The 55,127-nt window shown below is 72.6% G+C and carries 52 protein-coding genes, 1 tRNA gene and 1 riboswitch (1 of these 54 running past the window's edge); of the genes, 21 read left to right on the forward strand and 32 right to left on the reverse strand.

All coding sequences use genetic code 11. From position 1 onward, the window contains the following. Positions 1-274, forward strand: partial view of a UDP-glucose dehydrogenase family protein gene (locus tag ACIQGV_RS26670; RefSeq protein ID WP_402498364.1) — the 3' portion only. The gene continues 1,070 nt to the left of window position 1, outside the view; only the last 274 of its 1,344 coding nucleotides appear in the window; the start codon falls outside the window, past its left edge; its stop codon occupies positions 272-274. 150 nt (positions 275-424) lie between these two features. On the opposite strand, the gene ACIQGV_RS26675 is transcribed toward ACIQGV_RS26670, so the two are convergent. Then, positions 425-931, reverse strand: a complete 507-nt coding sequence (locus ACIQGV_RS26675; RefSeq protein ID WP_402498367.1) for a CGNR zinc finger domain-containing protein — start codon at positions 929-931, stop codon at positions 425-427. A gap of 117 nt (positions 932-1,048) precedes the next feature. Here ACIQGV_RS26675 and ACIQGV_RS26680 point away from each other — a divergent pair, with 117 nt between their 5' ends. Further along, a complete protein-coding gene (locus tag ACIQGV_RS26680) occupies positions 1,049-1,408 on the forward strand; it encodes a VOC family protein (protein WP_402498369.1) in 360 nt (119 codons plus the stop codon). A gap of 34 nt (positions 1,409-1,442) precedes the next feature. Here the strand turns inward: ACIQGV_RS26680 and ACIQGV_RS26685 are convergent, their stop codons facing one another. Continuing rightward, on the reverse strand, positions 1,443-2,276 hold the full coding sequence (locus tag ACIQGV_RS26685; protein WP_402498371.1) for an AraC family transcriptional regulator: 834 nt from the start codon (positions 2,274-2,276) through the stop codon (positions 1,443-1,445). Positions 2,277-2,325: 49 nt separating this feature from the next. Here ACIQGV_RS26685 and ACIQGV_RS26690 point away from each other — a divergent pair, with 49 nt between their 5' ends. After that, positions 2,326-2,766: a DUF2000 family protein gene (locus ACIQGV_RS26690; protein ID WP_402498374.1), complete on the forward strand. Its 441-nt coding sequence runs from the start codon at positions 2,326-2,328 to the stop codon at positions 2,764-2,766. Positions 2,767-2,777: 11 nt separating this feature from the next. On the opposite strand, the gene ACIQGV_RS26695 is transcribed toward ACIQGV_RS26690, so the two are convergent. After that, entirely contained in the window at positions 2,778-3,905 is a 1,128-nt protein-coding gene (locus tag ACIQGV_RS26695; RefSeq protein ID WP_402498376.1) for a dipeptidase, read from the reverse strand. Between the two features lie 219 nt (positions 3,906-4,124). Between ACIQGV_RS26695 and ACIQGV_RS26700 the strand changes: the two genes are divergently transcribed. After that, positions 4,125-4,655, forward strand: coding sequence for a hypothetical protein (locus ACIQGV_RS26700; protein WP_402498378.1), 531 nt, complete (start codon positions 4,125-4,127; stop codon positions 4,653-4,655). Here the strand turns inward: ACIQGV_RS26700 and ACIQGV_RS26705 are convergent. The 3 genes from ACIQGV_RS26705 to ACIQGV_RS26715 are packed head-to-tail and all read right to left on the reverse strand — an operon-like array spanning position 4,598 to position 7,442. Beyond that, positions 4,598-5,776, reverse strand: a complete 1,179-nt coding sequence (locus ACIQGV_RS26705) for a dipeptidase (protein ID WP_402498706.1) — start codon at positions 5,774-5,776, stop codon at positions 4,598-4,600. The genes ACIQGV_RS26700 and ACIQGV_RS26705 overlap by 58 nt on opposite strands. Positions 5,777-5,781: 5 nt before the next feature. Further along, positions 5,782-6,306, reverse strand: a complete 525-nt coding sequence (purE, locus tag ACIQGV_RS26710; RefSeq protein WP_402498380.1) for a 5-(carboxyamino)imidazole ribonucleotide mutase — start codon at positions 6,304-6,306, stop codon at positions 5,782-5,784. Further along, positions 6,303-7,442: a 5-(carboxyamino)imidazole ribonucleotide synthase gene (locus tag ACIQGV_RS26715; protein WP_402498383.1), complete on the reverse strand. Its 1,140-nt coding sequence runs from the start codon at positions 7,440-7,442 to the stop codon at positions 6,303-6,305. The genes purE and ACIQGV_RS26715 overlap by 4 nt, the downstream gene beginning before the upstream one ends. A 187-nt stretch (positions 7,443-7,629) precedes the next feature. Between ACIQGV_RS26715 and ACIQGV_RS26720 the strand changes: the two genes are divergently transcribed. After that, entirely contained in the window at positions 7,630-8,223 is a 594-nt protein-coding gene (locus ACIQGV_RS26720; protein WP_402498385.1) for a GtrA family protein, read from the forward strand. A 42-nt stretch (positions 8,224-8,265) separates the two neighbouring features. Here the strand turns inward: ACIQGV_RS26720 and ACIQGV_RS26725 are convergent, their stop codons facing one another. Both ACIQGV_RS26725 and ACIQGV_RS26730 read right to left on the reverse strand, forming a co-directional pair. Beyond that, complete coding sequence (locus tag ACIQGV_RS26725; protein ID WP_402498387.1) at positions 8,266-9,534, reverse strand: ATP-binding protein; 1,269 nt, start codon at positions 9,532-9,534, stop codon at positions 8,266-8,268. Between the two features lie 139 nt (positions 9,535-9,673). Beyond that, the gene (locus ACIQGV_RS26730; RefSeq protein WP_402498390.1) at positions 9,674-10,351 is read right to left on the reverse strand and encodes a response regulator transcription factor; all 678 of its coding nucleotides are present in this window, start codon (positions 10,349-10,351) and stop codon (positions 9,674-9,676) included. Between the two features lie 523 nt (positions 10,352-10,874). Here ACIQGV_RS26730 and ACIQGV_RS26735 point away from each other — a divergent pair. Continuing rightward, positions 10,875-12,371 (forward strand): oligopeptide:H+ symporter, encoded by a 1,497-nt coding sequence (locus ACIQGV_RS26735; protein WP_402498393.1) that lies wholly within the window; start codon positions 10,875-10,877, stop codon positions 12,369-12,371. A 313-nt stretch (positions 12,372-12,684) separates the two neighbouring features. Here ACIQGV_RS26735 and ACIQGV_RS26740 read toward each other — a convergent pair whose 3' ends face one another. From ACIQGV_RS26740 to ACIQGV_RS26755, 4 genes are all read right to left on the reverse strand, one after another. After that, positions 12,685-13,797, reverse strand: coding sequence for a hypothetical protein (locus ACIQGV_RS26740; RefSeq protein WP_402498396.1), 1,113 nt, complete (start codon positions 13,795-13,797; stop codon positions 12,685-12,687). Between the two features lie 33 nt (positions 13,798-13,830). Then, positions 13,831-14,517: an LPXTG cell wall anchor domain-containing protein gene (locus ACIQGV_RS26745; RefSeq protein WP_402498398.1), complete on the reverse strand. Its 687-nt coding sequence runs from the start codon at positions 14,515-14,517 to the stop codon at positions 13,831-13,833. 310 nt (positions 14,518-14,827) lie between these two features. Next, positions 14,828-15,322, reverse strand: coding sequence for an ATP-binding protein (locus tag ACIQGV_RS26750; RefSeq protein WP_402498400.1), 495 nt, complete (start codon positions 15,320-15,322; stop codon positions 14,828-14,830). A 136-nt stretch (positions 15,323-15,458) separates the two neighbouring features. Further along, a complete protein-coding gene (locus ACIQGV_RS26755) occupies positions 15,459-15,836 on the reverse strand; it encodes an STAS domain-containing protein (RefSeq protein WP_402498402.1) in 378 nt (125 codons plus the stop codon). Between the two features lie 241 nt (positions 15,837-16,077). Between ACIQGV_RS26755 and ACIQGV_RS26760 the strand changes: the two genes are divergently transcribed. Next, the gene (locus tag ACIQGV_RS26760) at positions 16,078-16,998 is read left to right on the forward strand and encodes an RNA polymerase sigma factor SigF (protein WP_402498405.1); all 921 of its coding nucleotides are present in this window, start codon (positions 16,078-16,080) and stop codon (positions 16,996-16,998) included. A gap of 254 nt (positions 16,999-17,252) precedes the next feature. Beyond that, entirely contained in the window at positions 17,253-19,043 is a 1,791-nt protein-coding gene (locus ACIQGV_RS26765; protein WP_402498407.1) for a ricin-type beta-trefoil lectin domain protein, read from the forward strand. Positions 19,044-19,076: 33 nt separating this feature from the next. On the opposite strand, the gene hutI is transcribed toward ACIQGV_RS26765, so the two are convergent. Genes hutI through hutU form a run of 4 tightly spaced genes read right to left on the reverse strand, consistent with a single transcriptional unit; the run spans position 19,077 to position 24,497 of the window. After that, positions 19,077-20,252 (reverse strand): imidazolonepropionase, encoded by a 1,176-nt coding sequence (gene hutI, locus ACIQGV_RS26770; RefSeq protein ID WP_402498410.1) that lies wholly within the window; start codon positions 20,250-20,252, stop codon positions 19,077-19,079. A gap of 17 nt (positions 20,253-20,269) precedes the next feature. Continuing rightward, positions 20,270-21,607: a formimidoylglutamate deiminase gene (locus ACIQGV_RS26775; protein ID WP_402498412.1), complete on the reverse strand. Its 1,338-nt coding sequence runs from the start codon at positions 21,605-21,607 to the stop codon at positions 20,270-20,272. Then, complete coding sequence (locus tag ACIQGV_RS26780; protein WP_402498414.1) at positions 21,604-22,836, reverse strand: allantoate amidohydrolase; 1,233 nt, start codon at positions 22,834-22,836, stop codon at positions 21,604-21,606. The genes ACIQGV_RS26775 and ACIQGV_RS26780 overlap by 4 nt, the downstream gene beginning before the upstream one ends. After that, positions 22,833-24,497 carry a urocanate hydratase gene (gene hutU / locus ACIQGV_RS26785; protein WP_402498416.1) on the reverse strand — a complete coding sequence of 555 codons (1,665 nt, stop codon included), beginning with the start codon at positions 24,495-24,497 and terminating at the stop codon, positions 22,833-22,835. The genes ACIQGV_RS26780 and hutU overlap by 4 nt, the downstream gene beginning before the upstream one ends. Before the next feature lie 190 nt (positions 24,498-24,687). Between hutU and ACIQGV_RS26790 the strand changes: the two genes are divergently transcribed. The 5 genes from ACIQGV_RS26790 (at position 24,688) to ACIQGV_RS26810 (ending at position 28,394) form a co-directional block, all read left to right on the forward strand. Further along, positions 24,688-26,076, forward strand: coding sequence for a diaminopimelate decarboxylase (locus ACIQGV_RS26790; protein WP_402498418.1), 1,389 nt, complete (start codon positions 24,688-24,690; stop codon positions 26,074-26,076). Between the two features lie 169 nt (positions 26,077-26,245). Then, positions 26,246-26,635, forward strand: coding sequence for a hypothetical protein (locus ACIQGV_RS26795; protein ID WP_402498421.1), 390 nt, complete (start codon positions 26,246-26,248; stop codon positions 26,633-26,635). Beyond that, positions 26,632-27,450 carry a transcriptional regulator gene (locus ACIQGV_RS26800; RefSeq protein WP_402498423.1) on the forward strand — a complete coding sequence of 273 codons (819 nt, stop codon included), beginning with the start codon at positions 26,632-26,634 and terminating at the stop codon, positions 27,448-27,450. Before ACIQGV_RS26795 ends, ACIQGV_RS26800 begins: the two co-directional genes overlap by 4 nt. A gap of 34 nt (positions 27,451-27,484) precedes the next feature. Further along, the gene (locus tag ACIQGV_RS26805) at positions 27,485-28,006 is read left to right on the forward strand and encodes a roadblock/LC7 domain-containing protein (protein WP_402498425.1); all 522 of its coding nucleotides are present in this window, start codon (positions 27,485-27,487) and stop codon (positions 28,004-28,006) included. A gap of 13 nt (positions 28,007-28,019) precedes the next feature. Beyond that, on the forward strand, positions 28,020-28,394 hold the full coding sequence (locus ACIQGV_RS26810; RefSeq protein ID WP_402498428.1) for a hypothetical protein: 375 nt from the start codon (positions 28,020-28,022) through the stop codon (positions 28,392-28,394). A gap of 7 nt (positions 28,395-28,401) precedes the next feature. Here ACIQGV_RS26810 and ACIQGV_RS26815 read toward each other — a convergent pair whose 3' ends face one another. Further along, entirely contained in the window at positions 28,402-28,992 is a 591-nt protein-coding gene (locus ACIQGV_RS26815; RefSeq protein ID WP_402498431.1) for a hypothetical protein, read from the reverse strand. Positions 28,993-29,115: 123 nt separating this feature from the next. Further along, positions 29,116-29,958 (reverse strand): MurR/RpiR family transcriptional regulator, encoded by an 843-nt coding sequence (locus tag ACIQGV_RS26820; protein ID WP_402498434.1) that lies wholly within the window; start codon positions 29,956-29,958, stop codon positions 29,116-29,118. A 180-nt stretch (positions 29,959-30,138) separates the two neighbouring features. Here ACIQGV_RS26820 and ACIQGV_RS26825 point away from each other — a divergent pair, with 180 nt between their 5' ends. Beyond that, complete coding sequence (locus ACIQGV_RS26825; RefSeq protein ID WP_402498708.1) at positions 30,139-30,561, forward strand: hypothetical protein; 423 nt, start codon at positions 30,139-30,141, stop codon at positions 30,559-30,561. Positions 30,562-30,898: 337 nt separating this feature from the next. Here ACIQGV_RS26825 and ACIQGV_RS26830 read toward each other — a convergent pair whose 3' ends face one another. Beyond that, positions 30,899-32,287 (reverse strand): cystathionine beta-synthase, encoded by a 1,389-nt coding sequence (locus tag ACIQGV_RS26830; RefSeq protein ID WP_402498436.1) that lies wholly within the window; start codon positions 32,285-32,287, stop codon positions 30,899-30,901. Positions 32,288-32,436: 149 nt separating this feature from the next. On the opposite strand from ACIQGV_RS26830, the gene ACIQGV_RS26835 reads away from it, so the two are divergent. The 4 genes from ACIQGV_RS26835 (at position 32,437) to ACIQGV_RS26850 (ending at position 37,164) form a co-directional block, all read left to right on the forward strand. Continuing rightward, positions 32,437-33,465 (forward strand): SGNH/GDSL hydrolase family protein, encoded by a 1,029-nt coding sequence (locus ACIQGV_RS26835; RefSeq protein ID WP_402498439.1) that lies wholly within the window; start codon positions 32,437-32,439, stop codon positions 33,463-33,465. A gap of 231 nt (positions 33,466-33,696) precedes the next feature. After that, positions 33,697-34,851, forward strand: a complete 1,155-nt coding sequence (locus ACIQGV_RS26840) for an acyltransferase family protein (protein WP_402498442.1) — start codon at positions 33,697-33,699, stop codon at positions 34,849-34,851. A gap of 39 nt (positions 34,852-34,890) precedes the next feature. After that, entirely contained in the window at positions 34,891-36,111 is a 1,221-nt protein-coding gene (locus tag ACIQGV_RS26845) for an acetyl-CoA C-acetyltransferase (protein ID WP_402498444.1), read from the forward strand. A 273-nt stretch (positions 36,112-36,384) separates the two neighbouring features. Then, entirely contained in the window at positions 36,385-37,164 is a 780-nt protein-coding gene (locus ACIQGV_RS26850; protein ID WP_402498446.1) for a hypothetical protein, read from the forward strand. Between the two features lie 80 nt (positions 37,165-37,244). Here ACIQGV_RS26850 and ACIQGV_RS26855 read toward each other — a convergent pair whose 3' ends face one another. Then, positions 37,245-37,556 (reverse strand): hypothetical protein, encoded by a 312-nt coding sequence (locus tag ACIQGV_RS26855; protein ID WP_402498448.1) that lies wholly within the window; start codon positions 37,554-37,556, stop codon positions 37,245-37,247. A gap of 138 nt (positions 37,557-37,694) precedes the next feature. Between ACIQGV_RS26855 and ACIQGV_RS26860 the strand changes: the two genes are divergently transcribed. Further along, positions 37,695-37,925 carry a DUF4287 domain-containing protein gene (locus tag ACIQGV_RS26860; RefSeq protein ID WP_402498450.1) on the forward strand — a complete coding sequence of 77 codons (231 nt, stop codon included), beginning with the start codon at positions 37,695-37,697 and terminating at the stop codon, positions 37,923-37,925. Positions 37,926-38,022: 97 nt separating this feature from the next. Here the strand turns inward: ACIQGV_RS26860 and ACIQGV_RS26865 are convergent, their stop codons facing one another. After that, positions 38,023-38,889 carry a Bax inhibitor-1/YccA family protein gene (locus ACIQGV_RS26865; RefSeq protein WP_402498452.1) on the reverse strand — a complete coding sequence of 289 codons (867 nt, stop codon included), beginning with the start codon at positions 38,887-38,889 and terminating at the stop codon, positions 38,023-38,025. A gap of 274 nt (positions 38,890-39,163) precedes the next feature. After that, a tRNA-Leu gene (locus tag ACIQGV_RS26870) sits at positions 39,164-39,246 on the reverse strand. A 399-nt stretch (positions 39,247-39,645) separates the two neighbouring features. On the opposite strand from ACIQGV_RS26870, the gene ACIQGV_RS26875 reads away from it, so the two are divergent. Then, positions 39,646-40,416: an ABC transporter ATP-binding protein gene (locus ACIQGV_RS26875; protein ID WP_402498455.1), complete on the forward strand. Its 771-nt coding sequence runs from the start codon at positions 39,646-39,648 to the stop codon at positions 40,414-40,416. Next, entirely contained in the window at positions 40,416-42,944 is a 2,529-nt protein-coding gene (locus tag ACIQGV_RS26880; protein WP_402498456.1) for an ABC transporter permease, read from the forward strand. The genes ACIQGV_RS26875 and ACIQGV_RS26880 overlap by 1 nt, the downstream gene beginning before the upstream one ends. Before the next feature lie 61 nt (positions 42,945-43,005). On the opposite strand, the gene ACIQGV_RS26885 is transcribed toward ACIQGV_RS26880, so the two are convergent. The 10 genes from ACIQGV_RS26885 to ACIQGV_RS26930 all read right to left on the reverse strand — a co-directional run bounded on the left by ACIQGV_RS26885 (position 43,006) and on the right by ACIQGV_RS26930 (position 55,111). Then, positions 43,006-44,301 carry a class I SAM-dependent methyltransferase gene (locus ACIQGV_RS26885; RefSeq protein ID WP_402498459.1) on the reverse strand — a complete coding sequence of 432 codons (1,296 nt, stop codon included), beginning with the start codon at positions 44,299-44,301 and terminating at the stop codon, positions 43,006-43,008. 156 nt (positions 44,302-44,457) lie between these two features. Then, positions 44,458-45,834, reverse strand: coding sequence for an FG-GAP and VCBS repeat-containing protein (locus ACIQGV_RS26890; RefSeq protein WP_402498461.1), 1,377 nt, complete (start codon positions 45,832-45,834; stop codon positions 44,458-44,460). A gap of 174 nt (positions 45,835-46,008) precedes the next feature. Next, positions 46,009-47,397 (reverse strand): NAD(P)/FAD-dependent oxidoreductase, encoded by a 1,389-nt coding sequence (locus ACIQGV_RS26895; protein WP_402498464.1) that lies wholly within the window; start codon positions 47,395-47,397, stop codon positions 46,009-46,011. A 444-nt stretch (positions 47,398-47,841) separates the two neighbouring features. Further along, entirely contained in the window at positions 47,842-48,783 is a 942-nt protein-coding gene (locus tag ACIQGV_RS26900) for an exopolyphosphatase (protein WP_402498467.1), read from the reverse strand. Further along, complete coding sequence (locus tag ACIQGV_RS26905) at positions 48,780-49,382, reverse strand: DUF501 domain-containing protein (RefSeq protein ID WP_402498470.1); 603 nt, start codon at positions 49,380-49,382, stop codon at positions 48,780-48,782. Before ACIQGV_RS26905 ends, ACIQGV_RS26900 begins: the two co-directional genes overlap by 4 nt. A 41-nt stretch (positions 49,383-49,423) precedes the next feature. Then, positions 49,424-49,900 (reverse strand): septum formation initiator family protein, encoded by a 477-nt coding sequence (locus tag ACIQGV_RS26910; RefSeq protein ID WP_402498472.1) that lies wholly within the window; start codon positions 49,898-49,900, stop codon positions 49,424-49,426. Between the two features lie 118 nt (positions 49,901-50,018). Next, positions 50,019-51,305, reverse strand: a complete 1,287-nt coding sequence (gene eno, locus ACIQGV_RS26915; protein WP_402498474.1) for a phosphopyruvate hydratase — start codon at positions 51,303-51,305, stop codon at positions 50,019-50,021. A gap of 230 nt (positions 51,306-51,535) precedes the next feature. After that, complete coding sequence (locus ACIQGV_RS26920; protein ID WP_402498477.1) at positions 51,536-52,237, reverse strand: transglycosylase family protein; 702 nt, start codon at positions 52,235-52,237, stop codon at positions 51,536-51,538. 3 nt (positions 52,238-52,240) lie between these two features. Next, positions 52,241-52,419, reverse strand: a riboswitch (cyclic di-AMP (ydaO/yuaA leader). A gap of 183 nt (positions 52,420-52,602) precedes the next feature. After that, positions 52,603-53,604, reverse strand: coding sequence for a transglycosylase family protein (locus tag ACIQGV_RS26925; protein WP_402498480.1), 1,002 nt, complete (start codon positions 53,602-53,604; stop codon positions 52,603-52,605). Between the two features lie 184 nt (positions 53,605-53,788). After that, entirely contained in the window at positions 53,789-55,111 is a 1,323-nt protein-coding gene (locus ACIQGV_RS26930; protein WP_402498482.1) for a cytochrome P450, read from the reverse strand. Positions 55,112-55,127: the final 16 nt, after the last annotated feature.

Here is a 55,127-nt window from a genome sequence, read left to right on the forward strand (position 1 = left end):
CGGCCAGGTCACGGTGTACGACCCGAAGGGCATGGCCAACGCCCGCCGGCTGTTCCCGACGCTGGGGTACGCCGACTCCGCGCTGGAGGCGGTGCGCGGCGCGGACGTGGTGCTGCATCTGACGGAGTGGCGCGAGTTCCGCGAGCTGGACCCGGCGGCGCTGGGCGAGGCGGTCGAGGCGCGGGTCATCCTGGACGGGCGCAACGCGCTGGACCCGGACGTGTGGCGGCGGGCCGGCTGGACGTACCGGGCGATGGGACGCCCGGCGGCCTGACTCCCGCACGGGGCCCCGTGCGGCCCCCAGAACCCGTGGAACTGGCGACGCCGGTTCGGCCGAGGCTCAGTCGGCCGAACCGGCGTCTTCCCGCATTCTGCACCACGGGGCGCGCTCAGGAGCGGTGAACGTAGCGCGCCTCACGCGCCCTCATGTCCCCTTCGCCCGATAACGGCGCATCTTCGCCCGGGCCCCGCACACCTGCATCGAGCACCAGCGGCCGCGCCCGGCCGGGCTGCGGTCGTAGTACGCCCAGTGGCAGGTGACCGCCTCGCACGCCTTGAGACGGGCCCAGGTCCCGGCCACCAGCGCCTCGGCCACGGCGGCGGCGACCCGCGAGAGCAGGGGGCCGTCGTCGGCGGGGGCCAGCCGGGCGGACCCGTCGGCCGCGTCGACGGCGACCAGCAGCGGGGCGGCGCTCAGCAGCGCGCCGAGCGGGGCCGCCTCGCGGTGCGGGGGATGCCCGGCGTGGGCGAGGAGAGTGGCGCGGAGGGACTCGCGCAGTGCGCGGGCGTCCGGCACCTCCTCCTCGGTGAGCCCGAGGCGTGCCCGGCCTTCCGCGGTGTCGAGCGCGTCGGCGCCCGACTCGATGTCCAGCGTGTTGACCAGGGACTCGATCAGGGCGAGACCTCCGGGCGCGGGTGATCTCTCGCTCATGGCTGCACGCTACCTCCCCGCTTCTCCCTTGCGACGTTACCGCCGATGCGGGAGCATGGGGTAACGGTTACCGGTTGCCAACATCTAGAGGTAACCCCGTGTTCCCGAGGAGGAGTCATGACTGTCGCCGAGCTGGGTGCCGTCGTCCTGGACTGCCCCGACCCCGTCGCGCTCGCCGGTTTCTACGCCGGTGTCCTGGGCGGCTCGCCCGAGGGCGACGAGACGTGGGTGGACCTGAAGGTGCCGGGCGGGCAGTCGCTCGCGTTCCAGGCCGCGTCCGGGTTCGTCCCGCCGCGCTGGCCGGCCGCCGACCGCTCGCAGCAGTTCCATCTGGACCTGACCGTCGAGGACCTGGACACCGCCGAGAAGGAGGTGCTCGCGCTCGGCGCCCGCCCGCTGGACACGGAGGACCGCTCGCGCTCCTGGCGGGTCTACGCCGACCCGGCGGGGCACCCCTTCTGCCTGTGCGCGTCCTGACCGGTCACGTTCCGTCCGCAGGCGTCCCGGCCGGTCACGCGCGCCGGATCCGGCGGCTGCGGGCGTAGCGGCCGGGGGTCGTGCCGGTGACGCGCCTGAAGTGGCGCGTCAGATGCGACTGGTCGTAGAAACCGGCCGCGGGCGCCACCTCGGCGGGCGGCAGCCCGGCGAGCAGCAGCCGCCGGGCACGGTCGACCCGGCGGGCCGTCACGTACTGGTGCGGGGCGATCCCGAAGGCCGCCGTGAAGGCCCGCACCAGATGCGCCGGGTGGGCGTGCACCAGCCGCGCCGCCTCCTCCAGGCCGACACCGCCGGGCAGCCGGGCGTCGAGGAGCTCACGCAGCCGCCGGGCCACTTCGGCGGTCCTGCCGGGATCCTCCGCGGGCGCGTCGCCGGCGGTCCGGGGGCGCAGACGGGTCCGCAGCCGTTCCCCGATCAGGGTCAGGCGGCTCTCCGCCTCCAGCGCGTCGCCGCCGTCGGCGAGGGCCGTGTGCAGCTGGGCGACCCTGCGGCGCAGCAGCGGATCGACCAGGTCGGGGCCGTCGACCGCCGGGCCGACGAGGCTCTCGTCGAGCCGGGGGAGGTCCAGGTAGAGGACGCGTTTGCGGAAGCCGTGCGCCGTGGCGGGCGAGCCGTTGTGGGGGACCTGCGGCGGGAGCAGGGTCACCGTGTCGCGGGCGGTGCCGTGCTCGCGGCGGTCGAGTTCGTAGCGGACGGCACCCTCGTCGACGATCAGCAGGGTCCACACGTCGTGGACGTGCATCGGGTAGGCGTGCTCGGTGAAACGGGCGTGGAAGACCTCGACCACGCCGGGGACGCGCGGCCGCCACGCGGAGACCTCCTCGCGGGCTGCTGCTCCCACCGTCATGCAAAGAACGTACAAGAACGCGGGGACCGGCAGGCGGCAGTCTCACCGTATGACGCATGCGACGAACGACAGCTCCCCGGTCCGCTTCGACACCAGGATCGCGGTGCTGCTGCGCGAGGACCTGGAGCCCTGGCAGCGGCTGAACGTGACCGCGTTCCTGGTCAGCGGGCTGGGCACGGAGCTGCCCGAGGTGATCGGCGAGCCCTACGCGGATGCCGACGGCACCGCGTACCTGCCGATGTTCCGCCAGCCGGTCCTGGTCTTCGAGGGCTCGAAGGAGACTCTGTCCGCGGCGCACGGCCGGGCCCTGGCGCGGGAGCTGCCCGTGGCCGTGTTCACCTCCGAGCTGTTCGGCACGGGCAACGACCGCGACAACCGGGCGGCGGTGCGGGCCGTGCCGCGCGAGCGGCTGGATCCGGTCGGGCTCGCGGTGTACGGGCCGCGCAACGCGGTCGACAAGGTGCTCAAGGGTGCCCGCATGCACCCTTGAGCACCGGCCGGTCAGCCGTCCGGCTCCGCGGCACGGGCGGGGGACGGCTCGCGGCGCTGCTGGGCCGCGCGGGCGGTGAAGTCGGCGGTGCGCAGGACGCGCTGGACGTTGCCCCAGGTCAGCAGGGCGAGATCGGTGTCGGGCCAGCCGCGGCGCACCAGCTCGGCGATCAGACGCGGGTAGCCGGAGGGGTCGGCGAGGTCCTGGGGGTGGGCGGCACCGGTGTCGTAGGTGCCGGACAGGCCGACACCGCCGGGTCCCGCGACGGCGCGGACGTGGTCGAGGTGGTCGGCGACGTCACGGACGGTCGGCCCGGTCTGCTCGGCGGTCAGCGGCACCATGCACAGGCCCCCGGCCGCGCCCAGCGCGGCGAGCAGGTCGTCGGGCAGGTTGGCCGGGTGGGGGCGCAGGGCGCGGGCGGCGGAGCGGGTGCACAGCACGGGGGTCCTGGACAGGGCGATCGTCCGGGCGGCGGTGGCCTCGGAGGCGCCGGAGAGGTCGGCGAGCACGCCGAGCCGGCTCATCTCCCGCACGACCTCCTCCCCGAACCGGGTCAGCCCCGCCTCGCTGGCCCAGGAGGTGCCGGTGAGGGTGAGCACGCGCAGGCCGAGGCGGTGCAGGACGCGCAGGAGGGCGAGGGAGTCGTCGAGGGCGGCGGCCGTGGCGGGGCCGATCAGGACGGCGACGCGGCCGCAGTTGCGGGCGTCGATGACCTGCCCCGCGGTGCGGGCCGGGCGCAGCCCCTCGGGATGGGCGCCGATCACCGAGCGCACCAGGTCGAGCTGCTCCAGCGTGGCGCCCACGGCCCGGTCGGCCGCCAGCCCCTCGGGCAGGTGCAGCGACCAGAACAGCGCTCCGACGTGTCCCTCCCGCAGCCGCGGCACATCCGTGTCGACGGCGCTCTCGCCGAGCTGGAGGTCGTACCAGGGCAGGTGCCGCAGCGCCCAGGGCAGCCCGCTGTGGCCGTCGGCGACGGGGTGGGCGCGCAGGAGGGCGTGCGCCCGCTCCAGGGGGTCCGCCGCCGGGTCCCCGGCGGCCTCGGTGCCGGCCCGCAGGAGCGGCGGTGCCCCGAAGGGCTCCGTGACGGGCAGCTCGACGATCCCGGCGCTGGTGTCCAGTTCGTCCTGGAGGTCGGCCATGACGGTCTCCGTACGTCGTGAGCGGCGGCGTGATCGGCAGTACGGTCACCGTCGCACGGCGGGCGGGGGCCTTCCTGGTGGGCGCGGCGTTCGGGGGTACACGGCGTCCGGGGGTACACGGTGTACCCGGGTACACGGTGTCCGGGGGACACGCGGCACCCCGGCGTCCTCACGGCGCACCTTGAACCTGACATCCGTGTCAGGTTCTACCGTCCGGGCATGACGCAGAAGACGCCCGCCGCGGCCCTGTCCGCTCCGGCCCGGGCCGGTTCCCTCGCCCTCCCCAACCACCTGGTCATGGCCCCGCTCACCCGCAACCGCGCGGAGCCGGACGGCACACCCACCGGGCTGATGGCCGAGTACTACGTCCAGCGGGCCTCGGCCGGGCTGATCGTCGCCGAGGCGGCGACACCGAACGCGGTCGGGCAGACGTACCCGGACATCGCCGCGATCCACACGCCGCGGCACGTGGCCGTCTGGCGGCGGGTGACGGACGCCGTGCGCGCGGGCGCGGAGCGGATGCTGGAGGCGGGCGCGGACCTCGTCGCCCTCGGCCGGCCGTTCCTCGCCAACCCCGACCTGGTCGAGCGGCTGCGGCGGGGCGCGCCGCTCAACGCCGTGCGGGAGCGGTACTTCATGTACACGGGCGGGGCGGCCGGTTACACCGACCACCCCGCCCTGGACGGTGCCGGTCAGCCGTCGAGCGAGCCGATCGTCGCGTTGGACGGGCCGCGGGTCTCGGACAGATGACGGGCCACGTCCTCCGCCGCGCCCAGCACCCGTACGGCGTTCTGCCAGGTCAGCTTGGCCAGGTCGGACCTGGACCAGCCGCGGTCCAGCAGCTCCGCGAGGAGGTTGGGGTAGCCGGAGACGTCGTCGAGGCCCTCGGGGGTGAAGGCCGTGCCGTCGTAGTCGCCGCCGATGCCGAGGTGGTCGACGCCCGCCACCTCGCGCATGTGGTCCAGATGGTCGGCGACGGTCGCGGCGGTGGCGACCGGGCGCGGACGGGCCTCCTCGAAGGCGCGGTGCACCTTCATCGCCTCGGCGGTGGTGTCGAGGTGGTGGAAGCCGTGGGCGCGCATGTTGTCGTCGGCCGCGGCCGTCCAGTCGACGGCGGCCTGGAGGACGAACTTCGGCACGAACGTCACCATCGCCATGCCGCCGTTGGCGGGCAGCCGCTCCAGGACGTCGTCGGGGATGTTGCGCGGGTGGTCGCACACCGCCCGGGAGGAGGAGTGCGAGAAGATCACCGGCGCCGAGGTGGTGTCCAGCGCGTCCCGCATGGTCGTGGCCGCCACATGGGACAGGTCGACGAGCATGCCGAGGCGGTTCATCTCCCGCACGACCTCGCGGCCGAACGCCGACAGTCCGCCGACGTTCGGTTCGTCCGTCGCGGAGTCCGCCCAGTCGACGTTGTCGTTGTGGGTCAGCGTCATGTAGCGCACACCGAGCGCGTACAGACCGCGCAGGGTGCCCAGCGAGTTGGCGATGGAGTGCCCGCCCTCGGCGCCCATCAGGGAGGCGATACGGCCCTCCCGCCGGGCCGCTTCCAGGTCGGCGGCCGTCAGCGCGGCCCGCAGCTCGCGCGGATGACGCTCGATCAGCTGCCGTACGCAGTCGATCTGCTCCAGCGTCGCCGGGACCGGGTCGGGCAGGTCCGAGCGCACGTACACCGACCAGTACTGCGCCCCGACCCCGCCCTCGCGCAGCCGGGGCAGGTCGGTGTGCAGATGCCCGTCCTGCCGTACGGCGATGTCGCGGGCGGCGAGGTCGTAGGAGACCTGTTCGCGCAGCGCCCAGGGCAGGTCGTTGTGGCCGTCGACGACCGGGAACTCGGCGAGGAGCCGCCGGGCCGCCTCCAGGGAGGTCATCGCGGTCACTTCCCGAAGCCGAAGCCGCCGACGGACCCCTCGGCCTTGGCGCGCAGGCGCTTGCCCTTCTCGGTGGCCTGGTCGTTCAGGTCCTGCTGGAAGTCGCGCATCTTCGCCAGGAGGTCCTCGTCGTGCGCGGCGAGGATCCTGGCGGCCAGCAGACCGGCGTTGCGGGCACCGCCGACGGAGACCGTCGCCACCGGCACGCCCGCCGGCATCTGCACGATCGACAGCAGGCTGTCCATGCCGTCGAGGTACTTCAGCGGCACGGGGACGCCGATGACGGGCAGCGGGGTCACCGAGGCGAGCATGCCGGGCAGATGGGCGGCGCCGCCCGCACCGGCGACGATCACCTTCAGACCGCGGTCGGCGGCCTGCTCGCCGTAGGCGACCATCTCGCGCGGCATACGGTGCGCGGAGACGACGTCGACCTCGTAGGCGATCTCGAACTCGTCGAGGGCCTTGGCGGCGGCCTCCATGACCGGCCAGTCGGAGTCCGAACCCATGACGATGCCAACAACGGGGCTCATTCGGTGATCGTGCCTCTCAGGTAGTCGGCCGCGTGGCGGGCGCGCTCCAGCACGTCGGCCAGGTCGTCGCCGTAGGTGTTGACGTGGCCGACCTTGCGGCCGGGCTTCACGTCCTTGCCGTACATGTGGATCTTGAGCTGGGGGTCGCGGGCCATGCAGTGCAGATACGCGGAGTACATGTCGGGGTAGTCACCGCCGAGCACGTTGGCCATGACCGTCCACCGCGCGCGCGGACGCGGGTCGCCCAGCGGAAGGTCGAGGACCGCGCGGACGTGGTTGGCGAACTGGCTGGTGATCGCGCCGTCCTGGGTCCAGTGACCGGAGTTGTGCGGGCGCATGGCCAGTTCGTTGACGAGGATGCGGCCGTCGCGGGTCTGGAACAGCTCGACCGCGAGATGGCCGACGACGCCCAGCTCCTTGGCGATCCGCAGGGCCGTCTCCTCGGCCCGGAGCGCGAGCGTCTCGTCCAGGTCGGGCGCCGGGGCGATCACCGTGTCGCAGACGCCGCCCACCTGGCGGGACTCCACGACCGGGTAGGCGACCGCCTGGCCGTGCGGGGAGCGCACCACGTTCGCGGCGAGCTCCCGCACGAAGTCGACCTTCTCCTCGGCGAGCACGGGCACGCCGGCGCGGAAGGGGTCCTCGGCCTCCTCGGCCGAGTCCACCACCCACACGCCCTTGCCGTCGTAGCCGCCGCGGACGGTCTTGAGGACGACGGGGAAGCCGTCGCCCTCCGCCGCGAAGGCGGCCACGTCGGCCGGGTCGGAGACGATCCGGTGCCGCGGGCACGGCACCCCGATCGAGACGAGCTTCGCGCGCATGACGCCCTTGTCCTGGGCGTGCACCAGCGCGTCGGGGCCGGGGCGCACGGGGATGCCGTCCGCCTCCAGGGCCCGAAGGTGCTCGGTGGGAACGTGTTCGTGATCGAAGGTGATCACATCGCACCCGCGCGCGAACTCGCGCAGCGTGTCCAGATCGCGATAGTCGCCGATGACGACATCGCTCACGACCTGCGCCGCGGAATCCTGAGGGGTGTCACTGAGGAGCTTGAACCTGATGCCGAGCGGGATGCCTGACTCGTGTGTCATACGAGCGAGCTGACCCCCGCCGACCATGCCGACTACCGGGAACGTCACGCTCCCAGGGTATCGGCCACGCCGACATGGCCGGTTTCCGCTCCCGCCGGGACACCCCCGATGCCCCTTTGCGCCCGTATCCAGGCGTTCTGCGTCCCGCATGATCGGCCGTCTGCGAGCGATCACGACGAGGGGGTGGTTAGCATGACGGAGTTGACGATTTTCCGACGGACGGGGCCTTCATCGCATGGGACACGGTTCCTCGGGGCTTCCTCCGGCGCCCCCCAGCGCGATGCGGCAGCGTGTCGACCGCCTGGTCCGGGAGGCCGTCAAGTTCGGGGCCGTGGGCGGGGCCGGGCTGCTCGTCAACCTCGGCGTGTTCAACCTGGTGCGCAGCGTCACCGACCTCCAGGTGGTGCGCGCCAGCGTCATCGCCACGGTCGCCGCGATCATCTTCAACTACATCGGCTTCCGCTACTTCACCTACCGGGACCGCGACAAGAGCGGCCGCACCCGTGAGCTGGGCCTGTTCGTCGCCTTCAGCGCGGTCGGCCTGGTCATCGAGAACGGCGTCCTGTACGCGGCGACGTACGGCTTCGGCTGGGACAGCCCGCTGCAGAGCAACGTCTTCAAGTTCCTCGGCATCGGCGTCGCGACCCTGTTCCGCTTCTGGTCCTACCGCACCTGGGTGTTCAAGGCGCTCCCGCAGGAGGCGGCCCCCGCCCCGCAGGGACCGGCGCCCGCCGGGCCGCTTCCCGGCACCGGGCAGCCCCACCCGGGCCGGTCCGGGCAGCGCTCCCACGGCCGCTCCTCGCGGCAGCGGGTCAGGCAGCGGGTCTGAGGCGGGCACCCCGCCGGGCCCGCGCGGCGCCGCCGAGGTGTCTCAGCGGACCGTGGGCGCGTTGCTCTCCGGCTTCGCCGGAGCCGTGCGGGACAGGAACAGACCGAAGACCGGCGGCTGGGCCTGGAGCATCTCCAGACGGCCGCCGTCGGCCTCGGCGAGGTCGCGGGCGACCGCGAGACCGATGCCGGTGGAGTTGCGGCCGCTGATGGCGCGCTCGAAGATGCGGGCGCCGAGGTCGGCGGGGACGCCCGGGCCCTCGTCCGTGACCTCGATGACGGCCTGGTTGCCGGTGACGCGGGTGCGCAGCGCGACGGTGCCGCCGCCGTGCATGAGGGAGTTCTCGATCAGCGCCGCCAGCACCTGGGCGACCGCGCCCGGGGTGCCGACCGCCTCCAGGTGCCGTTTGCCGGAGCTGACGACGGCCCGCCCGGCACTGCGGTAGGCGGGGCGCCACTCGGCGAGCTGCTGCTGGATGACCTCGTCGAGGTCGAAGGTGACGGCGGACCCCGTGCGCGGGTCGCGGGAGTTGGTCAGCAGGCGTTCGACGACGTCCGTGAGGCGCTCCACCTGGGTCAGCGCGATGGTCGCCTCCTCCTTCACCGTCTCCAGGTCGTCGGTGAGGGTGATCTCCTCCAGCCGCATCGACAGCGCCGTCAGCGGGGTCCGCAGCTGGTGGGAGGCGTCCGCGGCCAGCCGCCGCTCGGCGGTCAGCATCCGGCCGATGCGCTCGGCGGAGGCGTCCAGCACATCGGCGACCCGGTCCAGCTCCGGGACGCCGTAGCGCTTGTGGCGCGGGCGCGGGTCGCCGGAGCCCAGGCGTTCCGCGGTCTCGGCGAGGTCGGTGAGCGGGGAGGCGAGCCGGCCGGCCTGGCGCAGCGCGAGGACCACGGCGGCGATCACCGCGAGCGCGGCCACCGCCCCGATGATCAGCAGCGTACGGCCGACCTCGCGGGTGATCGCCGAGCGCGGCTCCTGCACGGTGACCGTCTCGCGCTCCTCGCCCGTGGCGGTGTGCTCGACGACGTCGCCCTCGGGCCTGTCCCCGATCTCGATGGGTTCCTGCCCGGGGAGGCGGACCACTGCGTACCGGTCGTCCCCGACCTGGTCGCGCAGGATCTCCGCGGTGATCTGCTCGTCGCCCAGGATGCGGCCGTCGACGATGCCGGCCAGCCGGACGGCCTCGGAGTTCACCCGCTCCTGCGCGCTCGCGCTGATCGTCCGTGTCTCGACGATCACCAGCGACACACCGAAGACGGCGATCACGACGAGCACCACGGCGAGCGTGGACTGGATCAGTCGGCGGCGCATGTCCTCTTACCCGTATCACCCGTGTCGGCCGTGTCGCCGGCGCGGCCCGTGCCGCCGCCACCCGCTGTACCGGCCGCGCTGTCCGTGCCGGCCGCGCTGTCCGTGCCGGCCGCGCTGTCCGTGCCGGAGTCCGTGGGGCTCAGCTCTTCTCGAAGCGGAAGCCCACGCCCCGCACGGTGGCGATGTAGCGGGGGTTCGCCGCGTCGTCGCCGAGCTTCTTGCGCAGCCAGGAGATGTGCATGTCGAGGGTCTTGGTCGACGACCACCAGGTGGTGTCCCAGACCTCCCGCATCAGCTGGTCACGGGTGACGACCCGGCCCGCGTCGCGCACGAGCACCCTCAGCAGGTCGAACTCCTTCGCGGTGAGCTGGAGTTCCTCGTCGCCCATCCAGGCCCGGTGCGACTCGACGTCGATCCGTACGCCGTGGGTGGCGGGCGGCTGCTGGGGTTCGGCGGAGCCGCGCCGCAGCAGGGCCCGTACCCGGGCGAGCAGTTCGGCGAGCCGGAAGGGCTTGGTGACGTAGTCGTCCGCGCCCGCGTCCAGACCGACGACCGTGTCCACCTCGTCGGCACGCGCGGTCAGGATCAGTATCGGCACCGCGTGACCCTCGGCACGCAGCCGGCGGGCGACCTCCAGGCCGTCCATGCCGGGCAGGCCCAGGTCCAGCACGACCAGATCGACACCGCCCTGGATGCCCGCGTCGAGCGCTGTGGGGCCGTCCTCGCGGACCTCGACCTCGTAGCCCTCCCGGCGCAGCGCGCGGGCGAGGGGTTCCGAGATGGACGCGTCGTCCTCGGCGAGCAGTACACGGGTCATGACCTGATGGTAGTCCGCCCGCCGACGGCGCCGAGGTGAGACCGGCATCCCCGATTCTTACCCTCCGATTTGTCGGACATGACGGACTCCCAGCTTTGGCACACCTGGCGCGAACCTATGATTGAGGGTTAACACCCCGGCTGCCGCATTCGATTCAGTCTGTCCGGTTCCAAGATCACCTGTGATCCATGTCTCAAGTCCTTCCATATCCGGCACTGCGCTGCCGTATGGTGATTCAACGCCTGTAGCACCCGGGGGACCTTTGGCGGCCATACACGCCGAAGGTCTCTTTTGTGTGCGGGCCGGCACACGCCGGCCTCGAAAGGAATGACCTGTGGCCGGGCCTCGTAGCGCGACGACGCGCGCAGAGGCGTGGATCCCGGTGGTCGCCGTCCACCGCTTCGCGATCCGGAGCGGACTCCCCCCGGGCGTGGGGGCGGACGGGCCGATCACGCCGGTGCCGGCCGCCCCACCGGGCGCGCGACGCTCCTGACCGCGCGTCCCGACCAGCAAGGAACGACCCATGGCGTCCAGCCTGACGAAGGACTCGGTCCGACCGGGCACCCCCGGTTCCGAGAAGACCTTCCTCGGCCACCCCCGCGGCCTGGCCACTCTCTTCATGACCGAGATGTGGGAGCGTTTCTCCTACTACGGCATGAGGGCTCTGCTCCCGCTGTACCTGGTCGCCCCCGGCGGCCTGCACCTCGACGCGGCCACGGCCACGGCGATCTACTCCGTGTACGTCTCGCTGGTCTACCTGCTGGCGATGCCGGGCGGCTGGTTCGGCGACCGGGTCTGGGGCCCGCGCAAGACCGTCGCCGTCGCCGGCTCGGTCATCATGCTCGGCCACCTCACCCTGGCCCTGCCGGCCTCCGGCACCTTCTACGCCGGTCTCGGCCTGGTCGCCATCGGCTCGGGTCTGCTGAAGGCCAACATCTCCACGATGGTCGGCCACCTCTACGACGGCCCGGACGACCCCCGCCGCGACGGCGGCTTCACCGTCTTCTACATGGGCATCAACCTCGGCGCGTTCGCCGCGCCGCTGGTCATCGGCACCATCGGCGAGAACGTCAACTGGCACCTGGGCTTCGCCCTCGCCGCGCTCGGCATGGGTCTGGGCCTCGTCCAGTACCTGATCGGCAGCCGCAACCTGGCCGCCCGCTCCAGCGTCGTGCCGAAGCCGCTGTCCGCCCAGGAGAAGGCGTCCACGCTGCGCAAGGCCGCAATCTGGGCCGGCATCGCCGTCGTCTTCTACGCCGTCGTCGGCTTCTCCGGCTCCTACACCCTGAACTGGATCCTGGTCCCGCTGACCCTGCTCGGCGTGATCATCCCGGTGATGGTGCTGGTCAACATCAAGCGCGACAAGGACCTCGACCGCACCGAGCAGAAGTCGATGTCGGCCTACATCTGGTTCTTCGTCGCCGCCGCCGTCTTCTGGATGATCTACGACCAGGGCGGCTCGACCCTGTCGATCTTCGCCGACTCCTCCGCCGAGAACACCGTCTTCGGCTGGGAGTTCCCGGTCTCCTGGTACCAGTCGGTCAACCCGGTCCTGATCATGGCCCTGGCCCCGGTCTTCGCCTGGATCTGGCTCGCGCTGAACCGGCGCGGCAAGGAGCCGAGCACGATCGTGAAGTTCGCCTCGGGTCTGGTCCTGGTCGGCGCGTCCTTCTTCCTCTTCCTCGCCCCGCTGTCGATCGCCGAGGGCGGTCACAAGGCGGCCGCGATGTGGCTGGTGGCGATCTACTTCGTCCAGACCGTGGGTGAGCTGCTGCTCTCGCCGGTCGGCCTGTCGGTGACGACGAAGATGGCCCCCGCGAAGTACGCCTCGCAGATGATGGGTGTCTGGTTCCTGGCCGTCACCGCGGGTGACGCCACGACGGGTCTGCTCTCCATCGCCGGTGTCGACCTCAACAAGACGGGCATCGTCGCCCTGGAGGCCACCCTGGCCGTGGCCGCCGGTGTCGCGGTGTGGATGTACCGCAACAAGGTCAAGGAGCTCATGGGCAGCGTCCGCTAGCTCATACCCGCTCCAGCGGGAGGGCCGCCGTGTCCGAGGGGGACACGGCGGCCCTTTCGCGTCCCTCGGGGGCGCGTCGCTCAGGGGCGCCGCCGCCCGGGCACGAAGGTGCAGGCCGCCGCGCCCGGCAGAAGCGTCGTGCCCGCCACCGGGCCGGGGGCCTTCGGGGGCGCCGCTCGGCCGGGCCGGGCTGGCGGGCAGGCCGACGCGGCCGGGGCGGTGGTCTCCGCCTTCGTGGTGCCGTGGACCGGCGGCGGCACGCACCCGGTGGCGTACGAGACCTCCGCGGCCGGCGCGGTTCTCCTGCACTCCTTCAGATGCCTGTCTCGCTGTCGGCCGGAGTGTCGTCGTGCGGTGCGGAGAGCGCGCCGGGACCGGCGTCGGGGGTGAACCAGGGCAGCGTCGGGGATGCCGGGTCCGGTGCCCCCGACGACGGACACGGCGCCCGCGGACGCGCCGCGTGCGACCGCGGAGCGGACAGGTGCGGAACAGGCAGGCGGGGCAGGCGGGGACCGCCCCTGCGCCGTGCCGCCCCGGGCGGTCGTACGCGGTCCACCAGGACCGTCCCCGCACGGAACAGCGCGGCCGGCACGACGAGGCAGGCCAGCACCCGGAACAGGGTCACGCCCCAGGGGCGGCTCACCGCCCACGGCTGTTCGGCCATCACCCTGCCGCCGTGCTTCAGCGAGACGGTGTGGTCGCCGTGCGCCCCGGCGGCGAGACTCACCGGCAGCACGACCCTCGCCCGCTGCCCGGGCCGGATCGTCCCGCGCCACCGCCGTTCCTCCCACCGCGGGGCGAACACTCCGTGGGAGGTGCCGACCTGGAAGACGGGGTCCTTCACGGCCGAGGTGCCCACATTGCCGACCGTGAGCACCAGGGTGCGCTCGGGCGGGGCGCCGAACCAGGTCAGCAGGCCGCCGGAGCCGTCGAGGCGGGGGGCCGTGAGGACCGCCAGCCGGCCGCCGCCGGGCTGCGCGGGCAGCGGTTCGACCGCGTGCCCGGCGACCTGGAGAGCCGCGTCCGCCCGGGCCTTCGGCCCGGTCGCCGTCGCCACATGGACGACGCACGGACAGGGCACCGGCGGCTCGGCCACCGGCAGGGCTCGCTCGAAGCGGCCCCGGGCGTCCGTGGTGACGGCCCGGCCGTCGGCGTCGGCGCAGGAGCCGGTGCCGCCGGGCACGCCGCGGGACGGCGCGGACTGCCCGCAGACGAGCATCGTCAGCAGGGTGTGCGGCCTCCAGCCGCTGCCGGACACCATGACCGAACCGCCCGTGCCCGCCTGCGACGCGGACAGCCGGACCTCGGGCTTCCCGGCCGCGTCCGCCACGCCGCCCGGCATCAGCAGGGCGGCCACCAGCGCCGGCACCACGGCCGGCAGCGACAGGGCGATCAGCGGGGGCGGGAGGCGTACGGCGGACGGCATCGGCGGCTCCAGCGGTCGTGCCTCGTCGGAGGGTCAGCGGCGTGCGCGTGCCGCCTGGTTCCGCCGGGTCAGCCACAGGGCACCGGCCGCGCCGGTGAGCAGGACCGTGCCGCCGAGGGTGCCGAGGGCGATCACGGAGTCCGCGGGGCCGGTCTGCGGCAGTCCGCCGCCGGAGCCGTCCGGGGCGCCGGTGCCGCCGCCTGTGGTGCCACCGGTGCCACCGCCCGGCGCGGTCACGGCGAGGGTGAGGGAGGGGCCGGGGTCGTCGGCGGGGGTGCAGGTCGTGGTCGTGCCGAGCGCCTTGATGGTGAGGACGCCCGCGGTGAAGGTGACCTTGCCCGGCCTGCGCGGGGTGTAGGTGCCGCTCAGGTCGTCGATCTTGATCGGGGTGTCGGCGGGGATCGCGGCCTGGTTGGCGGGGCCGGTGACGGTGAGGGTGCCGCTGTCGGCGCCGCCCAGCACGACGGTCGCGCTGGGGTTCATCGCTCCCTTGCCCAGCTCCACGGGGCTGGAGGAGACGCCCTTCTGCCAGGACATGGTGATCCGGTAGCCGTTGCCGCTCCTGACACTCCTGATGTCGATGGGCGACACCGCGCTCTTGTCCCCGATCGGCGTCCTGCACTGGTAGTTGACGTCGACGGCCTCGGCCCGCGCCGCGGGGGCGCCCATCAGCACAGCGGATCCGGCCAGGACGGCGACGACTCGTTTCCGGTACGGCATGGGCGTACCCCATTTCTGACGGCACATCAGATCGGCCGTCAAGGTACGCCCGCACCCATGAAGAGGGAAGAGAAAGAGCCCCGCCACCCCCTCGGGACCCCGGAGAGCCCCCAGGGGCGCGGGGAACTGCGCGACCAGCCACCCACGACCGGCACACGACAGACGACACCAGCCCCCTCCAGGGGCGCGGGGAACTGCGCGACCGACCACCCGCGACCGGCACACGACGGACAGCGCGACGGCACGACAACGCGACAAAGATCGGCCGCAGCCACTCACCCCCCGGCCGCGAAACCCGCGGAGCGCACCGCTACGCGGGAGCCCCCAGCTCGGCCCAGACCGTCTTGCCGGACACCCCGGGCGACCGCACGACGCCCCAGTCCAGGCAGAGCCGCTGGACGATGAACATGCCGTGGCCGCCGGGGCGCCCCGCCCGGTGCGGGGTCCGCGGCGCCGGCTGCCCGGCCCCCCGGTCGGACACCTCGATCCGGATCACCTTGTTGTCGCAGGTGATCTCCATCTCCTCCGGCCCCTCGGCGTGCAGACACGCGTTGGTGACCAGCTCGGACACGACGAGCAGCACGTCCTCAGCGGCGGCCCGCCGGTCCGCGGACCCGGCCGGCAGCCAGCCCCACGCGTACAGCGCCTGGCGGGCGAAGTCGCGGGCCAGCGGAACGACACCGCTCTGCCCCTCGAAGTCCAGCCGGCGGACCTGCCGGCCTCCCGGGGCGGCGGACGCCTCGGGCCCCCCGGAAGCGCCGCTGGGCTCTTCGGAGCCCGGCGAGTATGGCCGGGTGGTGCTCATCAGCGCTTCACCTCACCGATTCACCAGATCACGATTCAAGAGTCACTTCACCAAGACCGCATCGCCGTGATGGCCGCCGACATGTTCAGGAGGTCTCCTGCCCGAGCGGCACGGCACGACACCCGCTCTTTCCGGCTCAGCCGGATTCGTCGGCCAGGGCCGCTTCAAGCGTGTCATGCACAGTGAAGACAGCGTCCGCGCCCGTGATCTCGAACACCCTGGCCACCACGGGCAGCATCCCGGCGAGATGCACCCCGCCGCCCGCGGCCTCCGCCTTCAGCCGGGCACCGAGCAGGACGTTGAGTCCGGTGGAGTCGCAGAACTCCAGCCGGGTGCAGTCGACGACCAGGCGGCTGACGCCCTTGCCGAGGCACTCCTCCAACGGCTCGCGCAACAGGTCGGCGGTGTGGTGGTCGAGCTCACCCGCCGGTGTCACGACGGCGCTGGAGCCCTCCTGCCGCACTTCCACCAGAAGCCGGCCAGACCTCGCGCTGCCGACCGTCCCGTGGTCCATGCCGTCTCTCTCCCGAGGCCGTTGGCTGCTGACTGACGCCCTCGAACCCTACGCCTTCGTGACGCAGTCCGACACCCGAACAACCACCCGCAAACGGACATTTCACCATAGAAAGCACTTGCGGCGGCCGTCAAAAAGCGGGTAGGGCTAGTAGAGACACGCAACCGACACGGCCGGCTTTGGAGGCGCCGCACACCGACAGTGCACGTACCGGCCCCGGCAGCCACATATGCCGAGAACGATGGAGGACACCATGTCACCCCGGCTCGACGCATCGCATACCCCCACAGCGGCGTCGACACCCGCTCCGGAACATCTGGATCCCATCGAGTCCATGCACCCGGCGGGCGACGACGCCCTCGCCGGTCTTCCGGAGATCCCCCCGTTCGACGAGGTGGGGCCGGTCGACGCGCGAGCCCTCTCCAAGACCCTCTTCGAGCGGCTGGAGTCCCTCGAGGAAGGCACGTACGAGTACTCGTACGTCCGCAACACGCTGGTCGAACTCAACCTGGCACTCGTCAAGTTCGCCGCCTCCCGCTTCCGTACCCGCAGCGAGCCGATGGAGGACATCGTCCAGGTCGGCACCATCGGCCTGATCAAGGCGATCGACCGGTTCCAGCTCGCCCGCGGCGTCGAGTTCCCCACTTTCGCGATGCCGACCATCATCGGCGAGATCAAGCGCTTCTTCCGCGACACCTCCTGGTCCGTGCGCGTCCCGCGCCGGCTCCAGGAGCTGCGGCTCGACCTGGCCAAGGCCGGCGACGAGCTGGCCCAGCGGCTGGACCGCGCCCCGACCGTGCCCGAACTGGCCGAGCATCTGGGGCTGAGCCGCGACGAGGTCGTCGAGGGCATGGCGGCCTCCAACGCCTACACCGCCAGTTCGCTCGACGCCCAGCCCGAGGAGGACGACACCGAGGGCGCCCTCGCGGACCGCATCGGCTACGAGGACCACGGGCTCGAAGGCATCGAGTACGTCGAGTCGTTGAAGCCGCTGATCGCCGAACTCCCCCCGCGGGACCGGCAGATCCTCTCGCTGCGGTTCGTCGCGGGCATGACCCAGTCGGAGATCGGCGAGGAACTGGGCATCTCGCAGATGCATGTGTCCCGGCTGCTGTCACGGACGCTGGGACGGCTGCGCAAGGGGCTGACCGCCGAGGAGTGACGGCGGCTCCGCCGCGGGGCCGGTCGCGAGGACGGCCGAGGACGCCGGTACGTGCGATTTCCCGGGGGTGGTTCGATCGGTCGGACCGCCCCCGCCGCCGTTACCGGACCGCGTCCTCGCTCCCGTTGGTTACCGCTGGAAACACCTTTTCCCTTCCATGATCCGTCCACCACTATGGGCAACCCCAAACCGGCTGGTACGTCAGCGACTTGGCCGGGGAGGGGGACCGACGGGGACGCAAGGAGGCGGAAGAGATGGCGCGGGCCGATGGAACCGACAACGACGCCGGGGCCGTGGACAACGCATGTGCGGATGCACCGGACACCCGGCTGACGGAGCTGCTGCGCACCCGCAGCACCACCGCGTACCCGGCCCTGCAGGAGTTGCGGGCCCGCCACCGCCCTGCCGTCCTCGCCTACGCCCGGCTGTGCACGACCAGCGACACCGCGGCCCGCCAGCTGGCCGCCCACGCCTTCGCCGCGGCGGCCCGTGAGGCCGCGAGCGGCACCGACCCGGAGACGCCGGTACGGCACCGGCTGCTGCTCCTGGCCGGCCAGGTCGCCGCCGAGTGGACGGCCGACGAACGGGCCGCCGGGCTCGACCCGCATCTGCTGCCGGTCCTCCGCGCGGCCGGCTCCGGCGGGCCCGTCCCGCCCCTGCTCAGGGCGTTCGCCTCACTGCCGCCGCGCGTCCAGGGCCTGGTCTGGTACGGGCCGGTCGAGCGGGAGCCGGAGGAGCGGACCGCGCTGCTGCTCGGCCTGAACCGCACGGACGTGACCTACGGCACCGAGCCCGCCCTCGCCGCGCTGGCCCGGGCCGCCCTCCGGACCCGGCTGGCCGACTCCGACGACCCCGACTGCCAGGACTTCCGCCGGCTGATCGAGGAGTCCGTACGGCCCGACTCGCCCCGGCACAGTTCCGACCTGGCCGCCCACATGGCCCACTGCCCCCACTGCACCGCGGCCTACGAGGACCAGTGCGCCCTGCGCGACAGCCCGCGCACCGCGCTGGCCGAGGGACTGCTGCCGTGGGCGGGCACCGCGTACGCGAACGCGGTACAGGCCCGCGCCCTCGCGGCCGCCGCGGACGGGACCGGACGGGGCGTGCCGGACGACGGCGCGCGGCCCGGCCCGGAGGCCGCCGGGAACGGCCACAGGGCGGGCCGGGGCCGCGCGGGCCGGGACGGCGTGCCGGGCGGCACGGACGCAGTCCCGGCCGGAGCGGGGGGAGCCGGGCACGCGGCCGGGCCCGGCCGGAGCGGGTTCGCCGTACGGCGTTCCGGGGCCGCCGGGGACGAGACCTGGCCGGCGTCACGGCGGCTGGCGCTGGCCTCGGCCGCGCTGGGGGTGGCGCTGGTGCCGCTGCTGGTGTTCCTCCTCGCCCCCGGCGAGACCCCCGTGGAGAACGCCGCGTCCCACGCACTGCGCACACCGCCGCCCGCACCGAGGGTGACCGTGACCACGACGGTGTCGGTGACGCCGTCGCCGTCGCCCTCCGTGTCGCCGTCGCCGTCGAGGACGCGCACGTCGCCTTCGCCCACCCCCACCCCGACCCCGACCCCGTCGCCCTCGCGCACCTCCGCGCGCCCGAAGCCGTCCGTCACGCCCAGGCCGCCGGCCCCGCCCGCGCCGCATCCGCCGAACGGCACGTTCGCGCCGGTGGTCAACGTCGCCACGGGCCGGTGCCTGGACGTGGACGGCGGCTGGTTCGACAAGGGCGTCGACGTGCTCACGGCCTCCTGCTCCGGCTCCGCGACCCAGCTGTGGCGCTACGACAGCGGGCGCCAGGTGCTCCAGTCCTACGCCGACCAGGACTACTGCCTGGACAGCCGGGGCGACACCGACCGGGGCGTCGGCATCTGGGAGTGCGACTCGGTCTACGGGGACAGGGGTGTGAACCTGATGTTCTCCGTGGACGGCGACGGCCGGATCCGCCCGTACATCGACCCGGACACGGCGGTGACCGCCGGGGGCGACGACGGCGTGTGGCTGGACTGGATCGACGGCGACGACCGGCAGCGGTGGCTGACCGGCGCGTCCGCGTGAGCACGGCTCACGCGGACGCGCCGCCGCGCGCGGTCACACCAGCCGTACGCCGCCGCGCCACATGCCGCTGACCAGGGGCACGCCCGGCCGGTAGGCGAGGTGGACATGGCTGGGCGCGTCCAGCAGCGCCAGGTCGGCGCGGGCGCCGGGGGCGAGACGGCCGACGTCGTCACGGCGCAGGGCCGCCGCGCCGCCGGCGGTGGCCGACCAGAGCGCCTCGTCGGGGGTCATGCGCATGTCCCGTACGGCGAGCGCGATGCAGAACGGCACGGACGAGGTGAACGACGACCCGGGGTTGCAGTCGGTGGACAGGGCGACGGTGACCCCGGCGTCCAGCAGACGCCGGGCGTCCGGCCACTCGGCGCGGGTGGAGAACTCCGCGCCGGGCAGCAGCGTGGCGACCGTGCGGCTGTTCGCGAGGGCGTCCACGTCGGCGTCGGTGAGGTGGGTGCAGTGGTCGGCGCTGGCCGCGTCGAGCTCGACGGCGAGCTGCACGCCGGGACCGTGGGAGAGCTGGTTGGCGTGGATGCGGGGGTGCAGGCCCTTCGCCCTGCCCGCGGTGAGGATCGCGCGGGCCTGGTCGCCGTCGAAGGCGCCCTTCTCGCAGAACACGTCGATCCAGCGGGCGTGCGGCGCGCACGCGTCGAGCATCTCGCCGGTGACCAGGGCGACGTACGCGGCCGGGTCGTCGGCGAGGTCGGGGGAGACGATGTGGGCGCCGAGGTAGGTGACCTCGTCGGTGTGGGCGGCGGCGATGCGCAGGGCGCGCGCCTCGTCCTCGACGGTCAGGCCGTAGCCGGACTTGGTCTCGAAGGTGGTGGTGCCCTGGCGCAGGGCCTCCGCGAGGTGGCGGGTGAGGTTGGCCTCCAGGTCCGCGTCGCTCGCGGCGCGGGTGGCGGCGACGGTGGTGCGGATGCCGCCCGCGCTGTAGGGGCGCCCTGACATCCGGGCGTTGAACTCCTCGGTGCGGTCGCCCGCGAAGACCAGGTGGGAGTGGGAGTCGACGAACCCGGGGATCGCGGCCCGGCCGCCGGCGTCGATCCGGTTGTCGGTGGCGGGTGCTCTGCTCGACTCACCGGCCCAGACGACGCGGTCGCCGTCGATGACGAGGGCCGCGTCCTCGACCAGGCCGAGCGGGGAGCCGTCACCGAGGGAGGGGTCGTTGGTGACCAGCGTGGCGATGTTGGTGATGACGGTGCTGCTGCTCATGGTGTCCTCGTGGGTGATCAGGCTCGGAGGGCTGCTACGGCCCGCGCCAGGGCGTGCGGCACATCGGGCACGAGCGTGTGCGCCCCGTCGCGTACGACGTGCCGTCCGCCCACGACCGTGTGCCGTACGTCGGCCGCCGTCGCGGCGAACACGGCCGTCTCGGCGCCGAGTCCGGGCGGCGGGCCCGCCGTCCTGACGGAGTCGAGGGCGACGGTGGTGAGGTCGGCGAGGGCGCCCCGCTCGATGCGTCCGGCCTCGTCCCAGCCGAGGGCGGCGTGTCCGTCGGCGGTGGCGGCCCGCAGCAGGGCGGCGGCCGTCCAGTGGCCCCGGGTGCGGGTGCGCAGCCGCTCGTTCAGCTCCATCGCGCGGGCTTCTTCGAGCAGGTCGACGACGGCGTGGCTGTCGGAGCCGAGGGAGAGCGGGGAGCCGGCCCGCTGGAGGGCGACGGCCGGGCCGATGCCGTCGGCGAGGTCGCGCTCGGTGGTCGGGCACATGCAGGTTCCGGTGCCGCTGCCGCCGAGCAGGGTGATGTCCTCGTCGGTGAGGTGGGTGTTGTGCACGCCGGTGGTGCGCGGCCCGAGCACTCCGTGGTCGGCGAGGAGCCGGGTCGGTGTGCAGCCGTGGGCGGCCTGGCACGCCTCGTTCTCGGCGGTCTGCTCGGACAGGTGCACATGCAGCGGGGCCCGCCGCTCCTCGGCCCAGCGGGCCACGGTCGCCAGCTGCCCGGCGGGCACGGCCCGTACGGAGTGGACGGCCGCGCCGATCTTCGCGTGGTCCCGTTCCCCGAGAAGTGCACAGCGTTCGGCCCACCGCTCCGCGCTGCCGTCGGAGAACCGCCGCTGGTGGGGGTCGGGCTCCTCGCCGAAGCCGGAGGAGAGGTAGCAGGTGTCGAGCAGGGTGATCCGGATGCCCGCCTCGGCGGCGGCCGTGATCAGGGCCTCGCCCATGGCGTTGGGGTCGGCGTAGGGGGTGCCGCCGGGGGCGTGGTGAACGTAGTGGAACTCGCCGACCGCGGTGATGCCGGCGAGGGCCATCTCGGCGTAGGCCGCGCGGGCGAGGCCGAGGTAGGTGTCCGGGGTGAGCCGGTCGGCGACGGAGTACATCACCTCGCGCCAGGTCCAGAAGGTCCCGGAGCCGACCTGGACGGTGCCGCGCAGGGCCCGGTGGAAGGCGTGGCTGTGGGCGTTCGCCAGGCCCGGCAGGGTCAGCCCGCGCAGGATCTCCGCGCCCGGTGGCGGGGTGTCCGCGCCGGTGCGGACGGCGGTGATGCGGCCGTCGGCGTGCTCCACCGCCACGCCGGGCTCGACATGGGTGCCGAGCCAGGCGTGCTCCAGCCAGTACGTCCCCTTGGTCACCTGCGGGCCAGTCCTTCCAGTACGTCGGCGAGGGCGGTCACCCCGGCCAGGCAGTCGTCCTCGGCGGCGTGCTCGGCCGGGGAGTGCGAGACGCCCGTGGGGTTGCGCACGAACAGCATGGCGGTCGGGACGCGCCCGGACAGGATTCCCGCGTCGTGTCCGGCGCCCGTGCCGAGGACGGGGACGGCGGGACCGGCGTCCGCGCGGACGGTGTCCTTGCCGAGGATGCGGGCGAGTTCGTCGCGCAGGGCGTGGTCGAACTCCACGACGGGGGTGAAGGACTCGCGGACCACGTCGAGGTCGACGCCGTGCCGTTCGGCGTACTCCCGCGCGGCCTTCTCGATGCCGCCGACGACCGTGTCGAGGGTGGCCTGGTCGGCGGCCCGGCTGTCCAGCCAGCCGCGCACCAGGGAGGGGATGGCGTTGACGCCGTTGGGTTCCACGGCGATCTTGCCGAAGGTGGCGACGGCCCCGGCGAGTTCGGCCTCGCGGCGGGCGGCGAGGACGGTGTCGGCGTAGGACAGCATCGGGTCGCGGCGGTCCACCAGCCGGGTGGTGCCGGCGTGGTTGGCCTCGCCGCGGAAGTCGAACCGCCAGCGGCCGTGCGGCCAGATGGCGCTGGCGATGCCGACGGCGTCACCGCTCAGGTCCAGGGCGCGGCCCTGCTCGACGTGCAGTTCGACGAACGCGCCGATGCGGTCGAGCCGTTCGGGGTCGGCCCCGATCGCGTCGGGGTCGAGTCCGGCGGCCTCCATGGCCCGCGGGAGGGTGATGCCGTCGGCGTCGGTGAGCCGGTGCGCCGCTTCCCTGGTCAGCGCGCCGGCGGTGAGCCGGGAGCCGACGCAGGCCAGCCCGAAGCGGGCGCCCTCCTCGTCGCCGAAGTTGACGACGGCGAGGGGCTTGTCCAGGGTCGTGCCGCGGGCGCGGAGTTCGTCGAGCGCGGCGAAGGAGGAGACCACGCCGAGGGGGCCGTCGAAGGCGCCGCCCTCGGGCACGGAGTCCAGGTGGGACCCGGTGACGACGGCGTCCCCGGCGGCCGGGTCGCCGAGCCAGGCCCACTGGTTGCCGTTGCGGTCGACCTCGTAGGACAGGCCCCGGGCCTGCGCCTGCTCCCGGAACCAGGCCCGGCAGTCGGCGTCGGCCCCGGTCCAGGCGAAGCGGCGGTAGCCGCCGGAGGCGGAGCTGCGGCCGATCGGCAGCAGCTCCGCCCACATGCTGTGGAAGCTCACGCCCGGTCACCCTCGCGCATGGGCACGCGCACGCCCTTGTCGTCGGCGACCGTCTCGGCGATGTCGTACCCGGCGTCGACGTGCCGGATGACGCCCACGCCGGGGTCGTTGGTGAGGACGCGGCGGATCTTCTCGCCGGCGAGCTTCGTGCCGTCCGCCACGGACACCTGGCCGGCGTGGATGGAGCGGCCCATGCCGACGCCGCCGCCGTGGTGCAGGGAGACCCAGGAGGCGCCGGAGGCCACGTTGACCATGGCGTTGAGCAGCGGCCAGTCGGCGATGGCGTCGGAGCCGTCGAGCATGGCCTCGGTCTCGCGGTAGGGGGAGGCGACGGAGCCGCAGTCGAGGTGGTCGCGGCCGATGGCGAGCGGGGCGGCCAGCTCGCCGGAGGCGACCATGTCGTTGAAGCGCTCGCCGGCCTTGTCGCGCTCGCCGTAGCCGAGCCAGCAGATGCGGGCGGGCAGGCCCTGGAAGTGGACGCGCTCGCCGGCCATCTTGATCCAGCGGTGCAGCGACTCGTTCTCGGGGAAGAGGTCGAGGATCGCCTTGTCCGTCTTGTGGATGTCGGACGCCTCGCCGGACAGGGCGGCCCAGCGGAAGGGGCCCTTGCCCTCGCAGAAGAGGGGGCGGATGTAGGCGGGGACGAAGCCGGGGAAGGCGAAGGCGCGGTCGTATCCGGCCAGCTGGGCCTCGCCGCGGATGGAGTTGCCGTAGTCGAAGACCTCGGCGCCCGCGTCCATGAAGCCGACCATGGCCTCGACGTGCCGGGCCATGGACTCGCGGGCGCGGGCGGTGAATCCGGCCGGGTCCTTGGCGGCGGCGTCGGCCATGTCCTCGAAGGCCACGCCGACCGGGAGGTAGGACAGCGGGTCGTGGGCGGAGGTCTGGTCGGTGACGATGTCGATCGGGGCGCCCTCGGCGAGCATCTGCGGGAGCAGCTCGGCGGCGTTGCCGAGGAGACCGATGGACAGCGGCCTGCGCCGGTCACGGGCCTCGGTGGCGAGCTGGAGGGCGTGGGCGAGGCTGTCGGCCCTCACGTCCAGGTAGCGGTGCTCGATGCGGCGCTCGATGGCGCGGGGGTCGACGTCGATGCAGATCGCGACGCCGTCGTTCATCGTCACGGCCAGGGGCTGGGCGCCGCCCATGCCGCCGAGGCCGGCGGTGAGGGTGATCGTCCCGGCCAGGGTGCCGCCGAACTTCTTCGCGGCGACGGCGGCGAAGGTCTCGTAGGTGCCCTGGAGGATGCCCTGGGTGCCGATGTAGATCCAGGAGCCGGCGGTCATCTGGCCGTACATGGTCAGGCCGAGGGCCTCCAGGCGGCGGAACTCCTCCCAGTTGGCCCAGTCGCCGACGAGGTTGGAGTTGGCGATGAGGACGCGCGGGGCCCACTCGTGGGTCTGCATGACGCCGACCGGGCGGCCGGACTGGACCAGCATGGTCTCGTCCTGCTTGAGGGTCCTCAGGGTGCGCACCATGGCGTCGAAGGAGCGCCAGTCGCGGGCGGCCTTGCCGGTGCCGCCGTAGACGACGAGCTTGTCGGGGTGCTCGGCGACCTCGGGGTCCAGGTTGTTCTGGAGCATCCGCAGGGCGGCCTCCTGTTGCCATCCCAGGGCGCTCAGTTCCGTACCGCGCGGCGCTCGGACGGGGCGGGGTCCGGACATGGTCTGCCTCCTGGTGGCTTGCTCCCTGCGGAATGTTGCTGTTCTTATTCACATCCTGAACCCATGAATAGAACTAGTCAATACATCTGTCTCCCGGCGCGGCCGCCCGGCGGGTGTTTGGCTGGACGCAGGAACCCGGGCATCGGCCGGTCGGGGATGCCGGGGACGACACGACGGCGCGGGGGACGACATGGGGACGAGCGGTACCGGGGAACGGGGCACGGGCGGCGGCGCCGTGCGGACGGCCCGGCGGGACGCCGCGGTGCGGGCGGCCGTCGAGCAGGGTCTGCTCGGGCCCGCCGAGCCGATAGCGGCCCTGCTGGACGTCGAGGGCATCAGGGAGTCGGCGGCCGGGCTGCGGGACGCGTTCGACGCGGTGGTCGCGCCGGGCACGCCCGTGCTGCACGCCTTCGCGGTGAAGGCGTGCCCGCTGGTGCCGGTGCTGCGGCTGCTGCACGGCGAGGGCATCGGCGCGGAGGTGGCGAGCCCGGGCGAGCTGGCGCTGGCCCGCGCGGCCGGGATGCCGCCCGGGAACACGGTGCTGGACTCCCCCGCCAAGACCCCGGCCGAACTGCGCGAGGCGCTGGCGCTGGGCATCGCCGTCAACGCCGACAACCCGCAGGAGCTCGGCCGCATCGACGCCCTGATGAGGTCCGCGCCCAGCCGCTCCCCGCTCGGCATCCGGGTCAATCCGCAGCTCGGCGGGGGTGCCATCGAGGCGCTGTCCACCGCCACGGCCACCTCGAAGTTCGGCGTGGCGCTGCGCGACGAGGGCGCCCGCGACTGGATCGTCCGGGCCTACCGGGACCGGCCCTGGCTGAGCCGGCTGCACACGCACAGCGGCTCGCAGGGGGTCCCGCTGTCCCTGATGGCCCAGGGCGTGGCGGAGACGTACGCGCTCGCGGAGGAGATCAACCGGCGGATCGGCCGGCCGCAGATCGACACGATCGACATCGGCGGCGGCCTGCCGGTGAACTTCGCCTCGGACGAGACGGCCCCGGCCTACGCCCAGTACGCGCGGCTGCTGCGCGAGGTGGTCCCCGGCCTGTTCGACGGCCGCTACGGCCTCGTCACCGAGTTCGGCCGCTCCCTGCTCGCCAAGCACGGCACGATCGTGGCCCGGGTGGAGTACGCCAAGACCGCCGGCGGGCGCCCGGTCGCCGTCACGCACGCGGGCGTGCAGGTCGCCGCCCGCACCGTCTACGCCCCCGCGTCCTGGCCCCTGCGCATCGCCGCGTACGACGCCAAGGGGCGGCCGAAGGAGGGGCCGCAGGTCGTGCAGGACGTGGCGGGACCCGCCTGCTTCGCGGGCGACCTGCTGGCCACGGCCCGTCCGATGCCGCTGCTCGAACAGGGCGACTACGCCGCCGCGCTGGACACCGGCGCGTACTATTTCGCCCACCACTACGCCTACAACTCCCTGGCCAGGCCCGGTGTCCACGGCTTCGCGCCGGACGGGCACGGGGGCGTGGAGTTCGCGACGGTGCGGCCGGCGCAGACGCTGGAGGAGATCGTCGCGGAGTCCGGCGGGGCGTACGCGGACGCGCTCACCACCCGACGCGCACCCGGACGCCGGTGACCCACGCCGTACCTCAGGGTGTTCAACGGGTACGGGGACGTGCCCAGCCGACCCACCCTAGTGGTTTCACGCATGTTCCACCGGAAAATGCCAGAAGGCTCACTGCCCGCACACACGATGCGTAACGTCTCCCTCACTCATCCGAACCATGGGCAGGAGGGGAGCCGGCGTGCCCGGAATCGACGAGTGTCTGCTGGAGGCCATGCGGCTGCCCGGAGCGAGAGGGGCCGCGCTGGTCGACTGGACGAGCGGACTCGCCCTGGGCTCGGTCGGGGAGTTCCCCGGCGGTGACCTGGAAGCGGCCGCCGCCGAGGCCGCCGAGGTGGCCCGGCTGACCGCGGAACAGCGGGCGTTCGCCCCGGAGGACGGCGAGGAGGCCGACCCTCCGGTCGAGGACCTGATCATCAGCAACCGGGACAGCTACCACCTGCTCCAGTTCGTGCGGACGTCCTTCGACAGCAGTGTGTTCCTGCACCTGTGGCTGGGCCGCGCCGACGGCAACCTCGCCCTCGCCCGTATCCGGCTCGGCGAGATGGCCGGGCGGCTGGTGCTGGGATGACCGTGACGGAGACGACACCGCCGCCCCGGCTGCCGGTGCGCGAGACAGCGGCCCGGCGGGAGATGCGCGGCCTGTCGCCGATGCTGGGCCGCCTCTCGGAGGAACGGGCCACGGGCGTCCTGGAGCGCGAGCACGGCTCCCTGTATCTCGCGGACGGGCAGGTGGTGCACGCCGAGAGCCCGTTCGCGGCGGGCCTCGACGTCCTGCTGCCGGCGCGCGGCACCCTGGCCGCGGAGACCTGGCGGGAGGCGGTGGCCCTCGCCGACGCCCGGCACGGCGCCGCCCGCATCCTGCTCGACTCAGGCCGGGTCCCCCGGGGCGCGCTGGAGCTGTGCCACACGGACGCGCTGTTCGACGCCGCCTACTTCGCGCTCGCGCCGAGCCGCACCCCGGGCCGCTTCCGCCACGACGACCCGCACTGGCTCGGCCCGCTGCGGCCGGTGGGCGTGGCGGCACTGGAGCGCGAGACCCTGCGCCGCCGGTCCCTGCTGCACCGGCTGTGGCCGGACGCGCGTCCCGACAGCGCGCCCCTGGTGCGCACGGACTCCGGCGCCGGACCCGGCTGCCCCGTCCGGCAGCGGGCGGTGCTGGACCTCGTCGACGGGGTGCGCACCGCGCCCGACATCGCCCGTGAGCTGGGGCGCCACACCTTCCACACCCTGGTCGACGTGCGCCGGCTCACCGCGGCGGGCCTGGTCGCGGCCGGCGCTCCGCCTCCCCCGCCCGAACCCCCGCCGGGCCCCGCCCTGCCCCGAGTGACCGACCCCGACATCACCCTGCTGAAGAGGCTCAGGGATGCGCTGGAGGCCCTTTGAACGGCAACGACCGAGCGCCGAGAGGAGTGACCTGATGGCGCCCGAGGCCGAGATCCTCGACGAACTGCGTCGGCTGCGCGCCCGGGTGACCCAGCTCACCGGCGCCCTCGCGGCGAGCGTGGACGGTCTCGTCCTCGCGCACGACACACCCGGCGTGGAGCCGGAGGGCCTGGCCGCGCTGACCGCCGCCGCGCTCGGTGTCGCCCTGCGCACGACCGACGCCACCGCCAGGGGTGAGCTGCGCGAACTGCTCGTACGGGGCCGCCACGGCTACATCGCCACCTACGCGGCCGGACCCACCGCCGTGCTGACGCTGCTCGCCCAGGACCGCGTCAACGTCGGCCGGCTCCATCTGGAGGGCCGCCGGTCGGCCGCGCACATCGGGGAACTCATGGCCGCCGCCGTCCTCGCCGCGCCGCCCGTCCTCAGAACCCCTCCCCCCAGGGCCGGCACCCGGCTCCCGACGCGGACCCCGGCGCCCCGCGCCGCGGCCGCCACCGACACACCCGCCCCAGGCAAGACCGTCACCGGCAAGACCGCCACCACAGAAAGCTGAGAGGAACGCCGTCATGGCCAACACCGAGACCGCGCTGAAGGAAGCACTCGCCTCCATCGAGGGCGCCACCGGAGCCGCGCTCGTCGACTACACCAGCGGAATGGCGCTGGGCACGATGGGCAGCAGCAAGAGCTTCGACCTGAACGTCGCCGCCGCCGGCAACACCGATGTGATCCGCGCCAAGATGCGCACGATGGAACACCTGGGCCTGAAGGCCGAGATCGAGGACATCCTGATCACCCTGACCGACCAGTACCACCTGATCAGGCTGCTCAGCGGCCGCAGCGGCAACGGGCTCTTCCTCTACCTGGTGCTGGACGCCAAGCGGGCCAACCTGGCGATGGCCCGCCACCAGCTGCGCAGGATCGAGGAGACCCTGGAGGTCTGAGCGGCGCTCAGCCGACCGTCGCGGCACGGCGGCGCGCCCCGCCCGGGGCGGCGTCGCCTGCCGAGACACCGGTGCCGCGGTACGCCTCGACGGCCTTGCCCGCCGGGCGGCCGCCGCGCCGGTCCAGCCGGTCCACGCACACCCACAGCAGCGTGTCCAGCTCCCGCTCGCGCCGCCCGATCCGGGCGGCCTTCAGCCGCAGCCCGGCCCCGCACCCGGCGAGCAGCATGCCCCCGGCCGCGGGCACCGCGAAGGCGGAGCCCAGCGCGGCGAGGAAGGCGAGCAGCAGCCACCAGCGGTGTCCGCGGCGCCAGTTGCGTACGCTCACCGCGCGGTCCTGGAGCACATCGTGCCGCCCCGCCCGCGTGGCCGTCCGGGCCAGGGCGTCGTACCGCCGCCCGCGGACGCACGCGAGCGCACCTGCCGCGACGAGGAACAGCGCGGCCCCGGCGAGGACGCCGATCCGCCGCCCGGTGAACCCGGGCACCAGCACCCCGGCGCCGGCCGCACCCACCCCGAGCCACCACAGGGGCCCCGCCCCCGCCCGTACGACGACGGCCACCCGGGCCAGTCCCTGAGCTCCACCCGTACGCGCCACGATCCCGCCTCCTCGTCATCTGGGAGCAGCCCCTCGGGGCTGTCGGCGCCGCACGCTAGCGAACGAACGTGAGACGCGTCTGAGAACGCGCGCCGGACAGGCCGAACACCCGCCCGGGGAAGGTCAGTCGACGAAGAGCCCCCGGCTCGCGGCCCTGGCGTCGAACTCCTCCAGCCGGGCCTGCGCCTCGGGCAGGTCGTCGCACATGGCCTCCAGCAGCACCCGCCCCAGCAGCATCGGCGCACAGGCCGTGTCGAAGGCCAGCCCGGTGCCGACGGCGGCCGGCAGCAGCAGGTCGGAGACCTTGGCGACGGGCGCGAAGGCGGAGTCGGCCACGGTCACCACGGTCAGTCCGGCCTCCCGGGCGTAGGCGAGGGTGTCGACGACCTCGCGGGGATGGCGCGGCAGCGCGAAGCACAGCAGGGCGCTCGCCCCCGCGCGCACGGCGCCGTCGATCCGGTCGTGGATCATCGTGCCGCCCTCGTCGAGGAGGCGTACGTCGGGATGGACCTTGGCGGCGAAGTAGGCGAACCCGTACGCCTGGGCGGCGGCGGCGCGCAGCCCCAGCACGGGCAGCGGGCGGGACGCCGCGAGCACCCGGCCCGCCCGGGCCAGCGGCTCGGGGTCGGCGAGCGCCTCGGCGAGATGGCGGAGGTTCTCGATCTCGGCCTCGACGGCCTGCTGGTACTCGTTGGCGACGGCGGCCGCCGCGGACTGCTCCGCGGGGGCGACCTCGCGCAGATGGCGGCGCAGCGCCGGATAGCCGTCGAAACCGAGGGCGACGGCGAAGCGGGTCACGGACGGCTGGCTGACACCGGCCAGTTCGGCGAGTTCCACGCTGGACAGGAACGGCACGTCGGCGGCACGCCGGACCATGCTGTGGGCGATGCGCCGCTGGGTGGGCGTGAGCCGGTGCCCCTCGAAGAGCGCCTGGAGGCGTGCTGCGGGGCTGTCGGTCACGCTCATGTGGTGCTCCCCCTCCGGAGGTCCGGGACGTTATTCAGCTGCCAAGAACTCTGCATGCTCCTATGCAGCCGGGCAAGTGGCGTCTCACGCCCCGCACCCCGGCGTGCCTGAGGACGGACCGGGGGGTTAGCCCCAATGCGCCCCCCGCGACCGCTGCCTACGGTGGAGGGCATGACCGGAATGGACGGGCGGGACACCGACCTGAAGAAGGAACTCGACGCCACCCTGCACGCGCGCAGGGATCTGGGTGAGGAGTACGAGTCCGCGCTGGTCGACTCGTTCCTGGAGAAGGTCGAGCAGCGGATCGACGGCGCGGTGGAGCGCCGGGTGCGGCGGCAGTTCGCCGAGCGGCGGACGGACGCGGCCCGGGGCGGCCGGCCGGCCGGGGGCACCGACTCCTGGGGCGAGCGCTACGGCTTCGGCATCGTGTCGCTGGTGCTGGCGATCCCGTTGTCCGCCATCGGCGGCGGGGTCGGCGATCTGCCGGGTCTGCTGATCGCCTGGGCGGGCGTCGTCGGGGTGAACGTGGTGCAGGCGATGCGGGTGAACCCGGGTCTGTTCGGACGCCGCGGGGCGGACCCGGACGACGCCTGGAAGGACTGACCCCGCCGCAGAAGAGGGTTGCGCGGGGACCGCCGCACCCCCGTTGCCGGGGGGCGGGACGACGGCGGTCCCCGCGGGGACGCGGGCCGGTCAGGCCGGTCTCGCGTCCATGGCGTCCTTGGAGGTCCGGGAGCCGCTCCGGAGGTCCTTGGCGCCGTTCGGTGCCGGCCCGGGAGGGGAGCCGCTCCCTCCCTGCCGACACCCCCTACTGTGCCGAACTCGTGTTAAGCGGGTGCTGCGCGGACGTGACACGCTCGTACCACTTCCGCGAAGCCGTCGCCCCGTCAGGACACCGCACGTTCGCCCGCTTCACCTGTGGTTCACCGCAGGTTCGGCGTCACTTGCCCGTCCCGGCCAGGAAGGCGAGCAGGTCCTGACGGCTGACCACACCGGTGGGCTTGCCCTCGACGAGGACGATGGCGGCGTCGGCCCGGCCGAGCACGGCCATCAGGTCGCCGACGGGCTCACCGGAGCCGACCTGCGGCAGCGGGGCCGACATGTGCTTCTCCAGCGGGTCCTCCAGGGAGGCGCGCTTGCTGAACAGGGCGTCCAGCAGCTCCCGTTCGACGACGGAGCCGACGACCTCGGCGGCCATCACGTCGGGGTGGCCGGCGCCCGGCTTGACGACGGGCATCTGCGAGACGCCGTACTCGCGCAGCACCTCGATGGCCTGGCCGACGGTCTCCTCGGGGTGCATGTGGACCAGGGACGGGATCGCTCCGTGCTCCTTGTCGTCGAGCACGTCGCCGACGCGGGCGCTGGAGCCGGTGTCCTCCAGGAAGCCGTAGTCGGCCATCCACTCGTCGTTGAAGATCTTGCTGAGGTAGCCGCGGCCGCTGTCGGGCAGCAGCACGACCACGACGTCGTCCTCGGTGAGCCGCTCGGCGACCTCCAGCGCGGCCACCACGGCCATGCCGCAGGAGCCGCCCACCAGCAGGCCCTCCTCCTTGGCGAGGCGGCGGGTCATCTGGAAGGAGTCCTTGTCGGACACGGCGACGATCTCGTCGGCCACGTCACGGTCGTACGCGGTCGGCCAGAAGTCCTCGCCGACGCCCTCGACGAGGTAGGGGCGGCCGGAGCCGCCGGAGTAGACCGAGCCCTCCGGGTCGGCGCCGACGACCTGCACCCGGCCCTCGGACGCCTCCTTCAGATAGCGGCCGGTGCCGGAGATGGTGCCGCCGGTGCCGACGCCCGCCACGAAGTGGGTGATCCTGCCCTCGGTCTGCTCCCACAGCTCGGGACCGGTCGAGTGGTAGTGCGAGAGCGGGTTGTTGGGGTTGGAGTACTGGTCCGGCTTCCAGGCTCCCGGCGTCTCCCGCACGAGACGGTCGGAGACGTTGTAGTAGGAGTCCGGGTGCTCCGGGTCCACGGCGGTCGGGCACACGACCACCTCCGCCCCGTAGGCCCGCAGTACGTTGATCTTGTCGGTGCTCACCTTGTCGGGGCACACGAAGATGCACTTGTAGCCCTTCTGCTGGGCCACGATGGCGAGCCCGACCCCGGTGTTGCCGCTGGTCGGTTCGACGATGGTGCCGCCGGGCTTGAGCGCACCGCTCTCCTCCGCGGCCTCGATCATGCGCAGGGCGATGCGGTCCTTCACCGATCCGCCGGGGTTGAAGTACTCCACCTTGGCGAGCACGGTCGCCTTGATGCCCTTGGTCACGCTGTTGAGCCTCACCAGCGGGGTGTTGCCGACGAGGCTGATCATCGAGTCGTGGAATTGCACCGTTGTCTCCGGATGCTGCAAAAAGTTGTGGTCGTGATGGTTCCGCCAGCCTACGGCCCCGAGGAGACGTTCACTCACGGTTGAGATTGGCCGACGGTCCGTACGGGGCAAGGAGTGGGTGTACGGGTACGAGGAGGTGGCGGCGACGCATGACGAGCATGTCGAGGGCGAGGGTGGCACGGCGCATCGCGGCCGGCGCGGCGTACGGGGGCGGTGGTGCCGGTCTGGCCGGTGTGGCTGTCGTCGGGCTGCTGCTGGCGGAGGTGCGGCTGGCCAGACGGCACGTGAACCACGGGGCGATGCCGCACGTGCCGAAGGCACAGGGACTCTACGGCGCCGGGTACACGGTGCCGGGCGAGCCGCCGCTGCGGCTGACGCTGCTGGGCGACTCCACGGCCGCGGGCCAGGGCGTCCGCCGTTCCGGCCAGACGCCGGGGGCGCTGCTGGCGTCGGGACTCGCCGCGGTCGCCGAGCGGCCGGTGAATCTGCGCAATGTCGCGTTGCCCGGTGCCCGCTCGGACGACCTGGAACGCCAGGTGGCGCTGGCGCTCGCGGATCCCGGGCAGGCGCCGGACGTCTGCGTGATCATGATCGGCGCCAATGACGTGACCCACCGCATGCCGCCCACGCGTTCGGTGCGCTGTCTGGCCACGGCGGTACGGCGGCTGCGGACGGCCGGGGCGGAGGTGGTGGTGGGGACCTGTCCCGACCTGGGCACCATCGAGCCGGTGCAGCAGCCGCTGCGCTGGCTGGCGAGAAGGGCCTCGCGCCAGCTGGCGGCCGCCCAGACGATCGGTGTCGTCGAGCAGGGCGGCCGCACCGTGTCCCTCGGCGACCTGCTCGGCCCGGAGTTCGCGGCGAACCCGCGCGAGCTGTTCGGCCCCGATCACTACCACCCCTCCGCCGAGGGCTACGCCACCGCCGCGATGGCCGTCCTGCCGACGGTCTGCGCGGCTCTCGGTCTGTGGCCGGCCGACGAGGAGCGCCCGGACGTCGCCCGCCGCGAAGGCTTCCTCCCGGTCGCCAAGGCGGCCGCCGAAGCCGCGTCCGAGGCGGGCACGGAGGTCGCGGCGGCCATGCCGACGGGCCCGCGCGGCCCCTGGGCCCTCCTCAAGCGCCGCCGCAGGCGCCGGCTCCAGGAACCGGAACCGGCCTCGACCCCGGTACACCCCTCCTAGACAGCACCCGACCGCCACACCCCCCAGGCACACGAAGAACAGGGCGACCGACAACCCCCAGGGGCGCGGGGAACTGCGCGACCGGCCACCACGAACCCGCACCCACGAACGGCCGGAACCCACAGGCACCGCCGCCAGGCGTACACGCGGCGTTCATCCCACGACGGCCACGGCGTAACCGACGGCGGCCAAGGTGATCGCCTCCGCCACCGCGCCGCCGTCAGGAGCCCCGTGACCACGACGAAGACCCGCGACCCCTGGTGGGACAACACCCGCTTCGTGTCGGCCGCCCTCATCGTGGTCCTGCACACCGTCGGCAGCCTCATCAGCCGCCACGACGGCCTCGGCGTCTACCACGTCGGCACCTGGGCCTTCCGGGTCCCGCTGTTCGTCGTCCTGGCGGGCGTCTTCAGCAGCGGCGGCCCGCTCGGCCCGCGCCATCTGCGGACCCTGCTGCAGAGCATCGTGGTGCCCGCCCTGCTCTTCAGCCTGCTGTACTCGCTGGAGGTGAGGGCGCTCGGCGGCGCGTTCACGCTGCACATCACGCAACTGCCGTGGACGCTGTGGTTCCTGATGTCCCTGTTCTTCTGGCGGCTGCTGCTGCCACTGGTGATGCAGCTGCGCCGTCCGCTGCTGGTCACCACGGCGGTGTCGCTGGCGGTCGGGTACGTGGACACCTTCGGCATGGAGTTCTCCGCCAGCCGGACCCTGGTCTACCTGCCGCTGTTCTGTCTGGGCCGGTGCCTGGGCCAGGGCATGCTCCAGGAGTGGTTCGAGGCCGGGTGGAGCCTGCCGGTGGCGGTCGCGGGCGTCGCCGCCTCGTTCACGGTCGGCCTGCTGTGGCACGAGAAGGTGTCCGGCACCTGGCTGTCGATGCGCCACCCCTACACCGCCGCCGCGGACACCCCGCTGGGCCTGGAGGGCGCCTGGGCGGTCCGGCTGGCGGTGCTGGCCTCCGCGGCCGGGCTGGTGCTGTGCCTGCTGCGGCTGATGCCCAGGCGGCGGCTGCCCTTCGTCTCGCTGCTCGGCTCGGGCGGCTTCACCATCTACCTGCTGCACCCGCTGGTCCTGCTGCCCCTGCGGGAGAAGGGGCTGATCGCACGGGCCGACACCCGGCCGGAGCTGCTCGGTCTGATGGCGGGCGGAGTCCTGCTCGCGGCGGTGCTCGGCAGCCCCTGGGTGCGCACGCTGGCCCGCCCGCTGACCCGGCCGCCGATCGGCCGGCTGTTCGCGCCGGGGCCGGCCCCGGCATCCGGCCCCGGCCCCGCGCCGGCACCCGCGCCCGCTCCGGCGCCGTCCGACGGCACCCCAACCCTAAGCAAGCGCTTGGAAAAGAGGCCCTCATCACACAGCGATTCCGGTGACCGGCAGCCTACGTACCGGTAATTTCGCCCAGGTAGCCCACCGACGTCGTCTGGAGCCGTGATGCCCGAAGCCGTGATCGTCTCTGCCGCCCGCTCCCCCATCGGCCGCGCCTTCAAGGGCTCCCTGAAGGACCTGCGCCCGGACGACCTCACCGCCACGATCATCCAGGCCGCCCTCGCCAAGGTCCCCGAGCTGGACCCGCGCGACATCGACGACCTGATGCTCGGCTGCGGTCTGCCCGGCGGCGAGCAGGGCAACAACCTCGGCCGGATCGTGGCCGTGCAGATGGGCATGGACCACCTGCCGGGCTGCACCGTCACCCGCTACTGCTCCTCCTCGCTCCAGACGAGCCGCATGGCCCTGCACGCCATCAAGGCCGGCGAGGGCGACGTGTTCATCTCGGCGGGCGTCGAGACGGTCTCCCGGTTCGCCAAGGGCAACTCCGACAGCCTGCCCGACACGCACAACCCGTTCTTCGCCGAGGCCGAGGCCCGCACCGAGGCCGTCGCCGCGACCACCGGTTCCACCTGGCACGACCCGCGCGAGGACGGCATCGTGCCGGACGCCTACATCTCGATGGGCCAGACCGCGGAGAACCTCGCCCGCTGGAAGGGCGTCACCCGCCAGGACATGGACGAGTTCGGCGTCCGCTCGCAGAACCTCGCCGAGGAAGCCATCAAGAACGGCTTCTGGGAGCGCGAGATCACCCCGGTGACCCTCCCCGACGGCACGGTCGTCTCCAAGGACGACGGCCCCCGCGCGGGCGTCACGCTGGAGGCCGTCCAGGGCCTGAAGCCGGTCTTCCGCCCCGACGGCCTGGTCACGGCCGGCAACTGCTGCCCGCTGAACGACGGCGCGGCCGCCCTGGTGATCATGTCCGACACCAAGGCCCGCGAGCTGGGCCTGACCCCGCTCGCCCGCATCGTGTCCACCGGCGTGTCCGGCCTGTCCCCGGAGATCATGGGCCTCGGCCCGGTCGAGGCGTCGAAGCAGGCGCTCTCCCGCGCCGGCCTCACCTCCGACGACATCGACCTGGTCGAGATCAACGAGGCGTTCGCCGCCCAGGTGATCCCCTCCTACCGCGACCTCGGCTTCGACCTCGACAAGGTGAACGTCAACGGCGGCGCCATCGCCGTCGGCCACCCCTTCGGCATGACCGGTGCCCGCATCACCGGCACGCTCATCAACTCCCTGCAGTTCCACGACAAGCAGTTCGGTCTGGAGACCATGTGCGTCGGCGGCGGCCAGGGCATGGCGATGGTCATCGAGCGCCTGAGCTGACCGACCCGGGGTGACCGCGAGAGCACCCACGGTCACGCATCGGCCCGGAGTCCGAGAACCGCTCGGACACCGGGCCGATTTGTGATCCAATCTCTCTCAGGATGTGACCTATCTCTCCCCTCGGAGGGAACACGCAGCTCAGCGGCGTTTCGCCAGGTGATGCCGGACCCGATGTCCTGCCCGTTTCGTGACGTTACGCACTGACAGCTGGATAGTCCGCCCTTCAAGCTGATGTAGGAAGTCGGGGGTCGACTTTGAACCGGGAGTACGTCAGTGAGCGCCATGCCGATCGCGTTGCTGGTCACCACGGCCGCCACCGGAGCCGTGGGCGTCGCCGTCCTGCGCACGCTCGTCAAGCTGCGCCGCCAGGTCGACGCCCTGCGCACCGAGCTGGCTGAGGGCCGGGCCTCCGTGCGTGCCCTCGTGCCCGCCGCCCGCACCACGGCCGACGCGGAGGAGATACGCGCCGCCGTCGCCGAGGCCCTCGCCGAGGAGCGCGAGCGGGAACTGGCCGAGGCCCGCGCCTTCTGGGCCGCCCAGGAGGCCCGTGACTCCTCCGACGCCCCCTCGCTGCTGGGCCTGACCGACAGCGATCTGTTCCTGCCCCGGCAGGCCGACTTCGTGGGCCTGGAGCCGGTGACCGAGCCGGGCGACACGGCCGACGAGTTCGCCGGGGAGTCCCCGGAGCTGGCCGCGGCCCGCCGCCGCCACCCCTCCCACCCCGACTTCGTCCCGGTGGCCTCTCCCGTGGTGGGCGACCACGAGCGCACCATCACCACCCTGGAGGACCTGGCCGCCGGCCGCGTCGAGCTCACCGACGTCCGTCCTGGCCCCCTGGGCACCCTCGACGTCTACGCCTTCGCCGACGGCACCACCCTCTGCATGACCCCGGGCCACCGCGAGACGGCGGAACGCCTGGCCGTCGCCCTCCGGGCCGGCACGGTCCCGTACCTCCTCGGCGGCTCGGGCATCTCCGGCGCCTACACCCTGACCTTCGCCTGCGGCGAGGAGAACGTCTACGTCCTGGCGGACCGGGTCATCGCGAGCCTCTGAGACACGGGCGACCGCACGCCCCCGGGGACGCGGGGAACCGCACAAGCGGCCCCGGCACCCGGAGAGCCGCGCGCGAACGCTCAGACACCCGCCCGCTTCTGCGCCTCCTCGACGAGCCGCACGGCCTCGGAGACCTCCGCCTCACGCGTGAGCACCACCGCCAGATCCCGCCCGGCGACCGTCACCTGGTCCGCCGCGGCGAACATCCCCGCATCCGGCATCTCCCGGGGCGGGACCCCCGGTTCCTCGATCTCCTGCGCCCACCGGGCCAGGGACCTGGCCAGCTGGAGCGCCTCGGCCGCGGCGCTCCGCTGGAGCCGGCTCTGGGGGGCCGCCCGCAGCCTGTCGGCGAAGTGATCCACGGCCCGGATCAGTCCCGTCGTATCAACCACCCCGCGAGACTACGCGCCCGCCCGGGAGGGCCGCCAATACGCGGCCGCCGATACCCGAAGGCACTGTTGCCAAGACGCGAACGCTCAGGCACGGTGACCTGAAGGACCGGCTTACATCCCATGCGTCCGGAGGCGCCGATGTCCCACGTCCTCTCCGAGGAGACCCACCGCAACCTGCTCGCCCGCATCCCCCACTGCACCGGTCGTGAAGTCTCCGACTGGCTGCGCACCGTCGAGGAAGGCCCTTCCCTCTTCCGCTTCGAGGAGAAGGTCAGCTGGCTGCGCCACGAGTACAACCTCGCGTACGGCCACGCCAAGGCGATCGTCCACGAGTACGACCTGAGGAGGGCCGCGCGCAAGCTGCTCTGAGCGCGCACGACGGACCGGCAGGACAGCTGCCGCGAGACGGCAGAAGGGCCCCGGGACGAACCCGGGGCCCTTCTCATGAAGCCGTCAGCGGCGTGGATCAGTCGTCGCCGCTGAAGATGGCGACCAGGCGCAGCATCTCCACGTAGATCCACACCAGGGTCATGGTCAGGCCGAACGCGGCCAGCCAGGACTCCTCGCGCGGCGCGCCGTAGGCGATGCCGTCCTCGATCTGCTTGAAGTCGAGCGTCAGGAAGAACGCGCCGAGCACGATGGCGATGATGCCGACGATCGCGCCGAGCGGACCGAAGCTGCGCAGTCCGCCGTCCTCGGCGACACCGAAGGCGACCAGCAGCAGGTTGACCGCCATGACCAGGATGAAGGCCATGGCGATGGCCATGCCGATGCGGGCGTAGCGCGCGGTGACGCGGACCCAGCCGGCCTTGTAGACGACCAGCGTGGCGGCCGAGACGGCCATGGTGCCGAGCACCGCCTGGAAGGGCGCGCCGGACCAGCGGCTGTTGTACATCTCGCTGATCACGCCGAGGAAGACGCCCTCGAAGGCGGCGTACGACAGGATCAGCGCGGGCGATGCCTTGCGCTTGAAGGACTGCACCATCGCGAGCACGAAGGCGACGAGTCCGGCGCCGATGGCCAGGCCGTAGCTGCTGGACGACACCGGCAGCAGGACCCACGCGAGGACGGCGCCGACGGTGACGGTGCCGAGCGTGAGGCCGGTGCGCATGACGACGTCGTCCATCGTCATACGGCCGGTGGTGGCCGGGGCCTGCGGCGGTGTGCCGTGCTGAAGGTCCTGCTGGGCGTAAGGGTTCTGCGCGTACGGGTTCTGCGCGTACGGGTTGCCCTGCGTACCGACAGCCCCGGCCTGCGGCGCGGTGTTGAAGCCCGCGTAGCCGTTGTCGCGGCTGAACCCCCGTCGCGAGAAGACCGGGTTGCTGCTCCTCATTTCACTCCTCCATGGCCGCGCTGCGCGGCCTTGGCTCAAGAGTAATAGAAAGGCAAAGGAATGACTCTAGTGCCTGAGAAGGATCTTTCCCCTGCCGTGCTGCGCAACACGCTACGCGGCCGGGTGATTCCCGCCACGCCGGGGGCGTACTCATGACAGAGCCGATACGGACCCGATACGGAGCCGGGACCGGCCGGGGGACCGCCGGCCCCCCGGCCCCGGACAGCAGGGCGTCGAACGAAGATTCGTTCTCGGGGAGCGACGACGGCGGAGGTGCCCGGAACCGGACTCGAACCGGTACGCCCGCGAGGGGCAGCGAGGTTTAAGCTCGCCGTGTCTGCATTCCACCATCCGGGCAGGCCATGGGCTCCGCTTGGGAGTTGGAGCCTATCGGGAGCGATCCCCCGAACAGCCGACGCGTGGACCCATGTTGTCTTATTTTATTGACGTCTGAGGGTGCATCAGCCCGTGGTACGGGACATCCGCACTTGCCAATAGCCTTGCGTGCCGGGCCACATGCCGTATGCGGAATGACGGAATTTCACCGTCTCGACCGGCTGACTTCAAGAGGTCTCCAGCGCTCCTCCAGCCCTCCTGGAGTCAGGGTCGGCCGTCATCCCCAGGTATGACGGCCGGGCTCCCGGTCCGACCGCAGAGGGCCCCCGGAACCGGAACAGCGGCTGACTACACGGCGCCCGGCCGCCGGGACGATGGAACACGTCCTTCGAAATCCCGTCCCGACAGGAGCGCCTCCCCGTGACCACGACTCCCCTCGCCGGCCGCGCCACCGCGGTGGCCGCACGCGCCACGGAGCTGTCGAAGATCTACGGACAGGGCGAGACCCAGGTGGTCGCCCTCGACCGGGTCTCCGTCGAGTTCCACCAGGCCGAGTTCACCGCGATCATGGGCCCCTCGGGGTCCGGCAAGTCCACGCTGATGCACTGCGTGGCGGGTCTCGACACCTTCTCGTCGGGCTCGGTGCGCATCGGCGACACCGAGCTGGGCTCCCTGAAGGACAAGCAGCTCACGAAGCTGCGCCGGGACAAGATCGGCTTCATCTTCCAGGCGTTCAACCTGCTGCCCACGCTGACCGCTCTGGAGAACATCACGCTCCCGATGGACATCGCCGGCCGCAGGCCGGACAAGCAGTGGCTGGACACCGTGATCGACATGGTCGGCCTGTCCGGGCGGCTCGGGCACCGGCCCTCCCAGCTCTCCGGCGGCCAGCAGCAGCGTGTCGCGGTCGCCCGCGCGCTGGCCTCCCGGCCGGACATCGTCTTCGGCGACGAGCCGACCGGAAACCTGGACTCCCGCTCCGGCGCCGAGGTCCTCGGCTTCCTCCGCAACTCGGTGCGCGAGCTGAAGCAGACCGTCGTGATGGTCACCCACGACCCGGTCGCCGCCGCCTACGCCGACCGGGTCGTGTTCCTCGCCGACGGCCGGATCGTGGACGAGGTGTACGAACCCACCGCGGAGGCCGTGCTGGACCGTATGAAGCAGTTCGACGCGAAGGGCCGTACTTCCTGATGTTCCGCACCGCCCTGCGCAACGTGCTCGCGCACAAGGCCCGGCTGCTGATGACCGTCCTCGCCGTGATGCTCGGCGTGGCCTTCGTCTCCGGGACCCTGGTCTTCACCAACACCCTCTCCGACGCCTTCCAGAAGAGCTCCGCCAAGGGCTTCGGCCAGGTCGACGTCGCCGTCGAGGCCGAGGGCCGCCAGGACACCGGCGACCGGATCGGCGAGACCCCCGAACTGACCCGGGCGATGCTCGACACCAGCGCCCGGGTCCCCGGAGCCGGCTCCGCGATCGGCGTCGTGAACGGCTTCACCGCCCTCGCCGGCAAGGACGGCAAGCTGATCGGCGACGGCTTCCAGTCGCAGGGCGGCAACTACTGGGGCGCGAAGGACCCGCGCTACCCCCTGACCGAGGGGCGTGCCCCGCACGGCCCCGGGGAGGTGCTGCTCGACTCCCGGACCGCCGAGCGCGCCGGGTACCGGGTCGGCGACACCGTACGGCTCTCCGTCGACGGGCCCGTCCTGACCCCGAAGGTCACCGGTGTCTTCACCACCGACGACGGCAATGTCGCCGCGGGCGGCAGCCTCGCCCTGTTCGACACCCCCACCGCGCAGAAACTGTTCGGCAAGCCCGGCACCTTCGACCAGATCGACGTCGAGGCCGCCGCCGGCACCTCGCAGGCGGCGCTGAAGGCCGCGCTCGACAAGGCGCTGCCGAAGGACCTCGTCGAGACCACGACCGGACAGCAGCTCGCCGACGAGCAGGCCGAGATGATCGCCTCCTCGATGAGCGGTCTGAAGCAGGGTCTGCTGGTGTTCGCCGGGATCGCCCTGTTCGTCGGCACGTTCATCATCGCCAACACCTTCACCATGCTGGTCGCACAGCGCACCAAGGAACTGGCGCTGCTGCGGGCGGTCGGCGCCTCGCGCCGGCAGGTCACCCGGTCGGTGCTGATCGAGGCGTTCGTGGTCGGCACCGTCGCCGGTGTCACCGGTCTGCTCGCCGGTGTCGGCGTCGGCGCCGGACTGCGCGCCCTGATGGGCACCCTCGGCGCGACCGTCCCCGACGGCCCGCTGGTGATCTCCCCCGGCACGGTCGTCGCCGCCCTCGTGGTGGGTGTCGTGATCACCATGCTGGCGGCGTGGCTGCCCGGCCGCCGGGCCGCGAAGATCCCGCCGGTGGCGGCGATGAGCAGCGTGCACGCCAAGGCGACCGCCAAGTCGCTGGTGCTGCGCAACACGCTCGGCGCGCTGTTCTCCGCGGCCGGTGTGGCGGTCGTGCTGACCGCGACCGGCATGGACGGCTCCGACGGACAGGCCCCGATGGGCCTCGGCGCGGTGCTGCTGATCGTCGGTGTGTTCATCCTGACCCCGCTGCTGTCGCGTCCGCTGATCGCGGCCGCCGCGCCGGTGCTGCGCGTGTTCGGCGTGTCGGGCAAGCTGGCCCGCCAGAACTCGGTGCGCAATCCGCGCCGTACGGCCGCCACCGCCTCGGCGCTGATGATCGGCCTGACGCTGATCACCGGTATGACGGTGATGGCGGGCAGTCTGCAGAAGGCGATCGACGAGATGGCCTCGGCCGCCCTGAAGGCGGACTACGTGGTGTCGATGGCCAACGGCAACGAGCTGTCGCCGGACGTCGAGCGGAAGCTGCGGCAGGTCGGGGGCGTCACCGCCACCAGCCCCCTGCGCAACGCCCCCTCCCGCATCGACGGCGAGACGGAGTACCTGACCGGCGTCGACGGCCCCGTCATCGGCCGGCTCACCGACCTCACCGTCGACGACGGCTCCTTCACGGTCGCCGGTCCGAAGGTGATGGTCGACGACCGGACGGCCGAGTCGCACGGCTGGAAGGCCGGTTCGGCCTTCACCGTGGCCTACGAGGACGGCCGCAGGCAGCAGATGACCGTCGCCGGTGTCTACCAGGGCAACGACATGATCAGCGGCATCCTGCTGGACACCGCCGCGCTGGCCCCGCACCAGGCCGAGCCGGCCGACATGAGCGTCCTGGTGAAGACGGACGGCGGCACCTCGGACGAGGTCAAGGACCGCCTGGAGAAGGCCCTCGGCTCCAACCCGGCGATCAGCGTCCAGGACAAGAAGGACATCTCCAATGAGATCGCCCGGATGTTCACGCTGATGCTGAACATGCTCTACGGCCTGCTCGCCATGGCGGTGATCGTGGCGGTCCTCGGTGTCATCAACACCCTGGCGATGTCGGTGTTCGAGCGCTCCCAGGAGATCGGCATGCTCCGCGCGATCGGCCTGGACCGCCGCAGCGTCAAGCGCATGGTCCGCCTGGAGTCGCTGGTGATCTCCCTGTTCGGCGGCGTCCTCGGCATCGGGCTGGGGGTGTTCTTCGGCTGGGCCGCCGGTGAGCTGCTGGGCACGCGGATGGCGACGTACGAACTGGTCCTGCCCTGGGGCCGGATGGGCGTCTTCCTGCTGCTGGCGGCCGGGGTCGGCATGCTGGCCGCCCTGTGGCCGGCCCGCCGCGCGGCCCGTCTGAACGTCCTGACGGCGATCAAGTCGGAGTAGGGCGCACCTGCCGCAGGGGCCCCGTCGCGATGCGCGGCGGGGCCCCTGCGGCGTACGGGACTCAGTTCCAGGTACGGGCCCGCAGCGGCATCCCGGAGGCGCCCGAGCCGGGGGTGCGCACGGCGAGCACCTGGTTGACGCCGATCTGGTTGTGCTCGAAGGCGAGCGCGCAGGCGGCCATGTACAGCCGCCACACCCGGGCCCGGCCCGGTCCGGCCAGTCCGACGGCCCGCTCCCAGCGGGCCTCCAGCCTGTCGACCCAGCGGCGCAGGGTGAGGGCGTAGTGCTCGCGGATCGGCTCCACGTCACGGACCTCGAAACCGGCCCGCTCCAGCTGGGTGACGGTGGTGCCGAGCGGGGCGAGCTCGCCGTCGGGGAAGACGTAGGCGTCGATGAAGGCGTCGACGTGGTACCCGCCCTCGTCGGCCCGGGGCCGGCGGGCGATCTGATGGTTCAGCAGGCGTCCGCCGGGCGTCAGCAGGGCGTACAGCTCCCGGGCGTACTCCAGGTACTGCTCGGCGCCGACGTGCTCGGCCATGCCGATGGAGGAGATCGCGTCGTAGGGGCCGTCGGCGACGTCCCGGTAGTCCTGCACCCTGATCTCGACCTTGTCGGTGAGGCCCTCGTCCGCGGCGCGCTTGCGGGCGTAGGCGGCCTGCTCCTGGGACAGGGTGACCCCGACGACGCCCACCCCGTGCTCGCGGGCGGCGTGGATCGCCAGGGAGCCCCAGCCGCAGCCCACGTCCAGCAGCCGCCGACCGGGCCTCAGACCGAGCTTCCGGCAGACGAGTTCGAGCTTGTCGCGCTGCGCGTCCTCCAGCGTCGCGTCCTCGCCGGCGGCCTCCCAGTAGGCGCAGGAGTACACCATGGAGGGGCCGAGGACGAGCTCGTAGAAGTCGTTGCCGACGTCGTAGTGGTGGCTGATGGCACGCCGGTCGGTACGGCGGGTGTGCAGATGGCCGGGGCGGCGCACCTCCTCGGGCGGCGGCGCGGGCGGCAGCGGCGGCCCGGCGAGCCGCAGCAGTCCCCGCACGGCCGCGCGTACGCCGGGGTCGCGCAGCGCCTGCCGCAGGGTGCGGGCGTCCTCGTCGCGCTCCCAGACGAGGCCGGCCAGCAGATCGAGGGCGGCGTACAGGTCGCCCTCGATGTCCAGATCGCCGGCCACCCAGGCGCGGGCCAGGCCCAGTTCGCCGGGCTTGAACAGCAGCCGGCGCAGGCCCCGGCGGTTGCGCACGATCAGGACCGGCGCGTCCGGGGGGCCTGCCTGGGAGCCGTCCCAGGCGCGGATACGGACCGGGAGCGCGACTCCCAGCACCTGTTCGAGAAGGCTCTTCAGCCGCGGTGCGGCGTCGGCCATGGCGCACACCTCCGATAGGCGTGTCCCCGGCTCGGACAGGGGCGGAGCCGGGGAGGATCCCGGATGTCTGACACCACGTAAACACCTGTGTCCCCGGCCCGCAGTCCCCCACGCGCGTCACGTCCGGGCAAATCCTCCGCAGGGAGGCCCGTTCCGCTACTGCGGGAACGTCGCCGCGACGGGAAGCGCCTGCGCGGAGGCGCCCGAGACGCCCTGGGCGCTCGCCTTCAGCAGCAGGCTCGCCGGGGCGTCGGCCGGCCCCGCGAACAGATCGGCGTCGCCGTCGCGGTCGAGGTCGCGCAGGCGGACGTGGAACCCGAACCGCTCGTAGGCCGTGGGGTTGCCCGGGACGCCGGCCGTCGCCCGGGTGATCCACTGCGAGCCGGTGCCGGTCAGGCCCTGCCGACCGCCGCGCAGGATGTGCAGTCCGCCGGCCTGCGCGGCCGAGCCGACCTTCTCCTCGGGCACCGACACGGCGAGGTCCGGGTAGCCGTCGCGGTTGGTGTCGCCCGCGGAGAGGTCCTCGCCGAAGCCCTCGTGCGCCACGGCGACCGTGGCCACGCCCGCGGTGGACTGGGCGAGGCGGTACGTGGTCCCGGGGCCGGCCGAGGTGCCGCGGACGACCATCACCGAGCCGGCGCCGTTGCCGTAGCGGGTGTCGGAGACGGCGAGGTCGCCGTAGCCGTTCTTGTCGAAGTCGGCGATGACGCCGGTCGGGTCGTAGTCGGGGAGCGAGCTGTTGACCGTGGTGATCCTGCCGCGCTTGACGGTGGAGCCTCCGGCCAGGAACCAGGCGTCCTGGGTCATCCTGTTGTTGCGGTAGCCCTGGCCGAGGACGTACAGGTCGGTGGCGTTGTCCTTGTTGACCCGTCCGGCGACGAGCCCGGTGGCCTCGAAGGTCACGGTGATGTCCGGCCGGTGCCTCGTGACGGGGCCGGTGGTGCCGGTGGTGGAGAAGCCGCCCCGGTAGACGGAGATCGTGTCGATGCCGTCCGCGACGGCCAGGTCGGGCCTGCCGTCGCCGTTGAAGTCGCCGGTCTCCAGCTCGTTGCCGAAGCCGGCGTCACCGACGGCGGTGACCTTCAGGCGGGTGGCCCTGGTGCCCAGGCCGGAGCGCGCGCCCCACATGATGGTGACCGCGCCCGCGCCGGCCTTGGTGCCGACCTTCTCGGACCGGTCGGCGACGGCGAGGTCGGCGTAGCCGTCCCGGTTGAGGTCGGCCGCCGCGAGGTCCTCGCCGAAGCCGTCCGCGTACCCGCCGGCGTCCCCGGCGGTTCCGGGCACGCCGGCGCTGTTCTGGGTGAAACGCTTCTTCACGGTGCCGGGGCCGCCGGCCGTCCCATAGGTGACGGTGAACTCGCCCCAGCCGGGCGCCGCGTAGTCGCGGTAGCCGTCGCCGTTGAAGTCGTCGGCGTACCTGGCGGGCGCCGCGGCCGCCGGGGCCGTGGAGAGGGCCAGTGTCCCGCCGGCCGCGAGGGAGACGGCGACGGCCGTCACGAGGGCGGCGCGGAGCGGGCGGGGGGCGGTGCGCATGGGCATGTGTCTCCTGCTGACGGGGCGGCCGCAGGATGATCGACTGCGGCGCGACACCAGGAAGACACCCGGGCGGGCGCGAAGGTTGTACGCGGCTCGCCGCCATGTGCCCCGGCATGCCGAAGGGCCTCCCGCACCACGGATGGCGGGAGGCCCTTCGGGACGACCGTGAGGTCAGGAGGCCTTGGCCTTCTCCTCGGTCTTGGCGGCGGCCACGGCCGGCGCCGGAGCGGGCTTGGCGGCCTCGTAGAACTCCTCGCGCGGAGTCTCCAGGGCGCCGAGGGCGACGACCTCGCGCTTGAGGAACATGCCGAGCGTCCAGTCCGCGAAGACACGGATCTTGCGGTTCCAGGTCGGCATGGCCAGACCGTGGTAGCCGCGGTGCATGTACCAGGCGAGACGGCCCTTGAGCTTGATCTTCATCTTGCCCATGACGATCATCGCGACGCCCTTGTGCAGGCCGAGACCCGCGACCGCGCCCTTGTTGGCGTGGCTGTACTCCTTCTGCGGGAAGCCCCGCATACCGGAGATCACGTTGTCGCCGAGGATCCTGGCCTGGCGCAGCGCGTGCTGGGCGTTCGGCGGGCACCAGGCGTTCTCGTTGCCCGCCTTGCGGCCGACGAGGTCCGGGACCTGGGCGTTGTCGCCGGCGGTCCAGATGTAGTCGGTGCCCTTGACCTGGAGGGTGGGCTCGGCGTCGACGTGGCCGCGGGGGCCGAGCGGCAGACCGAAGCGGGCGAGCGCCGGGTTCGGCTTGACGCCGGCGGTCCACACGATGGTGTTGGAGTCGACCTCCAGACCGTTCTTCAGCACCACGTGGCCGTCGACGCAGGAGTCCATCGAGGTGGAGAGGTAGATCTCCACACCGCGGCTCTCCAGGTGCTCCTTGCCGTACTGGCCGAGCTTGGGGCCGACCTCGGGGAGGATCTTGTCGGCGGCGTCGACGAGGACGAAGCGCATGTCCTCGCGGGAGACGCTGGTGTAGTACTTGGCCGCGTCGCGGGCCATGTCCTCGACCTCACCGATCGTCTCGGCACCGGCGAAGCCGCCGCCGATGAAGACGAAGGTGAGCGCCTTGCGGCGGATCTCCTCGTCGGTGGTGGAGTCGGCCTTGTCGAGCTGCTCCAGCACGTGGTTGCGCAGGCCGATGGCCTCCTCGATGCCCTTCATGCCGATGCCCTGCTCGGCGAGGCCGGGGATCGGGAAGGTGCGGGAGACCGCGCCGAGCGCGATGACCAGGTAGTCGAAGGGCAGCTCGTACGCCTCGCCGACCAGCGGGGCGATCGTGGCGACCTTGCGGTCCTGGTCGATGGTGGTGACCCGGCCGGTGAGGACCTCCGCCTTGGGCAGCACGCGTCGCAGCGGGACGACGACGTGGCGCGGGGAGATGCTGCCGGCGGCGGTTTCGGGGAGGAAGGGCTGGTAGGTCATGTACGACCGAGGGTCGACGACCGTGACGGTCGCCTCTCCGTAGCGCATCTTCTTCAGGATGCGCCGAGCGGCGTACAGGCCTACGTACCCACCGCCTACTACGAGGATCCTGGGACGCTCCGTGGTGCTCATGGCATCGAGTATCCACCCGCCCCTGGGGCGCCGCTCGTGCGCCCCTTCACAAGCTTCGGCAGCACCCGTGCTACACTCCGCGGCCCACGTGACCCAGGCCACCTTGCGGATCGGGAACCGGGGGGTGTCCCCGGCCGTTGTCCATGCCGCGTGAGCTGCCTCTCCGGGCTTCGGGGGCTGCCGTGAGGGGCCCTGCCGCCCCCTCCGCGGCACTCGCCGGGAAGACGCCCCGTCTGACATTCGAAGGCCCCGAGGGGCCCCTGGACGGCCTATCGGAGGCCCTCCGGCGTCATTCGTGGCCGAATTCCTTGTGAAGAACTTCACGAACTTTTCCCGCGACACGTCCCCGAGGGGCCCTTCCGGACCCCTCGGAGGCGCTCACACGGTATCCGGATCGCTCAGCCGAGAGCTACCGGGCGGTAGGAAACAGCCGGTCGGAGCCGGTCAGGCGATCGACCAGGCGATGCCGTCGAGGATGTCGTGCTCGCTCACGACGACCTCCTCCGCGCCGGTCCGTTCCATGATCGACAGCAGCACCAGCGCGCCCGCCGCGATCACGTCGACCCGGCCCGGGTGCATGGCCCCGACGGCCGCCCGCTCGGCGTGGGTGGAGCGCAGCAGCCACTCGGTGATCCCGCGGACCTTCTCGCGGGAGATCCGCGAGTGGTGGATGGCCTCGGAGTCGTACGCGGGCAGTTCCTGGGCGATCGCCGACACGGTGGTCACCGAGCCGGCCAGGCCCACCAGCGTGCGCGCCTCGCGCAGCGGGACCGTCTCCTCGGCGAGGTCCAGGGCGGCCTCGACGTCCGCGCGCAGGGCGGCGATCTGCTCCTCGGCGGGCGGGTCGGTGACCCGGCCCTCGTGCACCAGGTGCCGCTCGGTCATCCGCACACAGCCGACGTCCACCGAGCGTGCCGCGCGCACGTGGTCGTCGCCCACGACGAACTCCGTCGAGCCGCCGCCGATGTCCACCACGAGGAAGGGCCTGGGGAGGTGGTCGTGCCCGGTCAGCTCCCTGGTGGCGCCGGTGAAGGAGAACTCGGCCTCCTGGTCGCCGGAGATGACCTCGGGCTCGACGCCCAGGATGTCCACGACGCCGCGCACGAACTCGTCGCGGTTCTCCGCGTCGCGGGAGGCGGAGGTCGCCACGAACCGCAGCCGCTCGGCGCCGTGCTCCTTGACGACGGCCGCGTACTCACGGCAGGCGGCGAACGTCCGCTCCAGCGCCTCGGGGGCCAGCCGGCCGGTGCGGTCGACGCCCTGGCCGAGCCGCACGATCGTCATACGGCGGTCCAGTTCGACCAGTTCACCGGTCTCGGGGTCGCAGTCGGCGACGAGCAGCCGGATGGAGTTGGTGCCGCAGTCCACGGCCGCGACGCGGGTCACCGGCCCTCCTCCTCGCCGGAGGGCCCGGCCGCGGGGCCGCCGTCACGGCCGGCGCCGGTCTGCCGGTCCTCGGCGGACGGCGTGCCGGGCGGGGTCACGCAGGTGCCCTTCTGCCACCACTCGGGCAGCAGCGCCAGCGCCTCGTCGCCGAGCGGGTTCACGCCCGGCCCCGCGGCCAGCGAGTGCGCGACCAGGACGTGCAGGCACTTGACCCGGTCCGGCATGCCGCCGGCGCTCGGGAAGTTCTTCAGTTCCTCGATCTCGTCGCGGCGCCGGACGTAGTCCTCGTGCGCGGCCCGGTAGGCCGAGGCCAGCTCGGGGTCGGTCCGGAGCCGCTCGGTCATCTCCTTCATCAGACCGCTCGCCTCCAGCGTGCCGATGGCCGAGTTGGCCTTGGGGCACGTCAGGTAGTACAGCGTCGGGAAGGGGGTGCCGTCGGGCAGCCGCGGGGCCGTCTCGACGACGTCCGGCTGACCGCACGGGCACCGGTGCGCGATGGCGCGCAGCCCGCGCGGCGGCCGCCCGAGCTGCTGCTTGAATGCCTCGACGTCCGCGTCGGTGGGCTCGGTGCGCGGAGTGGTCGGCGGGGGCGTTTCCATGCCTGTCTTTCTGTGGCGGTCGGTTCGCTGGGAGGGTGACCTCAGCGGTCGGCGGCGTCGGCCTTGTCGACGCCGTCCCAGACGTTGGAGTACCAGGGGCGGTCGGCCGCCCCCTGATCGGCGCGGGACTGCCGCACGGCGTCCGGGTCGACCACGATGAAGCCGGTCTCGCCGGGCATCACATGGTGCAGCCGCTCACGGATCCGCTGCTCGGCGTAGGCGTCGTCCTGCCAGCGCGCCTTGAGGTCGCGCAGCTGTTCGACGCGCTCCTCGGCCTGGTCCTTCCGCTGTTCCATGTCGGCGATCTCGGCGCGCTGGGCGACGTACTGCCGTATCGGGTAGGCCAGGGCGACGACCAGGGAGCAGACGACGAGGGCGAGCAGGGCCGCGCGGCCGGTCAGCCGGGAGCGGCGGGCCTGCCGCCGGGTCTGCGAACGGTAGACGCGGGCGGCGGTCTGCTCGCCGAGCAGTCTGATCCTGGTCGCGGTGGAGAACCGGTCCCGGTCCTTCACGGCCATGTCCAGCCTCCCGTTCACACGCGCGTACGTCCCCGCACACGGTACGGGACCGAGTACGGGGACGTACGTACGACTGGCTGGGGCCCCTGTCCGGGGCTCAGTCCTGTGTCCGGCGGGTTCAGCCCTTGAAGCGCGGGAACGCGCTGCGGCCGGCGTACACCGCGGCGTCGTCGAGGATCTCCTCGATGCGCAGCAGCTGGTTGTACTTGGCGACGCGCTCGGAGCGGGCCGGGGCGCCGGTCTTGATCTGACCGCAGTTGGTGGCGACGGCCAGGTCGGCGATGGTGACGTCCTCGGTCTCGCCGGAGCGGTGGGACATCATGCACTTGTAGCCGTTGCGCTGGGCCAGCTCGACGGCGTCCAGGGTCTCGGTGAGCGAGCCGATCTGGTTCACCTTCACGAGCAGCGCGTTGGCGGTGCCCTCCTCGATGCCGCGGGCCAGGCGCTCGGGGTTGGTGACGAACAGGTCGTCGCCGACGAGCTGGACCTTGTCGCCCAGCTTCTCGGTGATGATCTTCCAGCCGGCCCAGTCGTCCTCGAACAGCGGGTCCTCGATGGAGACGAGCGGGTAGGCCGCCACGAGCTCCTCGTAGTACTCGGTCATCTCGGCGGCCGAGCGGGACTTGCCCTCGAACTCGTACGCGCCGTCCTTGTAGAACTCGGACGCGGCGACGTCGAGGGCGAGCGCGATCTGCTCGCCGGGGACGTAGCCGGCCTGCTTGATGGCCTCGATGATGAGGTCGAGCGCGGCACGGTTGGAGTCCAGGTTCGGCGCGAAGCCGCCCTCGTCGCCGAGACCGGTGGACAGCCCCTTGGTCTTCAGGACGGACTTCAGGGTGTGGTAGACCTCGGCACCCCAGCGCAGGGCCTCGGAGAAGGACTCCGCGCCGATCGGGGCGATCATGAACTCCTGGATGTCCACGTTGGAGTCGGCGTGCGAGCCGCCGTTCAGGATGTTCATCATCGGCACCGGCAGCAGGTGCGCGTTCGGGCCGCCCAGGTAACGGAACAGGGGCAGGTCGCTGGCCTCGGAGGCGGCGTGGGCCACGGCGAGCGAGACGCCGAGGATGGCGTTGGCGCCGAGGGAGCCCTTGTTGTCGGTGGCGTCCAGGTCGAACATGGCCTGGTCGATCAGCCGCTGCTCGGTGGCGTCGTAGCCGACGAGCTCCGGGCCGATCTGCTCGATCACGGCGAGGACGGCCTTCTCGACGCCCTTGCCGAGGTAGCGGTTCTTGTCGCCGTCACGGAGCTCGATGGCCTCGAAGGCACCGGTGGAGGCGCCGGACGGCACGGCGGCACGACCCGTGCTGCCGTCGTCGAGGCCGACCTCGACCTCGACCGTGGGGTTGCCTCGGGAGTCCAGGATTTCCCGGGCTACGACGACGTCGATGGACGGCACGAGCATCTCCTTCGTGGATGTGACGCTGTTACGCAGAACCACGCGGCTCTGCGAGACGAGCCTAACCGGCTCCGGGGGATCGGCCAGCCGGTCGCCCACCTCGTGGACGGAAACCGAGAGTAAATTGTTTCCGAACGGAACAAATCGGTGGCCGTGAGCGGGTCCGGACATGACCCCGCCCCGGTGCGTACGGGGGAACACGCACCGGGGCGGGGAGCCCGGAGGGACGGAGCCGCTTACTTCAGGTGCAGCTGCTGGCCCGGGAAGATGAAGTCGGCGTCGTCGACGATGTCCTCGTTCAGCCGGAACAGCTTCTCCCAGCCGCCCTTGACCTCGTGCTTCTCGGCGATCGAGCTGAGGGTGTCGCCCTTGACGACCTTGTACTCGCCGTCACCCTTCTCGACCTTCTTGCCGGTCGGGGTGGTGACGGTCTTCTTGACGGCCGGGCGCTCCTGCGAGCGGGAGGCGCTCTGCTGCTCGGTCTCGCGGGGGGCGGGGGTGCTCTGCTGCTGCGTGGCACCGGAGCCGGAGCCGGAGGAGCTGTCGGAGCCGCCGCCGCTGTAGGGGGTGCTCGACAGGCCGACGCCGCAGACCGGCCAGGCGCCCTTGCCCTGGCCCGCGAGGACCTTCTCGGCGATCTCGATCTGCTGGGACTTGCTGGCCTGGTCGGCGCTGCCGGCGTACTGGGTGCCGCCGTACGCGGCCCAGGTGGACGCGGAGAACTGCAGACCGCCGTAGTAGCCGTTGCCGGTGTTGATGGACCAGTTGCCGCCGGACTCGCACTGGGCGACCGCGTCCCACTCGGAGACGGTGGCGGCGGAGGCGTTGCCGGCCACCATCAGCGGGGCGGCGACGGCTGCGCCGGTGACACCGGCGACGGCGATGGCGCGGGTGGCCTTGGACGGACGACGGTGCTTGCCCTTGCCGGAAAACAGCATGGAGGATCCCCTCACCGACGCCTGCGAGGTGAGCTGTCGGGTTCGGGCCGGTTGAGTTGCCCGGCCGCAGCCCTCACGAGCTGCGGCTTCACCCCGAGCCGATACCGGCGTCGAGTCTCCTCAACCACCGGGACCGGCACTTACCTTGGGTCCCCCGCTCCTGCCCACGGCGCATGACGCGACGACTGTTCCCGTGCTGCCGCTGGCAGGATTCGGCGTTGCGGCGGCCGGGGCTCACGTTGGCGAGCGGTCCCGACCGTAGACACGCGATCGGCGGAATTTCAAAGACGATCAGGGCCTCTGAGACTCATCCCACAGTTTCACCAAACCGGACATTTGGCGGCGAACCATGACCCGAACTCCCGCTACTTTTCGTCCGTTTCGCCCTCTACCGTGAGCGTCTGACCGGGGACGATGAGGTCCGGGTCGGCGCCGACGGTGTCCTGGTTCTCGGCGTACAGGCCCGACCATCCCCCCTGGAGCTCAAGGGAGTCGGCGATGCTCCAGAGGCTGTCGCCGGGAAGGACCGTGTACTCGCCGTCGGCGGCGTCCCGTGCGGCCGCGCCGCTGCGCGAGGCGTGACGGCCCGTGGAACCGCCCTCACGGCCGTCCGTCACGGCCTCCTCGTCGGCGCTGCCACCGCGGTGGCGGCCGGTGCCGGCGCCGGCCGTGGTGTCCGAAGAGGTGGCGTTCTCGCCGGACTTGTCCGCCTCGTCCCCGAAGGTCTCGGTCCGGGCGCTGTCGGGCTCGCGCGAGCCGCTCGGGGCGGGGGAGGTGTCGGAGCCGCTCTCCTCGTCGCCCTCGGACCCGGCGTCCGAGTCGGCCGAAGTGTCCTTCTTGGCCCCATCAGCCGACTTGTCCGACTTGGTCGACGGGGTGCCGGTCGACGGGGAGGAACTACCGGAAGAAGCGGACGAATCGGAAGTGTCGGTCAAGCCGGACCCACCCGACTCGTCGCCGGCCACGCCGGTGTCGACCTCCGCCGGGGCCGAGTCCTGGCCCAGCCCCGAGAGCGGCCCGCACGCCGGCCACGCCGCGACGCCCTGGTCCGCGAGGATGCGCTCGGCGACGGCTATCTGCTGCTGCCGGCTGGCCTGCTCGGGGCTCGGGGCGTACTCCAGCCCGCCGTGGTTCTCCCAGTCGGGCTGGGTGAGCGCCAGACCGCCGAAGTGGCCGTAGCCGTCGTAGGCGCTCCATGCGCCGCCGGTCTCGCATTCCGCGACGCGGTCCCACGTCGTGCCGTCCGCCGCGCTCGCGCCCGAGGCGCCCAGCAGCGGGATGGCGATGGCGGAGCCGGTCACTCCGGCCGCGACGAGAAGAGCCGGAGCCTGGCGGGGGCGACGGTGGCGACCGTTCCCGGAGAGCATGCGGAGACCTTTCGGGCGACGACGGGGACCGCGCGGCACATGAAGCGGGGCGCCGCGCTGATGGGTGAACGTATAGGCAGACGATCACTTGTCACAAGTTAATGCCGCACAGATCACGTGAAGATCACAGACTTGACGGGACGTCACCTTCGCTCGCGTCAGGATCGTGTGGTTGTGGGTGGTTTCATGCCCCGCTCTTCGCGGCCGGCGCGAACTCGACCGGCAGAGTCCGCAGCCCTCGCATGATGAGACCGCCGCGCCAGCGCAACTCGGACGGATCCGCCGCCAGCCGCAGATCCGGCAGCCGGGTCAGCAGCGTGGCCAGCGCGGTCTGTCCCTCCAGTCGCGCGAGCGGCGCGCCCAGGCAGTAGTGGATGCCGTGTCCGTACCCCAGGTGCTGGTTGTCGCGGCGGGACAGGTCGAGGGTGTCCGGGTCGGCGAACCGCGCCGGATCCCGGTCCGCGGCCGCCAGCACCACCAGCACGGGGTCGCCGGCCGCGATGTCCTGCCCGCCGATCGTCAGCGGCCGGGTCGCGAAGCGCCAGGTCGCCAGCTCCACCGGGCCGTCGTAGCGCAGCAGTTCCTCCACCCCGGTCGCGAGCAGACCGCTCTCCCCCGCGGCCAGGGACCGCTGGAGGCGCTCGCGCTGGCCGGGGTGGGTGAGCAGGGCGAAGGTGCCGTTGCCGATCAGGTTGACCGTGGTCTCGAACCCGGCGAAGAGAAGGATGAACGCCATCGCCGCCGCCTCGTTCTCGGTGAGGTGCTCACCGTGGTCCGAGGCGCGGATGAGTCCGGAGATGAGGTCCTCCCCCGGCTCGGCGGTCTCCGGCAGCGCCTCCCGCTTGCGGTGGATGAGTTCGGCCAGATAGCCGCGCATCTTCTTCACCGACCGCGCGACCCCGCCCCGCGGCCCGCCGCCGTGCCGGATCATCATGCCCGCCCAGTCCCGGAAGTCGTCCTGGTCCTCCCGCGGGACGCCCAGCATGTCGCAGATGGCGTAGATGGGCAGCGGGAAGGCGAACTCGTGGATGAGGTCGGCCGAGCCCCGTTCCGCGAACCGGTCGATCAGCTGGTCGGTCAGCTCCTGCACCCTCGGCGCGAACTCGGCGACCCTGCGCGGTGTGAACGCCTTGCTCACCAGCCGCCGGAGCCTCGTGTGGTCCGGCGGGTCGATGTTGAGCAGATGCGTCATCAGCTCGGCCTTGCGCTCGCCCGGAATGCCCGTCTTGCCCTTGGCATGCGCCGGTTCGTCGTGGTGCTCCGGGTTCTTGGACAGCCGTGCGTCCGCGAGGGCCTGCCTGGCATCGGCGTACCGCGTGACCAGCCATGCCTCCACACCGCTCGGCAGCCGCGTCCGGTGCACGGGGGCGTGCTCCCGGAGCCAGGCGTAGGCGGGGTAGGGGTCGGTGGCGAACTCCCAGGTGAAGAGTTCGGGGGCCGGGGCGCCGGAGGCCGCCGAGGAGTCGGACGGCCGGGGGCCGGGGGCCGGGTGGGGGTGGTTGGTCACCGGGCGACGGTATCCG

Origin of the sequence: Streptomyces sp. NPDC093094 (genome assembly GCF_044754345.1) — a bacterium.
Classification (GTDB): Bacteria; Actinomycetota; Actinomycetes; order Streptomycetales; family Streptomycetaceae; genus Streptomyces.

What these genes read in the sequence shown, in the direction of transcription:
- ACIQGV_RS26675 (WP_402498367.1), bottom strand. Translation starts at nt 931, where the DNA reads ATGAGCGAGAGATCACCCGCGCCCGGAGGTCTCGCCCTGATCGAGTCC.
- ACIQGV_RS26680 (WP_402498369.1), top strand. Translation starts at nt 1,049, where the DNA reads ATGACTGTCGCCGAGCTGGGTGCCGTCGTCCTGGACTGCCCCGACCCC.
- ACIQGV_RS26685 (WP_402498371.1), bottom strand. Translation starts at nt 2,276, where the DNA reads ATGACGGTGGGAGCAGCAGCCCGCGAGGAGGTCTCCGCGTGGCGGCCG.
- ACIQGV_RS26690 (WP_402498374.1), top strand. Translation starts at nt 2,326, where the DNA reads ATGACGCATGCGACGAACGACAGCTCCCCGGTCCGCTTCGACACCAGG.
- ACIQGV_RS26695 (WP_402498376.1), bottom strand. Translation starts at nt 3,905, where the DNA reads ATGGCCGACCTCCAGGACGAACTGGACACCAGCGCCGGGATCGTCGAG.
- ACIQGV_RS26700 (WP_402498378.1), top strand. Translation starts at nt 4,125, where the DNA reads ATGACGCAGAAGACGCCCGCCGCGGCCCTGTCCGCTCCGGCCCGGGCC.
- ACIQGV_RS26705 (WP_402498706.1), bottom strand. Translation starts at nt 5,776, where the DNA reads ATGACCTCCCTGGAGGCGGCCCGGCGGCTCCTCGCCGAGTTCCCGGTC.
- purE (WP_402498380.1), bottom strand. Translation starts at nt 6,306, where the DNA reads ATGAGCCCCGTTGTTGGCATCGTCATGGGTTCGGACTCCGACTGGCCG.
- ACIQGV_RS26720 (WP_402498385.1), top strand. Translation starts at nt 7,630, where the DNA reads ATGGGACACGGTTCCTCGGGGCTTCCTCCGGCGCCCCCCAGCGCGATG.
- ACIQGV_RS26725 (WP_402498387.1), bottom strand. Translation starts at nt 9,534, where the DNA reads ATGCGCCGCCGACTGATCCAGTCCACGCTCGCCGTGGTGCTCGTCGTG.
- ACIQGV_RS26730 (WP_402498390.1), bottom strand. Translation starts at nt 10,351, where the DNA reads ATGACCCGTGTACTGCTCGCCGAGGACGACGCGTCCATCTCGGAACCC.
- ACIQGV_RS26735 (WP_402498393.1), top strand. Translation starts at nt 10,875, where the DNA reads ATGGCGTCCAGCCTGACGAAGGACTCGGTCCGACCGGGCACCCCCGGT.
- ACIQGV_RS26740 (WP_402498396.1), bottom strand. Translation starts at nt 13,797, where the DNA reads ATGCCGTCCGCCGTACGCCTCCCGCCCCCGCTGATCGCCCTGTCGCTG.
- ACIQGV_RS26745 (WP_402498398.1), bottom strand. Translation starts at nt 14,517, where the DNA reads ATGCCGTACCGGAAACGAGTCGTCGCCGTCCTGGCCGGATCCGCTGTG.
- ACIQGV_RS26750 (WP_402498400.1), bottom strand. Translation starts at nt 15,322, where the DNA reads ATGAGCACCACCCGGCCATACTCGCCGGGCTCCGAAGAGCCCAGCGGC.
- ACIQGV_RS26755 (WP_402498402.1), bottom strand. Translation starts at nt 15,836, where the DNA reads ATGGACCACGGGACGGTCGGCAGCGCGAGGTCTGGCCGGCTTCTGGTG.
- ACIQGV_RS26760 (WP_402498405.1), top strand. Translation starts at nt 16,078, where the DNA reads ATGGAGGACACCATGTCACCCCGGCTCGACGCATCGCATACCCCCACA.
- ACIQGV_RS26765 (WP_402498407.1), top strand. Translation starts at nt 17,253, where the DNA reads ATGGCGCGGGCCGATGGAACCGACAACGACGCCGGGGCCGTGGACAAC.
- hutI (WP_402498410.1), bottom strand. Translation starts at nt 20,252, where the DNA reads ATGAGCAGCAGCACCGTCATCACCAACATCGCCACGCTGGTCACCAAC.
- hutU (WP_402498416.1), bottom strand. Translation starts at nt 24,497, where the DNA reads ATGTCCGGACCCCGCCCCGTCCGAGCGCCGCGCGGTACGGAACTGAGC.
- ACIQGV_RS26790 (WP_402498418.1), top strand. Translation starts at nt 24,688, where the DNA reads ATGGGGACGAGCGGTACCGGGGAACGGGGCACGGGCGGCGGCGCCGTG.
- ACIQGV_RS26800 (WP_402498423.1), top strand. Translation starts at nt 26,632, where the DNA reads ATGACCGTGACGGAGACGACACCGCCGCCCCGGCTGCCGGTGCGCGAG.
- ACIQGV_RS26805 (WP_402498425.1), top strand. Translation starts at nt 27,485, where the DNA reads ATGGCGCCCGAGGCCGAGATCCTCGACGAACTGCGTCGGCTGCGCGCC.
- ACIQGV_RS26810 (WP_402498428.1), top strand. Translation starts at nt 28,020, where the DNA reads ATGGCCAACACCGAGACCGCGCTGAAGGAAGCACTCGCCTCCATCGAG.
- ACIQGV_RS26820 (WP_402498434.1), bottom strand. Translation starts at nt 29,958, where the DNA reads ATGAGCGTGACCGACAGCCCCGCAGCACGCCTCCAGGCGCTCTTCGAG.
- ACIQGV_RS26825 (WP_402498708.1), top strand. Translation starts at nt 30,139, where the DNA reads ATGGACGGGCGGGACACCGACCTGAAGAAGGAACTCGACGCCACCCTG.
- ACIQGV_RS26835 (WP_402498439.1), top strand. Translation starts at nt 32,437, where the DNA reads ATGACGAGCATGTCGAGGGCGAGGGTGGCACGGCGCATCGCGGCCGGC.
- ACIQGV_RS26845 (WP_402498444.1), top strand. Translation starts at nt 34,891, where the DNA reads ATGCCCGAAGCCGTGATCGTCTCTGCCGCCCGCTCCCCCATCGGCCGC.
- ACIQGV_RS26860 (WP_402498450.1), top strand. Translation starts at nt 37,695, where the DNA reads ATGTCCCACGTCCTCTCCGAGGAGACCCACCGCAACCTGCTCGCCCGC.
- ACIQGV_RS26865 (WP_402498452.1), bottom strand. Translation starts at nt 38,889, where the DNA reads ATGAGGAGCAGCAACCCGGTCTTCTCGCGACGGGGGTTCAGCCGCGAC.
- ACIQGV_RS26880 (WP_402498456.1), top strand. Translation starts at nt 40,416, where the DNA reads ATGTTCCGCACCGCCCTGCGCAACGTGCTCGCGCACAAGGCCCGGCTG.
- ACIQGV_RS26885 (WP_402498459.1), bottom strand. Translation starts at nt 44,301, where the DNA reads ATGGCCGACGCCGCACCGCGGCTGAAGAGCCTTCTCGAACAGGTGCTG.
- ACIQGV_RS26890 (WP_402498461.1), bottom strand. Translation starts at nt 45,834, where the DNA reads ATGCGCACCGCCCCCCGCCCGCTCCGCGCCGCCCTCGTGACGGCCGTC.
- ACIQGV_RS26895 (WP_402498464.1), bottom strand. Translation starts at nt 47,397, where the DNA reads ATGAGCACCACGGAGCGTCCCAGGATCCTCGTAGTAGGCGGTGGGTAC.
- ACIQGV_RS26905 (WP_402498470.1), bottom strand. Translation starts at nt 49,382, where the DNA reads ATGGAAACGCCCCCGCCGACCACTCCGCGCACCGAGCCCACCGACGCG.
- ACIQGV_RS26910 (WP_402498472.1), bottom strand. Translation starts at nt 49,900, where the DNA reads ATGGCCGTGAAGGACCGGGACCGGTTCTCCACCGCGACCAGGATCAGA.
- eno (WP_402498474.1), bottom strand. Translation starts at nt 51,305, where the DNA reads ATGCTCGTGCCGTCCATCGACGTCGTCGTAGCCCGGGAAATCCTGGAC.
- ACIQGV_RS26920 (WP_402498477.1), bottom strand. Translation starts at nt 52,237, where the DNA reads ATGCTGTTTTCCGGCAAGGGCAAGCACCGTCGTCCGTCCAAGGCCACC.
- ACIQGV_RS26925 (WP_402498480.1), bottom strand. Translation starts at nt 53,604, where the DNA reads ATGCTCTCCGGGAACGGTCGCCACCGTCGCCCCCGCCAGGCTCCGGCT.